The sequence below is a fragment of the Arthrobacter ipis genome (assembly GCF_014694315.1).
In the GTDB taxonomy this organism is placed as follows: Bacteria; Actinomycetota; Actinomycetes; order Actinomycetales; family Micrococcaceae; genus Arthrobacter; species Arthrobacter ipis.
The window spans coordinates 976,093-1,033,763 of the sequence record NZ_JAAOXD010000001.1; the positions used below are offsets into that span (position 1 = coordinate 976,093).

The 57,671-nt window shown below is 66.8% G+C and carries 49 protein-coding genes (1 of these 49 running past the window's edge); 19 read left to right on the plus strand and 30 right to left on the minus strand.

Annotated elements, in window-relative coordinates:
• Positions 1–161 precede the first annotated feature (161 nt).
• Complete coding sequence (locus G9E11_RS04680) at positions 162–962, minus strand: MoaF C-terminal domain-containing protein (RefSeq protein WP_190603283.1); 801 nt, start codon at positions 960–962, stop codon at positions 162–164.
• Between the two features lie 61 nt (positions 963–1,023).
• Complete coding sequence (locus tag G9E11_RS04685) at positions 1,024–2,460, minus strand: APC family permease (protein WP_190603285.1); 1,437 nt, start codon at positions 2,458–2,460, stop codon at positions 1,024–1,026.
• A 211-nt stretch (positions 2,461–2,671) separates the two neighbouring features.
• Here G9E11_RS04685 and G9E11_RS04690 point away from each other — a divergent pair, with 211 nt between their 5' ends.
• Positions 2,672–3,280 (plus strand): TetR/AcrR family transcriptional regulator, encoded by a 609-nt coding sequence (locus G9E11_RS04690; RefSeq protein ID WP_190603288.1) that lies wholly within the window; start codon positions 2,672–2,674, stop codon positions 3,278–3,280.
• Positions 3,281–3,296: 16 nt separating this feature from the next.
• Here the strand turns inward: G9E11_RS04690 and G9E11_RS04695 are convergent, their stop codons facing one another.
• Both G9E11_RS04695 and G9E11_RS04700 read right to left on the minus strand, forming a co-directional pair.
• Positions 3,297–4,604: a flavin monoamine oxidase family protein gene (locus tag G9E11_RS04695; protein ID WP_190603289.1), complete on the minus strand. Its 1,308-nt coding sequence runs from the start codon at positions 4,602–4,604 to the stop codon at positions 3,297–3,299.
• 37 nt (positions 4,605–4,641) lie between these two features.
• A complete protein-coding gene (locus G9E11_RS04700; RefSeq protein WP_190603290.1) occupies positions 4,642–4,995 on the minus strand; it encodes a cupin domain-containing protein in 354 nt (117 codons plus the stop codon).
• Positions 4,996–5,111: 116 nt separating this feature from the next.
• On the opposite strand from G9E11_RS04700, the gene G9E11_RS04705 reads away from it, so the two are divergent.
• The 5 genes from G9E11_RS04705 (at position 5,112) to G9E11_RS04725 (ending at position 9,377) form a co-directional block, all read left to right on the plus strand.
• Complete coding sequence (locus tag G9E11_RS04705; RefSeq protein WP_190603291.1) at positions 5,112–5,696, plus strand: TetR/AcrR family transcriptional regulator; 585 nt, start codon at positions 5,112–5,114, stop codon at positions 5,694–5,696.
• 18 nt (positions 5,697–5,714) lie between these two features.
• Complete coding sequence (locus G9E11_RS04710; RefSeq protein ID WP_190603292.1) at positions 5,715–6,305, plus strand: dihydrofolate reductase family protein; 591 nt, start codon at positions 5,715–5,717, stop codon at positions 6,303–6,305.
• Positions 6,302–7,435 (plus strand): amidohydrolase family protein, encoded by a 1,134-nt coding sequence (locus tag G9E11_RS04715; protein WP_203219240.1) that lies wholly within the window; start codon positions 6,302–6,304, stop codon positions 7,433–7,435. The genes G9E11_RS04710 and G9E11_RS04715 overlap by 4 nt, the downstream gene beginning before the upstream one ends.
• A gap of 45 nt (positions 7,436–7,480) precedes the next feature.
• A complete protein-coding gene (locus G9E11_RS04720) occupies positions 7,481–8,827 on the plus strand; it encodes a type I glutamate--ammonia ligase (protein ID WP_190603293.1) in 1,347 nt (448 codons plus the stop codon).
• Between the two features lie 85 nt (positions 8,828–8,912).
• Positions 8,913–9,377 (plus strand): phage tail protein, encoded by a 465-nt coding sequence (locus G9E11_RS04725; RefSeq protein ID WP_190603294.1) that lies wholly within the window; start codon positions 8,913–8,915, stop codon positions 9,375–9,377.
• A gap of 42 nt (positions 9,378–9,419) precedes the next feature.
• Here the strand turns inward: G9E11_RS04725 and G9E11_RS04730 are convergent, their stop codons facing one another.
• On the minus strand, positions 9,420–10,007 hold the full coding sequence (locus G9E11_RS04730; RefSeq protein ID WP_190603295.1) for an HhH-GPD-type base excision DNA repair protein: 588 nt from the start codon (positions 10,005–10,007) through the stop codon (positions 9,420–9,422).
• A 67-nt stretch (positions 10,008–10,074) separates the two neighbouring features.
• Between G9E11_RS04730 and G9E11_RS04735 the strand changes: the two genes are divergently transcribed.
• On the plus strand, positions 10,075–11,013 hold the full coding sequence (locus G9E11_RS04735) for a 5'-3' exonuclease (protein WP_190603296.1): 939 nt from the start codon (positions 10,075–10,077) through the stop codon (positions 11,011–11,013).
• A 53-nt stretch (positions 11,014–11,066) separates the two neighbouring features.
• Here G9E11_RS04735 and G9E11_RS04740 read toward each other — a convergent pair whose 3' ends face one another.
• The gene (locus tag G9E11_RS04740; protein ID WP_190603297.1) at positions 11,067–13,223 is read right to left on the minus strand and encodes an amylo-alpha-1,6-glucosidase; all 2,157 of its coding nucleotides are present in this window, start codon (positions 13,221–13,223) and stop codon (positions 11,067–11,069) included.
• Positions 13,224–13,416: 193 nt separating this feature from the next.
• Here G9E11_RS04740 and G9E11_RS04745 point away from each other — a divergent pair, with 193 nt between their 5' ends.
• Both G9E11_RS04745 and ggt read left to right on the plus strand, forming a co-directional pair.
• Positions 13,417–14,658: an MFS transporter gene (locus G9E11_RS04745; RefSeq protein WP_190603651.1), complete on the plus strand. Its 1,242-nt coding sequence runs from the start codon at positions 13,417–13,419 to the stop codon at positions 14,656–14,658.
• Between the two features lie 84 nt (positions 14,659–14,742).
• A complete protein-coding gene (gene ggt, locus G9E11_RS04750; protein WP_190603298.1) occupies positions 14,743–16,569 on the plus strand; it encodes a gamma-glutamyltransferase in 1,827 nt (608 codons plus the stop codon).
• 81 nt (positions 16,570–16,650) lie between these two features.
• On the opposite strand, the gene G9E11_RS04755 is transcribed toward ggt, so the two are convergent.
• A complete protein-coding gene (locus tag G9E11_RS04755) occupies positions 16,651–17,289 on the minus strand; it encodes a hypothetical protein (protein ID WP_190603299.1) in 639 nt (212 codons plus the stop codon).
• A gap of 389 nt (positions 17,290–17,678) precedes the next feature.
• Between G9E11_RS04755 and G9E11_RS04760 the strand changes: the two genes are divergently transcribed.
• The gene (locus tag G9E11_RS04760) at positions 17,679–19,334 is read left to right on the plus strand and encodes an HNH endonuclease signature motif containing protein (protein ID WP_190603300.1); all 1,656 of its coding nucleotides are present in this window, start codon (positions 17,679–17,681) and stop codon (positions 19,332–19,334) included.
• Between the two features lie 170 nt (positions 19,335–19,504).
• On the plus strand, positions 19,505–21,673 hold the full coding sequence (locus G9E11_RS04765) for a 3-hydroxyacyl-CoA dehydrogenase NAD-binding domain-containing protein (RefSeq protein ID WP_190603301.1): 2,169 nt from the start codon (positions 19,505–19,507) through the stop codon (positions 21,671–21,673).
• A 27-nt stretch (positions 21,674–21,700) separates the two neighbouring features.
• On the opposite strand, the gene G9E11_RS04770 is transcribed toward G9E11_RS04765, so the two are convergent.
• From G9E11_RS04770 to G9E11_RS04825, 12 genes are all read right to left on the minus strand, one after another.
• Positions 21,701–23,275 carry an ABC transporter ATP-binding protein gene (locus G9E11_RS04770; protein ID WP_190603652.1) on the minus strand — a complete coding sequence of 525 codons (1,575 nt, stop codon included), beginning with the start codon at positions 23,273–23,275 and terminating at the stop codon, positions 21,701–21,703.
• Positions 23,275–24,060, minus strand: a complete 786-nt coding sequence (locus G9E11_RS04775; protein ID WP_190603302.1) for an energy-coupling factor transporter transmembrane component T family protein — start codon at positions 24,058–24,060, stop codon at positions 23,275–23,277. Before G9E11_RS04775 ends, G9E11_RS04770 begins: the two co-directional genes overlap by 1 nt.
• A gap of 19 nt (positions 24,061–24,079) precedes the next feature.
• Positions 24,080–24,901, minus strand: a complete 822-nt coding sequence (locus tag G9E11_RS04780; RefSeq protein ID WP_190603303.1) for an ECF transporter S component — start codon at positions 24,899–24,901, stop codon at positions 24,080–24,082.
• Between the two features lie 120 nt (positions 24,902–25,021).
• Positions 25,022–26,071, minus strand: a complete 1,050-nt coding sequence (locus G9E11_RS04785; RefSeq protein WP_190603304.1) for a nucleoside hydrolase — start codon at positions 26,069–26,071, stop codon at positions 25,022–25,024.
• The gene (locus G9E11_RS04790) at positions 26,071–27,048 is read right to left on the minus strand and encodes an aldo/keto reductase (RefSeq protein ID WP_190603305.1); all 978 of its coding nucleotides are present in this window, start codon (positions 27,046–27,048) and stop codon (positions 26,071–26,073) included. The genes G9E11_RS04785 and G9E11_RS04790 overlap by 1 nt, the downstream gene beginning before the upstream one ends.
• A gap of 83 nt (positions 27,049–27,131) precedes the next feature.
• Complete coding sequence (locus G9E11_RS04795; RefSeq protein WP_190603306.1) at positions 27,132–27,350, minus strand: helix-hairpin-helix domain-containing protein; 219 nt, start codon at positions 27,348–27,350, stop codon at positions 27,132–27,134.
• A 48-nt stretch (positions 27,351–27,398) separates the two neighbouring features.
• Positions 27,399–27,959 (minus strand): hypothetical protein, encoded by a 561-nt coding sequence (locus tag G9E11_RS04800; protein WP_190603308.1) that lies wholly within the window; start codon positions 27,957–27,959, stop codon positions 27,399–27,401.
• Positions 27,956–28,501: a DUF402 domain-containing protein gene (locus G9E11_RS04805; protein ID WP_190603309.1), complete on the minus strand. Its 546-nt coding sequence runs from the start codon at positions 28,499–28,501 to the stop codon at positions 27,956–27,958. Before G9E11_RS04805 ends, G9E11_RS04800 begins: the two co-directional genes overlap by 4 nt.
• Positions 28,498–30,471, minus strand: a complete 1,974-nt coding sequence (gene dxs / locus G9E11_RS04810) for a 1-deoxy-D-xylulose-5-phosphate synthase (RefSeq protein WP_190603310.1) — start codon at positions 30,469–30,471, stop codon at positions 28,498–28,500. The genes G9E11_RS04805 and dxs overlap by 4 nt, the downstream gene beginning before the upstream one ends.
• Before the next feature lie 157 nt (positions 30,472–30,628).
• Positions 30,629–33,454 (minus strand): aconitate hydratase, encoded by a 2,826-nt coding sequence (locus G9E11_RS04815; protein ID WP_190603311.1) that lies wholly within the window; start codon positions 33,452–33,454, stop codon positions 30,629–30,631.
• Positions 33,455–33,609: 155 nt separating this feature from the next.
• Positions 33,610–35,001 (minus strand): class I SAM-dependent RNA methyltransferase, encoded by a 1,392-nt coding sequence (locus G9E11_RS04820; RefSeq protein WP_190603312.1) that lies wholly within the window; start codon positions 34,999–35,001, stop codon positions 33,610–33,612.
• Positions 34,998–36,974 (minus strand): APC family permease, encoded by a 1,977-nt coding sequence (locus G9E11_RS04825; protein ID WP_311764293.1) that lies wholly within the window; start codon positions 36,972–36,974, stop codon positions 34,998–35,000. Before G9E11_RS04825 ends, G9E11_RS04820 begins: the two co-directional genes overlap by 4 nt.
• Positions 36,975–37,068: 94 nt before the next feature.
• Between G9E11_RS04825 and G9E11_RS04830 the strand changes: the two genes are divergently transcribed.
• Positions 37,069–37,740: a potassium channel family protein gene (locus tag G9E11_RS04830; protein ID WP_111903489.1), complete on the plus strand. Its 672-nt coding sequence runs from the start codon at positions 37,069–37,071 to the stop codon at positions 37,738–37,740.
• Positions 37,741–38,583 (plus strand): potassium channel family protein, encoded by an 843-nt coding sequence (locus tag G9E11_RS04835; protein WP_311764294.1) that lies wholly within the window; start codon positions 37,741–37,743, stop codon positions 38,581–38,583. It begins immediately after the preceding gene.
• Here G9E11_RS04835 and G9E11_RS04840 read toward each other — a convergent pair.
• From G9E11_RS04840 to dut, 4 genes are all read right to left on the minus strand, one after another.
• Positions 38,553–39,308 carry a DUF3159 domain-containing protein gene (locus G9E11_RS04840; protein ID WP_190603313.1) on the minus strand — a complete coding sequence of 252 codons (756 nt, stop codon included), beginning with the start codon at positions 39,306–39,308 and terminating at the stop codon, positions 38,553–38,555. The genes G9E11_RS04835 and G9E11_RS04840 overlap by 31 nt on opposite strands.
• Positions 39,305–39,634, minus strand: coding sequence for an OB-fold nucleic acid binding domain-containing protein (locus tag G9E11_RS04845; RefSeq protein ID WP_190603314.1), 330 nt, complete (start codon positions 39,632–39,634; stop codon positions 39,305–39,307). Before G9E11_RS04845 ends, G9E11_RS04840 begins: the two co-directional genes overlap by 4 nt.
• Positions 39,627–40,340, minus strand: coding sequence for a DUF3710 domain-containing protein (locus G9E11_RS04850; protein ID WP_190603315.1), 714 nt, complete (start codon positions 40,338–40,340; stop codon positions 39,627–39,629). Before G9E11_RS04850 ends, G9E11_RS04845 begins: the two co-directional genes overlap by 8 nt.
• 73 nt (positions 40,341–40,413) lie before the next feature.
• Entirely contained in the window at positions 40,414–40,971 is a 558-nt protein-coding gene (dut, locus tag G9E11_RS04855; RefSeq protein ID WP_190603316.1) for a dUTP diphosphatase, read from the minus strand.
• Positions 40,972–41,049: 78 nt separating this feature from the next.
• Between dut and G9E11_RS04860 the strand changes: the two genes are divergently transcribed.
• On the plus strand, positions 41,050–41,538 hold the full coding sequence (locus G9E11_RS04860) for a DUF3093 domain-containing protein (RefSeq protein WP_190603318.1): 489 nt from the start codon (positions 41,050–41,052) through the stop codon (positions 41,536–41,538).
• A 27-nt stretch (positions 41,539–41,565) separates the two neighbouring features.
• On the opposite strand, the gene G9E11_RS04865 is transcribed toward G9E11_RS04860, so the two are convergent.
• On the minus strand, positions 41,566–41,865 hold the full coding sequence (locus tag G9E11_RS04865) for a DUF4193 domain-containing protein (RefSeq protein WP_190603320.1): 300 nt from the start codon (positions 41,863–41,865) through the stop codon (positions 41,566–41,568).
• Between the two features lie 177 nt (positions 41,866–42,042).
• Here G9E11_RS04865 and sepH point away from each other — a divergent pair, with 177 nt between their 5' ends.
• Positions 42,043–43,536: a septation protein SepH gene (gene sepH, locus G9E11_RS04870; RefSeq protein ID WP_190603322.1), complete on the plus strand. Its 1,494-nt coding sequence runs from the start codon at positions 42,043–42,045 to the stop codon at positions 43,534–43,536.
• Positions 43,537–43,546: 10 nt separating this feature from the next.
• On the opposite strand, the gene G9E11_RS04875 is transcribed toward sepH, so the two are convergent.
• From G9E11_RS04875 to G9E11_RS04890, 4 genes are read right to left on the minus strand one after another with little or no spacing between them, the layout of a single operon-like run.
• Positions 43,547–44,287 (minus strand): thymidine kinase, encoded by a 741-nt coding sequence (locus tag G9E11_RS04875; RefSeq protein ID WP_190603324.1) that lies wholly within the window; start codon positions 44,285–44,287, stop codon positions 43,547–43,549.
• Positions 44,280–45,563 carry an alkaline phosphatase family protein gene (locus G9E11_RS04880; protein ID WP_246468676.1) on the minus strand — a complete coding sequence of 428 codons (1,284 nt, stop codon included), beginning with the start codon at positions 45,561–45,563 and terminating at the stop codon, positions 44,280–44,282. Before G9E11_RS04880 ends, G9E11_RS04875 begins: the two co-directional genes overlap by 8 nt.
• A 1-nt stretch (position 45,564) precedes the next feature.
• Complete coding sequence (locus G9E11_RS04885) at positions 45,565–46,305, minus strand: DUF5998 family protein (protein WP_190603327.1); 741 nt, start codon at positions 46,303–46,305, stop codon at positions 45,565–45,567.
• A gap of 44 nt (positions 46,306–46,349) precedes the next feature.
• Positions 46,350–49,040: a bifunctional acetate--CoA ligase family protein/GNAT family N-acetyltransferase gene (locus tag G9E11_RS04890; RefSeq protein WP_190603328.1), complete on the minus strand. Its 2,691-nt coding sequence runs from the start codon at positions 49,038–49,040 to the stop codon at positions 46,350–46,352.
• Between the two features lie 56 nt (positions 49,041–49,096).
• Here G9E11_RS04890 and G9E11_RS04895 point away from each other — a divergent pair, with 56 nt between their 5' ends.
• Entirely contained in the window at positions 49,097–51,613 is a 2,517-nt protein-coding gene (locus G9E11_RS04895) for a DNA gyrase/topoisomerase IV subunit A (protein WP_190603330.1), read from the plus strand.
• Between the two features lie 9 nt (positions 51,614–51,622).
• Positions 51,623–52,141, plus strand: coding sequence for a DinB family protein (locus tag G9E11_RS04900; RefSeq protein WP_190603332.1), 519 nt, complete (start codon positions 51,623–51,625; stop codon positions 52,139–52,141).
• A 16-nt stretch (positions 52,142–52,157) separates the two neighbouring features.
• On the opposite strand, the gene G9E11_RS04905 is transcribed toward G9E11_RS04900, so the two are convergent.
• Entirely contained in the window at positions 52,158–53,240 is a 1,083-nt protein-coding gene (locus G9E11_RS04905) for a GNAT family N-acetyltransferase (RefSeq protein ID WP_190603334.1), read from the minus strand.
• Positions 53,241–53,381: 141 nt separating this feature from the next.
• On the opposite strand from G9E11_RS04905, the gene G9E11_RS04910 reads away from it, so the two are divergent.
• Both G9E11_RS04910 and G9E11_RS04915 read left to right on the plus strand, forming a co-directional pair.
• Complete coding sequence (locus G9E11_RS04910; RefSeq protein ID WP_190603336.1) at positions 53,382–53,612, plus strand: zinc-ribbon domain-containing protein; 231 nt, start codon at positions 53,382–53,384, stop codon at positions 53,610–53,612.
• A gap of 13 nt (positions 53,613–53,625) precedes the next feature.
• On the plus strand, positions 53,626–54,369 hold the full coding sequence (locus tag G9E11_RS04915; RefSeq protein WP_190603337.1) for an MBL fold metallo-hydrolase: 744 nt from the start codon (positions 53,626–53,628) through the stop codon (positions 54,367–54,369).
• Here G9E11_RS04915 and cydD read toward each other — a convergent pair.
• Positions 54,352–57,671, minus strand: the 3' portion of a protein-coding gene (cydD, locus tag G9E11_RS04920; RefSeq protein ID WP_190603339.1) for a thiol reductant ABC exporter subunit CydD. 193 nt of this gene lie beyond the right edge of the window; 3,320 of the gene's 3,513 nt are visible here — the last part of the coding sequence; the start codon falls outside the window, past its right edge — the gene reads right to left on this strand; the stop codon is at positions 54,352–54,354. The genes G9E11_RS04915 and cydD overlap by 18 nt on opposite strands.

Consider the following 57,671-nt stretch of genomic DNA (forward strand, 5'->3'; position numbering starts at 1 on the left):
CGTTTCGAGGTCCTCAACGGTGTGGACCGGCGCCTCGCCCACGACGCCGCCAGTGGCGGGGTCGAAAATGGTCCGGCTGTCTTGAGCGGGCGCTGCGGTAATGCTGGCAAGCAATGAATCGTAGGTTTCCATTGGTGCTCCTTGGGGAGTGGCTTTGTTGGCTAATGCTTGTGGTTGTCCTGCGGGTATTCGGTAGTGTTCAGGACCGTGAGGCGGGAGTTGAAAGGCAGGACCACCGGTTCGGCGGCGGGCTCGTCCCAGCCGAACATCCGCCCGATGGACCGTTGCTCGCGCAGGTCTATGAGGAGGACGGCCTCAACGGTCATCACCTTCTCGGTCCAGAAGAACAGGTACAGGTCCTCGCCAACGTCGAAAGTGAGGCAGCGGTCGGTGTCGGCGAGTCCTGCCTCGCCGCCGCGAAGGCAGTGCCAGGTGAAGGTGCCGGCGTTGAGGTAGATGTGTTCGTAGGTCTCGACGTCGCTGTAGCGGTAGTAGATGCGCTTGCCGGCCAGCCCGCTGGAGCGGGAGTGGTTGGCCGCAGACCCTTCCACGTTTCCGTGGCTGAACGTGGTGGTGCTGCGGATCTTGTCTCCTTCGGCGATAAAGGAGGTGACGGCGGTTGTTACAGCGCCGCTGTTCCTGTCGAGGATGATGGTGACATTTTCAGCGTGGCGGTCTTCGCCCTTGACGAAGTCGATGATGAAGATCCCGGGTCGCGCTTCGATCGCCTTGTACCTGGCTGCACCTTGATCCTCTTCGCCGTCGGCAGACGTCCAGGTCAGGGAATGCGCGTCATGGAAGCTGTACGCGATTGCGCCACCGCCGTCCTGGGGGAGGTGCAGTGAGGTGCCCGTCAGGGCAGCCGAGGCGGGCAGGGTTTGGTCTCCGAATCCGTCGAGCATGGTGGCCACGGAGGGCCATTCGTTTTCGGGAACGTAGTCCTGGATGTCAGTCGCGGTCATGGTTTTCCTTTGGTTGAGATTCGTTTTTGCTGAACTGTTTGGTTCTTTAGGAGTTGTGGCGTCAGACGATTTCGGAGGCGTAGTCGATGGACGGTTTCTGGACTCCCCGGGCTATTCCTGCGATGAGGACGATGGGGATGCCGAGCAGGAGCCAGCGTGCAGCACCGCCGGCACCGCCGAGCAGGGCGTCGTAGTTGTCCAGGGTCAGGTAGCCGATGATGATGAACGAAATGAAGGACAGGACGGGTGCGATGACGGTTACCCAGAGGTTGTCCCGGATCTTCGCCCTGGCGAAAAAGACGATGATCGCTGCGGACGTCAGGAGGAGGATGCTGATGAAGCCGGCGGTTCCGAGGGCGACGAACCATGCGAACACAGTGGTGATGGGGTCGGCCCCGGAGATCAGGAAGGCGCTGATGATGGTCAGGACCGCGAGGCCGTTGACCAGCCCGGCGAACCTCGGGGCGCCGCTCTTTGAGACTGATGCCAGCTTTGCAGGCAGCGTACCTGCGCGTCCCAGGGCGAAGAGATACCGGGCGAACATGTTGGCCAGGCCCAGCATCATGGCAATGAAGCTGGTCACGACGAGGATTTGCATGGAGAGGCTGAGCCAGGAGCCGGCGCTGCTCTGGGCGAGGTCGAAAATCATGCCGGCGGGGTTGCCTGCGGCTTCGGACTGGACCCGGTCGATGCCGATCGCTCCGCTGATTGCCCAGGTGGAAACCATGTAGAAGAAGCCGACGAAGGCGATGACGAGATAGGCGGCGCGCGGAATCGTCTTGCGCGGGTTCACGGCTTCCTCCGCAAAGACGACTGTCGCTTCAAAGCTGGTGAAGCAGGCAAAGGCGAACAGCAGTGAGATGCCGAGTCCGGGGCCCACGATGTTGGCGCCGGTGAACCCGTCAAAGGTGAAGATCCCAAACCCCTTTTGGGCGATCAGCGAAACGACAAGTGCAGCAACGACGAGGGTTTCGCCCAGGATCAGAATGCCCAGAACCTTCAGGCTCGCATCCACGCCCTTCATGGTCAGGGCGGTAGCCAGCGACAGCACGACGACGATCCAGAAGTAGGGCGGTAGCCCAACTCCTGTCAGGCTCTCGACGAGTTGCTGTGCGAAGACGCCGAACTGGGACCACAGCCCCACCTGGAGGCTGACATAGGTCAGGATCGCGATGCCCGCCCCGCCGGTGGCCCACTGCGTTCCCAGTCCCTTGGCGATGTAGGCGACAAATCCCCCCGCGTTCGTGATGCTGTGGCTCATCCGCAGACATCCCACGGAAAACAGGGCCACCAGTAGGGCTGCGACCACGTAGATGACGGGGGTTCCGGGTCCGCTGGCCGCGAACAGAACAGGGCTCGCGCCGACAACGGCCGCCATGGGCGCGGCGGCAGCAATCGCAAAGAAGGCAACTGCGACGACGCCCAGTTTATTCGGCCGCAGGCGGACAGGGCTGGTGACCGTGCCCTGAGCGGGCATCTGTCCGGTTTGTTGATTCATGGTGTGGCTCTTTCGCCAGGGCAAGGACTCACGAGTCATGCCTATGAGTAAGTGTGGGTGCCGGTTGAAGGCGCACCCCCTCGTGCGCGTCTTCGGTAAAAGCGAATGTGACGAGCGAACGTGTGCCGCATCGCGAGCAAAACTCTACAAGTGTTTAGTTCTGGATGTCAAGGGTCTCAATCGGGCGTGCTGGGGGGGCTAAAATCGCCTTATGAGCTCGGATTCCCAACGTTTGCCCTATGGGGATGGCCGCGATGCACTGCTGGCGGCGGTCATTGATGTTGTTGCCGAGAAGGGCCTGCGGGGAGTCACTTACCGTTCTGTTGCTGCCCGGGCAGGTGTGAATCACACGCTCATTACGCATCACTTCGGTTCGATCGAAGGTTTGCTTGCGGCCACCCTTGAGTGGGCTGTGCAGCGGTCCATTGATGAAACCGGGCTTGCCCGCGTAGCTGATTTCGACGAGCAGTTCGCCGATGCTCTCCTGGCTTCCGTGGCCTCTGAGCCGGAATTGCAGCTGTTCCAGTTTGAAATGCTTCTTGAGGCGCGGCGAAAGCCGGAGCTTAAGGCCCTTCTGGACCGCCTATACGACAACTACATCTCAACAGTCGAAACGGCTCTCCGCGAGCGTTCCCTCGATACGAACGACGAACTTTCCCGGGCGGTTTTCGCCGCACTCGACGGACTGATGCTCCAGTTCCTCACGTTTGGAAATCCGGGGAAGATCAGATCCGCCGTCGTCCAGGTCGGCAGGCTCCTTGAGCGTTCGGGCACAGCCGGCGACGCGAACACCGCCGGCCTCTCCACGGCCGAGAAGTAACGCCTTGCCCTGAAAGTTAGGCGCTGCGCGCGTTCACGATGCTGCGGGCTGCTTCCATGCCGCTTTCGATGGCGCCGTCGATGAAGCCGCCCCAGCCGTTGGCGTAGTCCGAACCTGCGAATAAGAGCGCACCCTGCCGCTGTTGGAAGCTGGATAGGGACTCCGTCAGGAACCCTGGCCGGTGCATGGGCCAGGTCTGTCCGGACAGCGGGTCGCTGGTCCAGTCGTGGCTGGCGACGTCCAGCACTTCAAGGTCCGGCACCAGCAGGTCAACGGCGGCCTGGACCTGCCGGATGTCGGTGGCGTCAAGGCGCGCGGTGTCCGGTCCGAACGCGACGAGGATGGTGTTGCCGTCCTGGTCGTATTCCGCCTGGACGAAGTTCAGCGGCCACTCAGCGGCACCGAGGGCAACGAACGGCTTTACCTCGTCCCTGACAGTGATCCACACCTTGATGCCTTTGGAGACCTGGCCGTCGGCGACGCTCTTCCGGCTGGCCGCGGGAAGCGGGGGATCGAACGCGACCGCCCCCATGGCGCCGAGGGGAAGCGTGCAGAGCACGTGCGCTGCGTGGAACTCTTCGCCGTCGCTGGTCATGACGGCGGCGTTGCCGTCCGCGTAGTGGACGGCCGAAACGGTTTTCCCGAGGCGCACGTCTGTTCCGGCGGCGATGCCGTTGATCAATTTGCCGGTGCCGCCCTGGATCTTGAAGGTGGCGCAGGCTTCGAAGTTGACCATCCAGTCGCCGTTGGTGAGCGCAACCCAGCGCAGCGCCTGAGTGTAGGCGGCGTCGTCTATCGGGCCGTTGAAGTTCAGCGCCCAGAAGGATTCCAGGACGTCCCGGGAGTCGTCCGTGATCTGGAGTTCAGCGATTTTCTTTGGCAGGGAAACGTGGTCAATGCCTTTGATGTCAGGGTTGGTGAAGGGAGCGAAAGGCTGCGGGAAGTACTCGCGCGATTGTTCCACCAGCTTCCGGTTAGGGGCATCGATTTCTTTCAGCAGCTCATCCGGGCTGCCCTCGTGCAGTGCGCCGCCGGCCCACCAGTAGGCACGTTCCGGGACCGGGCTCTGAACGGTGCCGATTCCGTAGCGCGTCATTTCCGCCCAAACGTAGGGCTGGGTCCAGTGGACCCAAGTCCCGCCGATTTCCAGGGGGCGGCCAAGCCTGTCATCGAGCCAGGTTCGGCCGCCGATTCGGTCGCGGGCTTCGAGAACGATTACGGACCAACCGGCCTGGCGCAGTTCGCGGGCCGCGGTGAGGCCGGCAAAGCCGGCTCCAATGATGACGACGTCGGCCTGCTGGGTCTGGGGGATGGTGTTATTCACGATGGAGCCTTCTGCTTTCAAAATTTCCGGGTGCTGATCAGGAGTAGACAAAGAACTCCGTGGTGTCTTCGACGACGGTCCACCGGGTTTGGGCTCCCTTGTTGAATGAAGCCGCTGAGCCTGCCTTCAGATCGAGGCTCTCGCCGCCGTCGACCTCAATGTGCAGGTGTCCTTCGATGATGTGGATGGTCTCGTCCGCCTCGATGAGCAGATCGAACGGCTCGGGGGCGTCTTCAGTGGTGACGTGCCAGAAGCCGGCGGACAGCCCAGGACGGTCGCCGTCTCCGGGGCGTCGCACCCACTGGACCTGGCCCAGAATGAAGGGCTCGTACTTCTGCGGATCGAAGGCGGCGTGGACGGTGAATTCGATGGCGTGCGTGGACGTGGACACTGGTTCCTCCTGGAATTGAACAACTATGCAGCTGCTTAGTTGTGCGTTGCATCACAGCTAAGCATTTGCTGAGGTCTGAAGTCAATACCCTGCGGCCAGCGGCTAGAATCGGTGACATGAGCGGGCAGAAACAAAGTGGCTACGGCACAGGGCGAGAAGCCCTGCTGGCCGCGACCGTGCATGTGGTGGCGCGCAAGGGACTGCGGGGCCTGACATTCCGTGCTGTTGCCGAGCACGCCGGCGTCAACAACACTTTGGTGGTCCATCACTTCGGCAAGCGGGACGCCCTCATCGAAGCCGCACTCGAATGGTCCGTGCAGCAGTCGATCGGGCTGTCACAGCTGGAAGCGCTGCCTGCGACCGAGGAGGAGTTCTGCCAGAGCATTCTGTCGCTGATTGAGGACAACCCCGATATCCAGATTTTCCAGTACGAAATGATCCTGGAATCGCGGCGGCGCCCCGAACTGGCGGGGCCGGTGCGGCACCTCTATGAAAGCTACGTCGCAGCGCTCTCGGACGGCCTGCAACGGATCGGCTTCGGCGGGCAGGAGGGTGCTGCCCAGGCCGCGTTCGCAGCACTGGACGGCTTGGTCCTGCAGCTCTTGGCGGGAGTGAATCCCAAAGGCGTCGAGGCAGCCATCCGGTACCTCTGGGTCGCTTTGGGCGGGCGCGTAACCACCCCGGCGGTCAACGCCAGCTGACGTTGGAGGGAGTCTTGCATGCGCGTTCTGGCATTGAATCACCTCAGCCTCGACGGCGTTCTGCAGGGGCCGGGGCGCCCCGAAGAAGACACCCGTGACGGCTTTCGGCACGGCGGCTGGGCCCAGCAGGACAATGACCCTGCAATGTTCACCGCGATGGGCGAGCGGCTGGGGCCGGGCTTCTCGTGGCTGTTCGGCCGACGCAGCTACGACGACATGCTCTCCTACTGGAACCAGGCCGGGGGCCCATTCAAGGACAGCCTCAACGGGACAAGGAAGTACGTCGCCTCCGCCAACCCCGACACCCAGCTGAAGTGGCCGAACTCCACGCTCCTGAGCGGGGATGTCCCCGCTCAAGTTGCTGCGCTGCGCGATCAGCCCGGGGGCAACTTGGTGATCATGGGCAGCGGCCAGCTCATTCGGTCCCTACTCCCGCTCGGCCTCATCGACGAGCTGTTCCTGATGATTCACCCGCTGGTGCTCGGCTCGGGCCGCCGCCTGTTCGGGCCGGACGACGACGCTCGCCGGCTCCAACTGGTCGACTCCGCGACTACGGCGACTGGGGTGCTGATGACGACGTACTGGCCGGCCCAGTTGGCGGGGCCATGACTCACGCGCACAACCGCAGGATTGACCTGCCCCTGGTCGATCACCACTGCCACGGCGTTGTCGAGGCCGAACTGTCCGATAACGGGTTCAGGAGCCTGGCCACGGAGTCCGGCTGGCCGGCACCGGCAGGCACGGACAGCCTCGATTCGCCCTTCGGGCTTGCGGTGCGGCGTTTCTGCGCCCCGATCCTCGGACTTGAGCCGCTTGCGCCACTTGATGAATACCTTGCGCGCCGCAGGAGCGTCGGCACCGCAGAAGCTAACCGGCTGCTGCTTCACAGCACCGGGACTTCCGACTACCTCCTTGACACGGGCATACGGGATGCTCGGCTTCCTGAACCCGACGCCATGGCAGTGCTTGCTGATGCCCGGGTTTGCGTGATTGTCCGAATCGAGAGGGTAGCCGAGGACCTAGCGGCCGAGTCCACGGCAGCCGGCTTTGTTGCGAAGTTCCCGGCGACGCTGGCCGCCAGAAGCCGCGAGGCGGTGGGGCTGAAGTCCATCATCGCCTACCGTCATGGTTTCGACATTCCCGCCGAACGGCCGTCCGGGCGTGAAGTGCTCAAAGCCGCTGACGAATGGTTCCGTACTGCGGAGAGGACCGGGACGTTCAGAGTGACGGACCCGGTCCTGTTGAGGTTCGGTCTTTGGTCCGGGATCGACACAGGCCTTCCCCTTCAGCTCCACACGGGGTACGGCGACGGCGACGTTGAGCTGTTCCGGGCTGATCCATCCCGGCTCACCCCGCTCTTCCACGCCACCAGAACACTGGGCGTCGATTTCCTGCTGCTGCACTGCTACCCCTTCATCAGGGAAGCCGGGATCCTGGCCCAGGTCTTCCCGCACGTCTACCTGGACACGGGGTTGGTATCGCATTACCTGGGCCCGAGTGCCGGCACAGCGATCCGCCAGGCGATGGAGATTGCACCGTTCAGCAAGGTTCTCTACTCATCGGACTCGTATGGCCTTGCCGAGCACTACGCCGTCAGCGCGGCCAACTGGCGAACAGAGTTCGCGGCCCTGATGGACGAATGGATTGCCTCGGGCTGGGCAACTCCGAGGGACGCCGAGAGAATTGCCACGATGGTTGCCTCGAAAAACGCCAAGCGTGTCTATGACCTGAGCACCTGAGTACCTGAGCGCAGCGCCGATCGCCCGAACGACGGAAGGAAAGCGGTGACTTCAAATCCCAAGGCAGACTTGGATCTCCAGCAAGTCAGGGCTCTTGTCATTTCCCACCTGGACAACGCAGGTGTTTCACGGGTCAAAGTATTGCCGGGACCCAGGGTCGAGGGCGCCTTCCACCATGGCTGCGGCGTCTCAGTGAGCGTCGGAGTCCTCCTGGCGGCCGACGACCACGTCACCCGGTCATCCGGGATCGATCCCATAGTCGGTGACCTGCGCGGAATGCCGGACCGCTCGGCAGTTGCCGTCATCGACAAGGCCAGGGGCCTCGCCTGGGCGCCGGCCGACCTGGTGGACATGCATGGTGTTCCGTTTCCAACCTGCCAGCGCACGGCACTTAAACGTGTTGCTGCCGAATGGTCAGCCGCCGGGCTGGAGGTGTGGGTAGGCACCGAGCTGGAGTTCACCGTGTTCAGCGGTACTCAGGATGCCCCTGTCCTGGCGCACGATGGTCCGGGCTATGGTGCGGCCGCGTTCCTTCAGCTGGAAGCATGGAATCTGGACGTGCTTACAGAGCTGGTGGAGGCCGGCGTTCCGGTTGAACAGATCCACCCCGAGTACGGCCGGGGCCAGGTGGAGATCGCCCTGGCCCCGAGGAGCCCGGTTCAGGCGGTGGATGATTACCTTCTGGCCCGGTTCATCGTCGCACGGGTTTCCCGGCGCCATGGACTGCACGTTTCATACTCGCCAATAGCGGATTCCAAAACTGCGACCAACGGCTGCCACATCCATTTCTCCGCAAGGAACGGGGACGGCAACGTCTTCCACGACGATGCAGCCGCCACGCAGATGAGTCCGGAAGGCGAGAGCATGATTGCGGGCGTGCTCGGCAGGCTGGCGGAAAGCGCCGCACTGCTGGGCGGAAGCGCCTTGAGCCTGGCGCGGCTTCAACCAGAACAATGGGCGGGCAGTTTTATTTGCTGGGGCACTGGCAACCGCGAGGCCGCCGTCCGCTTCGTGCCGGGCCTGAAGGGCGACGAGGACGGGCAGTCGAACGTCGAAGTGAAATGCTGCGATGGGTCCGCCAACCAGTACCTTGCCGTAGCCGCCATTCTTGCCGCCGCGATGGAGGGCTTCAGGAGAGGGCTGAAACTGCCTGAGGGGGTCACCATCGATCCCGGGACCCTAAGCGAGACGGAGCGGGAGCGACTGGATATCCGGGCGTTTGCGCGTGACATGTTCACTGCCCTGGACGATCTGGAGGGCAGCCGTTTCCTCCGCTCAGCGCTGGGCCGTGAATTGCTGGACGCCTATGTGGCTGTGCGGCGCGGCGAAGCAGAGCGATTTGCCAAGCTTGACCGCGAGGCTGTGATCGCTGCCCTCCGCTGGCGCTACTGACTCCAATCGATCAGGAATCGAGAAGCCGGGCTGCAGCGCCGGACATTAGGGTGAGGAGTGCGATAAATCATAACCAGGAGGGCGCATGCCATACACCGTAGACTTCCAGAACGTGTCCACCGTTGGCGTGGAATCGTCCCCAGTGGCGGAACCGCTGGCAGGACTGCGTGCCAACGAGGCACGTTATTACAAGAACAAGTACAACCACACTTTCACCGTCAAGCCCGCCAGCGAGGCGCCGGAAACGCTCGACTGGGTCAACCGCATCCTCTCCGAAGAGCGCAACATCGTCATTTCTTCCCGTCCGCTTGAGGTTACCTCCTTCGAGGTGGACGGTTTCCGGATGGCTTATGTGTTCTATGAATCCGGCCTGTCAATCAACGTGATGTACGGCATCGAGGACGGAGCGAAGCGGGCAGTGGGCTTCAAGCTCTCGCAAGGCATGGAAGTTCCCGAGGAACTCGCGTCAAGCTTCAAGTTCGCACGGCAAAAGTCGAAGCTGGCCGGTGAGATCCGCGGCTCCTACTTCGTGATCAAGGGCGAGTACTGAGCCTATGACGCCAGGGCGACCGGCCGTCGTCGTACTTCAGCCCTATTCGGCGGCCGGCGCCTTCGCTGCCTTGGCGGCAGCCTTTGCTGCCTGCTTGCTGGCGCGCACCTTCGTCAGCGACTCGGGGTCCACGATGTCCGCGACCGAGAGGTAGGAACCCTCCTCGCCATAGTGGCCGGCGGCCTCGCGCCAGCCCGGCGCCTGAAGTCCGCGCTGCTTGCCGAGCAGCGCCAGGAAGATCTTGGCCTTCTGCTCGCCGAATCCAGGCAATGCCTTCAGCCTGCGGAGAACTTCCTTGCCATCGGGTTCGTCCCGGGTCCAAATGGCGGTTGCGTCGCCGTTCCACTCGCTCTGCACGGCCTCGGCGAGCGCCTGGACGCGGCCGGCCATGGAGCCGGGGAAGCGGTGGACTGCCGGACGTTCCTTGAAGACTTCGACGAAGGCTGCCGGGTCGTGTTCGGCGACGGCGGCAGGACTGATGGACCCGATGCGCGAGCGGATCTTTTCGGGTCCGGCGAACGCCGACTCCATGGTCACCTGCTGGTCAAGCAGCATGCCGGTAAGCAGCGCGAAAGCGTCATCGCTGAGCAGTTTGTCGGCGGCGGGGTCGCCGGTGATGTGCAATTCCATGCGCCCATCCTCCCACTTCCGGCCCGTGTCCCAGCCACCGGGTGGTGAATCCGTGTCAGGATCAGTCATGGTCAACCGCCTGATGCTGCTGGATACCGCCTCCCTGTACTTCCGCGCCTTCTATGGCCTGCCCGACACCATCCGCCGGCCCGACGGTACGCCGGTGAACGCGGTCCGCGGGCTGCTGGACATGATTGCGCGACTCACCACGGACTACGGCGCCACGCATCTGGTCGCGTGCTGGGATGACGACTGGCGTCCGCAGTGGCGGGTGGACCTCCTCCCGACCTACAAGTCCCACCGGGTCGCCGAGGTGAGGCAGGCGGCCCCGGACGTGGAGGTGGTGCCGGACGCGCTGGAAGCGCAGATCCCGCTGATCCGCCATGTGCTGGGCCTCGCCGGCATCGCCGTCGTGGGCGCTCCGGAGCACGAGGCCGACGACGTTGTGGGCACCTACGCCAGCCACGCACACCTTCCGGTCGACGTGGTGACGGGGGACCGGGACCTCTTTCAGCTGGTCGACGATGCCCGGCAGGTGCGCGTGATCTACACCGCCCGCGGCATGAAAAACCTCGAAGTCCTGACCGACGCCGTCGTGGTGGGTAAGTACCGCGTGCTACCCGAACAGTACGCCGACTACGCCACTCTCCGCGGCGATGCCTCGGACGGGCTGCCGGGCGTCGCGGGCATCGGCGAGAAGACCGCCGCGGCGCTCCTCCTGGAACACGGCACGCTCGACGGGCTCGTAGCGGCGGCAGCGGATCCCGGAGGCGGGGTGTCCGCCTCGGTGCGGTCCAAGCTTGGTGCCGCCGCGGACTATCTCAAGGTGGCCCCCGCCGTCGTCAACGTGGTGCGCAATCTGGAGCTGCCCTCCCTTGAGGAGGCGGGTGCGGAACTGCACGCCGTCAGGGGCGAGGCGCGGGACGAGCTTGCGCGGCTCGCCACCGAGTGGAACCTCGGTGGCTCCATTCAACGGCTGCTGCAGGCGCTGGACCGCCGCCCCTAGATCCGGACACCGCCCCTGATCCCGACTCAGAGCCGCGAGAACGACGCCGGCCCTTATTTTCCCAGCCCGGCTTCAGCTAACAGTTCCGTCAGCCATGGCCGGTGTTCGCGGTGGAAGGTCAGTCCTTCCGGCAGCCCCTGCACGGAGGGCTCGGAACCCGTGATGTCGATGGTGATCCGGCCGCCGCCCATGGGAGCGTTGGTGATGTGCAGGTCGCCGTAGGATTCGGGCAACACGGGGTCCATCCACATGCCGCCCCGGGACACATGAGCGTCGTACCGCATCAGGCTGGTCACCAGCATGATCGGCGTGGTGGCCGCCCATGCCTGCGGGGAGCAGGCCGTCGGATACGGCACCGGTTCGGTAACCTGGTCCCGGCTGAAGCCGCAGAACAGTTCCGGCAGGCGCCCGTCGGTGAATTCGGCCGCTTCCAGCAGGGCCGTGGCGATCCGCTGTGCCTCCTCCACGAAGCCGTAGCGCAACAGGCCCGCCGCGATGATGGCATTGTCATGGGGCCAGACCGACCCATTGTGGTAACTGGCCGGGTTGTAGGCGCCCATGTTAGTGGCCAGGGTCCGGACGCCCCAGCCGCTGAACATTTCGGGGGTCATCAGCCGCTCGGCTACCAGGGGCAGCTTGTCCTCATCCACGATGCCGTGCCACAGGCACTGCCCCATGTTGGAAGTGCACGCGTCCACCGGCCGCTTGTTGCGGTCCAGCGCGACGGCATAATAGCCGCGGTCCGGCAGCCAGAACTGTTCGTTGAACTTCTTCTTCAGCTCCGCCGCCTCTTCGGTGAGCCGCGCCGCCAACGGTGCGTCGCCGGCGTCGTACGCCATCCATGCCCTGGACAGAAATGCGCTGTAGACCAGGGCCTGGACTTCGCAGAGCGCGATGGGGGGCTCGGCCAGCGTCCCGTCCGCGAAGTTGATGCCGTCCCACGAGTCCTTCCAGCCCTGGTTGATGAGGCCCTGGTCGTTGAGGCGCTCGTACTCGACGAACCCGTCGCCGTCCTTGTCGCCGTAATTCCGTACCCAGTCCAGAGCGCGGTCGGCATGGGGCAGCAGCGCTGCAATCGTGTCCTTGGCGAAGCCCCAGCGGCTCACCGAACCCAGTGACATCACGAACTGCGGCGTGGCATCGACGCTGCCGTAGTAGGCGGATTTGCCGCCCAGCGCCAGCCCGCTGGAGATGCCGAGCCTGACCTCATGCAGGATCTTCCCGGGCTCCTCCTCGCTCATGACGTCCACCACCTTGCCCTGCCGGTCGGCCAGCGTCTGCAGAGTGCCCAGCGCCAGGGACGGATCCACTGGCAGCGCCATTTCCGAAGCCCACAGCGAGTCCCGGCCGAACAGCGTCATGAACCACGGGGCACCGGCGGCCACCACGACGCGCTCCGGATGTGCGGGATCCTCGATGCGGAGCGCGCCGAGGTCGTCATAGCTGCGCCGAAGGGTCCGCTCGATGGAACGGTTTCCCATGTGCAGCTTGGGAATCTTGGCCACCCATTCCTGCCGGCGGCGGTCGCTCGGGGATACGTCACCGGGCGCGGGACGGATTATCGACGACGGCGGGACCCCGCCGCCGTTGGCGGCAGGCGCCACGCTCACCCGAGAGCTCCAGGCACCGCGCGGCGGGACCACCGTCCGGAAGGTCAGGGAGTCGGCCGTGACCTCGGCGCCATGCGCGTTGACGACGACGCTCTTAACGAGGTCCTGCCAGCCCGCCTTGATCACCAGGGAGTCGCCCTCAGGCCGGCGGGATTCTTCCCAGCGTCGCTGGACACGTGCCTCCTTCACCTCAAAAAGATCAGCGAAATCCGATTCAACGCTGAGCGAAACAATGCACTCAGTCTCCTTGGAGGAGTAGTTCCGGATGGTGATCTCCTCGCGGATGCCGGCGCCGACCTCCCGCAGGCGCTCCACGATCAGGGGACTGTCCGCGTACCCGTCAGACCGGGGAACGCGGCCAATAAACAGCGCCCGGTAAGGCTCCTTGGTCTCCGCCGTCAGCGCCTCCAGCGGCAGGCCGTTCACAGACAGATTCCAGCGGGACAGGATGCGGGTGTCCTCATGGAAGACCCCGTGCGGATGCTCCGGGTGGATATCCCCGTTCGCCGAGGAAATGCAGAAGGACGAACCTTCCACCAGGGTGACCGTGCCTGATCCCACCGGACCGGCAGCTGTGTCAGCATTCCAGCCAGCAGCCATTCCCGCCTCCTTCGACGGCTCAGGAGGGACAGCGGCTGTGCGGGCCGGAGCCGCACTGCCTTTCGCCGCCTACTCCGCTGGGCACGACGCTACGCTCGTACGCCGCCTGATAAAAGGGTCTCTGGCGGCCCCCCGCGAAGGCGACGAGAATGGTTCCGTGCCCCAACTCCGCGCCGGGACGGACAGCGAGGCGATGAACCCGGCGGCCCGCAAGGTGCAGCGCATCTACCTGACGCTGACACTCGGCAATACACTTGCGGCGTCGTTCATCTGGGGCATCAACACGCTGTTTCTACTCGACGCCGGGCTCAGCAACCTTGAGGCCTTTGCCGCGAACGCCTTCTTCACCGCCGGGATGGTGCTGTTTGAGGTGCCCACCGGCGTGGTGGCCGACGGCTGGGGGCGCCGGGTTTCCTTCCTGCTCGGCACCGCGACCCTGTCCGTTTCGACGCTCCTCTACTACCTGCTGTGGCAGCTTTCCGCGCCGTTCTGGTCGTGGGCAGTGGTGTCCGTGCTGCTTGGTTTGGGCTTCACCTTCTTCTCCGGCGCCGTGGAGGCGTGGCTCGTGGACGCGCTGCACTTCTCCGGCTACGACGGTGCGCTGGAGACGGTATTCGGGCGCGGCCAGGTGGTGTCCGGCACCGCCATGCTCATCGGGTCGGTGGCAGGTGGCGTCATTGCCCAGGCCACCGACCTCGGAGTGCCGTTCCTGCTGCGAGTGGGCGTTCTGCTGGCCATGTTCGTAGTCGCCCTCTGGCTCATGCACGACGTCGGCTTCACCCCCGAACGCTCCGCGCGTCCCCTTCAGGCGACGCGAGCAGTCCTTTCAGCGTCCATCGAAAACGGCCTGAAAAATCCTCCCGTGCGTTACGTGATGCTGTCCGCGCCGTTCACGGCCGGCGTCGGGATCTATGTCTTCTACGCCCTGCAGCCGTACCTGCTTGAGCTGTTCGGCGACCGCACCGCGTACGCCATCGCGGGTTTGGCCGCAGCCATCGTGGCAGGGGCCGAGGTCCTCGGCGGCTGGCTGGCGCCGCGCTTCCGGCGCCTGGTCCGCAAACGCACCACGGTGCTGATCCTCAGCGGGGCCGGGAGCGCCCTGATCCTGGTGGCGCTCGGCTTCACCCGTGAGTTCTGGGTGGCTCTGGTGCTGCTGGCTGTCTGGGCGCTGGTGGCGGAGGTGGGGACCCCTGTGGGGCAGGCCTACCTGAACGACATGATCGACTCCAGGCAGCGGGCCACGGTACTCAGCTTCGCCTCGCTCATGGGTTCAAGCGGCGGCGTCGTGGTGCAGCCGGTGCTCGGCCGGACCGCCGATGTGTACGGCTATCCGGCATCGGTGGCGTTCAGCGGCGCCATCCAGTTGCTCGCCTTGCCGTTCCTGTACGCCAGCCGCCGGCAGCGCGCCGCGGCTGATGAAGCACACGGCCGTTGAATGTTTCGGCCGTTGAGTGTCTTTCCGCCGCGGAGTAGCGTGACAGTACCGTCAACCCGCATTTACTCACACCCGGGAGCGACCATGCCACACCTGAAAAGCCGAGTAGCAGCCGTCACCACGGCCTTGGCAATGAGCGTGACGGCGGGCGCCGTCACCACTCCCGCGTTTGCTGATGAGCGGGTGACCGAAAAGACCGCGACGGCCACCGGATATGGCGGCGCGGTGAGCACCGTGGACCCGGAGGCTTCCGCCGCGGCCATCGACATCCTCCGCAGGGGAGGCAATGCTGCGGACGCCGCGGTGGCCGCTGCGGCCACCCTCGGCGTAACCGAGCCGTACAGCGCGGGGGTCGGCGGCGGCGGGTACTTCCTCTTTTACAGCGCCCACACCGGGCATGTGAGCACCATCGACGGTCGTGAGACAGCTCCCGCGGCCATGCCGCGCGACGCCTTCATCGACCCGAAGACGGGCAAGCCCTATAACTTCACCCCCGAGCTCGTCACCAGTGGCGTGTCGGTGGGCGTGCCCGGCACGCCGGCCACGTGGGAGCGAGCGCTGGACCGGTGGGGAACCAAGGACCTCGACGACGTCCTCGAGCCGGCCATCGAGGTTGCGGACCGCGGCTTCGTGGTGGACGGCACCTTCCGCCAGCAGACCCTGGACAACAAGCTCCGCTTCCAGGCGTTCACCTCAACCAGCAAGCTCTTCCTCCCCGGCGGTGACGCAGCAGCCGTCGGCAGTATTTTCAAAAACCCGGACCTTGCGGCAACCTACCGGCTGCTCGCGGACAAGGGAACACGCGGCTTCTACCACGGGGCGCTCGCGAAGGAGATAGCGTCAACCGTCCAGGCTCCGCCCAAGACCAAGACCACCAAGCTGCCTGTTCCTGTAGGCCACCTGACAACAGCGGACCTCGCCAAGTACCGCGCGTTGAACCAGTCGCCCACCCACGTGGAATACCGTGGCCTCGACGTCTACGGCATGGCCCCGTCGAGCAGCGGTGGCACTACCGTGGGCGAGGCGCTGAACATCCTTGAGCCGTTCAACCTTTCCGGAATGTCCAAACCCAACGCGCTGCACCACTACCTCGAGGCCAGCGCGCTCGCCTTCGCTGACCGCGGCAAGTACGTGGGCGACCCCGCGTTCGTGGATGTTCCCACCGAGGCCCTGACGGATCCGTTATTCGGCAAGGAACGCTCCTGCGAGATTGATCCGAAGCACGCGGCAATGAAGCCGGTGGCCCCCGGTGACGTGGCGAATTACGACGGCGCGTGCCCGGCCGCCGCGGCGGCCCCCGCCAGCGAGAAGGACACCGAAAACATCTCCACCACAAACATGACCGTCGCGGACAAGTGGGGCAACGTCGTCGAGTACACCCTCACCATCGAGCAGACCGGCGGGTCCGGCATCGTGGTGCCCGGCCGGGGGTTCCTGCTGAACAACGAGCTGACCGACTTCTCCACCGTGTACGACCCGAAGGACCCGAACCGGATTGAGCCGGGCAAGCGGCCCCGGTCCTCGATGTCGCCGACCATCATCCTCGAGGACGGCGAGCCGTTCCTAGCCCTCGGCTCGCCCGGCGGCTCGACGATCATCACCACCGTCCTGCAGACCATCCTGAACAGGGTGGACCTGGGGATGAGCATCTCCGGTGCCATTGCGGCTCCGCGGGCGGCGCAGCGGAACGCGGCCAAGGTTACGGCTGAGCCGGCGTTCATCAAGGCGTATGAAAGCCAGCTGAAGCCGTTCGGCCACGAGTTCACCCCGTCCGGTGACGCGTTCACTTCGGCAGCGGAGATAGGCGCGGCCACGGCCATCGAGTTCAAGTCCGGCGGGCGCATGGTCGCCGCGGCGGAGCCGGTCAGGCGCGGGGGAGGCTCCGCCATGGTGGTCAAACCCGCGAGGTGAGGCCCGCCGTCGTTCTTGGGTAAGCCAGCCCCTGCCAACGGTGAGCCATTACGGAACACGGGCGTTAAGGAAGGCGAGGCGTTAAGGAAGACTGTCGCCAGGTCCTGGCAGTAACTGCCCGTTCCTGATCTGCGACGGTCCGAACTCCACCGTGAGCGGACGGATTTCCCAGGAGTCGCTTCGTTCCCGTGAACGGCCCTTCTCTGGGTTGCCCTGCCCTGACTGCCCCTGTGACTTCGGCTTGCCCACGGCAACGTGGGGACGCCACCGCGGATACCTGTAGCCCAGGGCGCGGGAACTGAGGATGAAGTCATCGGGGTTGTCCACCAGCAGGTCATCCAGCAGCTCATGGAGGGCCTGGACGAGGGAGACCTGAAAGTCCCGCACGCCTTGGGGCACGTCCACGTCGAGCCCGGACACCCTGCCGCCGCCCAGCAGAACCAGTCGCTCGGCCGTTCCGGAGAAGCCCTCCAGCACGGGCAGCGCGCGCAACCAGTCTGCAGTCTTGACGACGGCCGCGGCAGGATCCGTCGCGCCCTTGGTCCATTCAGCAACGTCGGCCGCGAAGTCCTCCAGTATGCCAATGTGAAGCAGGGTCATGTGCAGGCCCTGCGGCCTGCGCAGCCCGTCCGCGTAGGCGGCGAGCTGTTCGTAGTCTGCCGGTTTGGTGCCGACGCCGAGCACCGGGACCTGAACTGTAATGCGCGGTAGCCTCAGCATCCGGACCTCCCTGTCCTTGGCCGCCGTCGTGATTGTTCGCCTGTGAATGATGCCATTATGCGCTTCAGGGGGACCCAAAGAATTTTCCAATCCCGTCTCCCGAACCATTGCTCGGCCTTGCGACGAAAAGAGCCAGGGGGTGAGCCGGGCCGGGTGCCCCTGCCGCAGGGGTCTTCGATCGCTGCCCGATGGTGGTGCTGCCCGGGGGGCTTTTGGGTGAGCTGTGTGCCCATCTGGGTGGCAGCTCAGGGCGTTCTCAGGGCTGGGAACGCCCTGAGCTGCGACCCGGTTTCCGCTCTGGATTGGATCAAAAAGACTTTTTTCGATTCGGCCCGCCTGTGGTGCTCTGTCCACCCTTTAATGTCGTAGCCCCACGTCATGCTGTGGGTATGGATAACGAGGCAGTTGCGAAGACGTTGGAGGCCATCGGTGCCTCGGCACTTGCGCTGGCTGCTGAGCTCCGCAGGGCGGGCGATCCGGGTCCGGCCGGCGCGGGTTCGTTGCAGGATGAGGCGGATCAGTTGGGGGATCAGGCGGAGGCGTGCCTGGACGGTCTTGCTGGGGTGGCCAGGATGGAGGCGCGGCTGGCGGCGGTGAAGGTGAACCTGGCCGCCGGTTACGCGGGAGCGGAGGAGGCCATGACTCCGCTTGGCACGTCCGCGCAGGACCGCACCGTCCGGCGGATGTCGGTGACTGCTGAGCTGGCTGGCGCACTGACCGTCAGTGAAGGGTCGGCGGAGCGGTTGCTGGTTGAATCCGCCAAACTCACCAGGGATCTGCCGTTGACGCTCGCCGCGCTGGACTCAGGGACTATCTCCTGGCAGCACGCGCGCATCATGTGCGACGAAACGGACGGGCTGGATCCGGAAGCAGCCGCGGGCTTCGAGGCGCACTTCCTGGACCCGGACGCGCCCGGGTACGCGCGGGGTTGCCCGGCGGGGGAGCTGACCCCGGGCAGGTTCCGGGCCAAGGCACGGTATTGGCGGGAACGGCACCACCCGGTCAGCATCGAAGCCCGGCACGCCAAGAGTGCGAAGGACCGGCGGCTGGAGTTCGTTCCGGACCGGGACGGCATGGCCTGGTTCTCGGCGTATCTGCCCGCGGACCAGGCCGCCGGGATCTGGAACGGTACCACCGCCGCCGCGCGCGCCATGCAGGGCCCCACCGAGTCCCGGACCCTGACCCAGCTCCGGGTCGACGCCTTCGCCACGTGGCTGCTCACAGCGGGCCACCCGGTTGACGGCCCGGCCGCAGAGTCGGTTCCCGCAGACTCTGTGCCGGTCGGTGAGGTGCCGTCTCCCAAGGCGCAGGTCCTGGTCACCGTTCCGGTGTTCTCGCTACTCGGCCTGTCCGATGAGCCGGCAACACTCGACGGGTACGGGCCGATCCCGCCGTCCATGGCCCGCCGGCTCGTCGCCGACGGCGCAACATCATTCCGCCGGGTGCTGACCGATCCGCGAGACGGGGCACCGTTGGAGATCGGACGCACCAGCTACCGGCTGACGAAGCCGATGCGCCAGTGGTTGCGGCTCCGCGACGCGAAGTGCACATTCCCCAACTGCAACAACCACTCCCTGGACAACGACGCCGACCACATCCTGGCCTGGGCCGACGGCGGCGGTACCGGCGTCGCCAATCTCGGCCAGCCCTGCCCGAAACACCACAGACTGAAACACACCACGGCGTGGAGACCGGTCAGCGCCACCCGGGACGCACCGCCCGGCTGGATTTCGCCGTCGGGCCGGTCCTATCCGGCCGAGCACCAGGACTGGGAACCACCCAGCTGGCCAGAACCACCACCCGCCCAAGACTTGCCGGAACTGTCACCCGGTGAGGACTGGCCGGAGCTGCCGGATCGTCCGGACGTGCCGGACCGGTTCAACGGGTTGGACCGCTACTCGGCCCTGGGCGGCTACGAGTGCCCCGAGCCTTCAGAACCTCCCGACGACTTTGACGATATTGACTGCCCTGTGGCCCTCGACGGCGTTGAACCACTCCTGCCAGCGGATCCTTGGCCCTACTGGTCATCATCCACAGCAGCCTAAGGAGCCACCCGCCTCAAAAGCGTGGCCGCCATCAGGCATGTGGGGCGTGTCCCCACAGACAACCTCGGCGCCGGTTGCAGCCAAAGTTACTCACAAGTAACGTTGAGTTTACTGATGCCCAGTACCGGCTGTCCGGCCGAGGCATGCCCGTCCCAATGAGGAGCCACAGAATGAGCGCCGCAAATTTCCGCAAGCTTGCCGATCTCTTTCCGGATGAGGCGATCACTCATTCCTCGGTGCAGGACATCGAACTCCCTGCCGTAGAAGGCCACCCCAGCCCGGGCGTCTTGGCCCTGATCACCTTGGACAACGGGCTGGGTCCTTCCAAACCCACGACGCTTGGCCCCAACACCCTCGTTGAACTCGGCACCGTCCTCGAAGGGCTGCGCGAGCGGGCCGCCGCGGGCGAGATCGCGGCCGTAGCCGTGACGGGCAAGCCGAACTTCTTCGTTGCCGGGGCAGACCTGTCCGCGGTCACGAAGCTGCAGCAGCGGGAGCATGGCCTGTGGATGGCCCAACTGGGCCACGAGGTCTACGCCATGCTGGCCAGCCTCGGCGTTCCCAGCTTCGCCTTCATCAACGGAGTGGCCCTTGGCGGCGGACTGGAAATAGCCCTGCAGTCCGCCTACCGCACCGTGTCCACCGGCGCGGGAGCTCTGGCTCTTCCGGAGGCCTTCCTCGGGCTGGTGCCCGGGTGGGGCGGCGTATACCTTCTGCCGCGGCTGATTGGGCCGGAGAACGCGGTGAAGGTGATGATCGAGAACGCGCTGAACAACAACCGCACCCTGTCCGGCCCGGAAGCCTTCAAACTGGGCATCGCGGATGCGCTGTTCGAGGCGGAACATTTCCTCGAGCAGTCCGTCGCCTGGGCTGCGCGTGTTGTCGCCGGCACCGCAGTTTCGGGAGCAGTACCGGAGCGGCCCGCCGCCGTCGATCCCACCGACCCTGCTGTTGCCGCCCGCTGGGCGGACGCCGTGGCCGCCGGCCGCGCCTACGTCGAAACCAAAACATCCAATGCCTCCCCTGCACCGGCTGAGGTGTTGAACATCATGGCGGCGAACCGCACCATGACACAGGCGGAGTCCGCCGCGCTCGAATGCGAAACGCTGGCCAGCCTCATGCAGACCGACGAGTTCCGTGCCACCGTCTATGCCTTCCTGGACCTCGTGCAGAAACGGGCCAAGCGGCCCGCCGGCGCCCCCGGCCGCGAGCTCGCCCGGCCCGTCACGAAGATCGGCGTGGTGGGCGCCGGCCTCATGGCCAGCCAGCTCGCCCTGCTGTTCGCGCGCCAGCTCGGCGTGCCCGTGGTCCTGACCGATATCGACCAGGAGCGGGTGGACAAGGGCGTTGGCTACGTCCACAACGAAGTGGACAAGCTGGTGGCGAAAGACCGGCTCAGCGCCTACGCAGCCACCCAGGCCAAGGCGCTCGTCACAGGATCCGTTTCCAAGGAGCCGTTCGCGGACGCCGACTTCGTCATTGAGGCGGTGTTCGAGGAACTCAACGTCAAGAAGCAGGTGTTCGCCGAGCTCGAGGCCATCGTCTCACCGGAGTGCATCCTGGCCACAAACACCTCCTCACTGTCCGTGACCGCCATGGCCGCGGACCTGCGGTATCCCGAGCGCCTCGTGGGCTTCCACTTCTTCAATCCCGTGGGCGTCATGCCGCTGCTCGAAATTGTCCGGGCGCCCAAGACGGACGACGCCGTGCTCGCCACCGCCTTCGAACTCGCCAGGGGCCTGAAAAAGACCGCCGTCCTGGTCAAGGACGCCCCCGCATTCGTGGTTAACCGCATCCTGCTGCGGCTCATGGGCGAAGTCACAGCCGCCTTCGACGAGGGAACGCCAGCCGACGTTGCGGACGCCGCGCTGCGCCCCATGGGCCTTCCCATGACGCCGTTCACCCTCCTCGCCATGGTGGGATTGCCCGTTGCCCAGCACGTACAGGAATCCCTCCATGCGGCCTTCGGCGACCGCTTCCCGGTTTCGCAGAACCTGCAGAAACTCGTCGACAACAAGATCAGATCCCTGTGGTCCACGACAGCGGACGGAGCGCGGGAGATTCCGGCCGCCACCTCTGCCCTGATGTCCTTCGGCAGCACTCCGTCAACCGCAGAGGACGTGCTGCGCCGGACGCAGGACGCGCTGGCCGAGGAAATCGGGCTGATGCTCGAAGAGGGCGTGGTGGCCGGGCCCGAGGACATCGACCTGTGCATGGTCCTGGGCGCCGGCTGGCCGATGTTCCTGGGCGGCATCACCCCCTACCTCGACAGGGTGGGAGCCTCGGAGCGCGTCAACGGCAGGCGCTTCCTGCCGCCGGGAGTGGCATCCCGTTCCTGACACCGGCCACGGCGGCTCGAGGCGCGGTCATAACCGACGAAGCCGGCCGCCCTCCAGCCTGAGCAGCCGGTGCGCGTGCGTCGTGGCGAACCTGAGGTCGTGCGTGACCATCACGACGGCGGCGCCGCGGCCGGCTGCTGCTGACACGGCGGCCGTGAGCCGCTCCAGGCCACGGGCGTCCAGGGCCACCGTGGGTTCATCCAGCGCGAGCACGGACGGTTCACGCGTCAGGACTGTGGCAAGGGCCAGCAGCCGCTGGCCTGACGCCGGCAGCTCATGGGGGTGGGCGTTTCCGCTGTCCCCAAGGCCGACGGCGGCCAAGGCTGCTTTGGCGCGTTCCGGCGCCGCGGTGCCGAAGATGCGGTCCAGCCCGAACAGCACCTCGCGCAGCACCGTGCGCTCGAACAGCTGGTCATGCGGGTGTTGGAAGAGGAGCCCCAGGCGGCGGGCCACCTGCCCTGTAGGTACACCGGCAATGGACTCGTCCGCCACGCGGACGTCACCTCGAAGCGGCCGGTGGAGGCCGTTGAGGAGCCGGAGCAACGTGGACTTGCCGGCACCGTTGGGCCCGGTAATGGCCACGATTTCCCCAGGCATCACCTGCAGGTCCACGTCCTCCAGAAGCAGGCTTTCGTCCGTAGGCGCGTTGCGGGTCCGTCCCCCGAACCCGAAGGCCACACCTGACAACTCCAAAGCCGCTTGAGTTCTAGCGGCAGTGGCTCCAACTGCAGCCCCCGCCACGGGAAGCGTCAACACCGGAGGCGGGGCCGGAGTCGGATCAGGATGCTGCTCAGGGGACGTAATGACGACGCCGGATTCGGCCAGCGCGCCTCCCTCAAGAATCCGGACGGGCTGTCCCGCGGCCGTCTCCTGCCCATCCTTCAGTACCAGCCAGCGCTCCGCCGCGCGGGTCAGCGCGTCGGCGTGCTGGCTCAGCACCACAATGGCGGTCCCCCGGGCCAGCTCCGCATGGACCAGCTCCACAACGGTCCGGATACCTGCCTGGTCGAGGGACTCGAGCGGCTCGTCGAGAATCAGGACGCCGGGACCGTCCACCACCGCGCAGCCCACGGCCAAACGGCGGAGCTCGCCGCCGGACAGCGTTGCGGGATCCCGCCGCAGGAGCCCGTCGAGTCCGGTCCGGCGGGCAATATCGGCGACGGTCAGCATCATATCGGCGCGGAGAACACCCCGGTTTTCCAGGCTGAAGGCGAGCTCCTCCTCCACGGTTCCGCGGACCGCCGACAGCATCGAGGCGGCGTCCTGAGGGACGTAGCCGACGTGCCGCGCCCACGCCCCCGGGTCAATCCGCGGATCATCGGGCGCTCCGGCAAAGCGGAGCGGGCTGCTGCCCTCCGGATGCCCGGCGACCTCCAGCTGTAGGCTTCCCGCCAGCGTTCCGTCCCGGCCGCCGAGCAGCCAGGCACCAAGGATGCGTCCCAGCGTTGACTTGCCGCTGCCGGATCCGCCGACCACCGCCGTCAGCGTGCCGGGCGAGGCTGCTACCTCCACGCCGCGAAGCGCGGGGCCGGGATCGCCGTGGTACGAAAATGAGGCGACGGAGGCCAGCAGCGTGGTTGCGGCAGTCCTGTCCGCGATCATCACGCGCCGCCCACGAACTGAGGGAAGGCGGACAGTGACCCGGCCGGCAGGGATTCGGCGATGCGCCAGACCACCGCCGCCACAGCGAGCAGGATCGCAAAAACACGGAAGGCCGCCTGCCCGGCTGAATCGCGGACCTCCGTGTAGCTGGTCCGGGGACCCGTACTCCTGAACCCCCTCGCGTCGAGGGACTGTGCCCGAATGCCGGCGTCGTGAACCAGGCCCAGCACCAGCGGAACCATCTGCAGCCGGATGGCCGCAACCCGGCTGCCGATCCCCCGTCCCACCACGAGTCCTCGCGACTCCTGCGCCTGGCGGACCTTTTCCAGCCGCGCGGCCACCAGCGGGGCAAGAAGGAGTGTGGAGGCCAGCACATACCCGACCTGCGGCGGAACACGGCGGGCCGCCAAGGCGGCGACCAGCTCAGGGATTCTGACGCTGAAGGAAAACACCATCAGCACCAGGACGAAGGCCGCGGTGCGGAGCCCCATTTCCAGGGCGTAGGTCAGCCCCTCGGCCGTGACCCGGGCAGGGCCCCAGCTGGTTAGCACGGTGCGCCCCTCCGGGAAGAAGAGGCCGTGGATCACCAGCAGCGAAAGCCAGAACGGCACAACGACGGCGGCCGCGGCCAGGACAACCCGCCGCACGATGCCCGCGGCGGCGGAAAGCAGCACTGCGCCGACTGCCACCGTGAGGGATACCGCCCAACTGGAGGCCGCCGTCGTAATGACCAAAACTGCGGCGGCGGCCGTCAGCGAAGTCAACGGATTGAGGCGTGCGGCCACCTGACCAAAGGTTCCGGGCTCAGGAATTCCGCGCGGCCGGCTCCTTGCCGGCCAGGACGCGGAAGCGGCGGACGAAAGGGAACTGGAACGTGGTGCGCCGCGGCAGGGCGTAGACCAGCATGGCGGCGATGGCGAAGACGATGGCCTTGTCCATGGGATCCGAGATCAGGGCCTGCTTGGTGATGGCGGCCAGCAGCGTGTCGCCCATGGCGCGGAAGGCACTGACGATGGCACCGGTGCCCGCCCCGGAGGTGCCGCCGAAGACGAACGCGGCGATAGGCGCGGACACCACCCCGGCGATGATGCCGGTGACGAAGCCGGCAATCGGGGCCAGGTAGAACCGGCGGAACAGCCCGTACCGTGCGGCGACGCCGGCCAGGAAGCCGATCAGCGCGGCGCCGGCCGCGAAGGGCAGGACCGTCGGGTTGAAGAACGACCACACGATGCTGCTCAGGGCACCGGTGGCGGCGCCGGCCGCGGGTCCGGCCAGGACGGCGATGAGCACGGTGCCGATGGAGTCGAGGTAGAACGGCAGGCCGCTGGTGCCCATGAGCTGTCCCAGCACGATGTTCAGGACGAGGGCCACCGGAATGAGCACCACGGTGGACGTGGGCAGGGTGGGGAGCACGCCCACGATCAGCAGCAGGGCGCCAAGGAGGAAGCCGCCCAGCGCGACGAGCGAGGAAACGCTGCCGAGCCCGCCCGCAATGTCGGCCGGCTGTGTGAGGACCAGGAAGATGAAGGTGGCGGCGATGGCAGCGGCGCCGAGCAGTTCGAGGAGCCTCCGGCGGCGGACGGCTTTCCGGTCCGTGGGAGGAAGCGTAAGCGACTGCTGTGACATGGTGGATCCTTAGGCTGAAAACGGCGGGTTCCGCACCCGCGGCGTGATCTTCCGCGTGCGCGGAAGCCAGCGCCTATGTCACCTTGGCGCGGCTACCATCCTACCGACCCGCGGGCACGGCTAGCTACGGTCCGGAGAGAGGGGCCGATGGCCCACTGCCGCAGCCAGCCTGCCCACCGAGGAGATCAGTTCGCCGAAGCACTGTTCGGGATCGTTTGAAGTGACGATCCTGGCATTGAACGGCTCCTTCCAGATGCCCCGGAAGTCGGCAACGGTGGTCCCCACCAGACGGGGCGATTCCGTCTCGACGTGCACGGTGGCCGGCCGCGTGCCGAACGGAGTACGTCCGATCGCCGCAGCTGCGGCGAACGCGTCATGCATGTGCGCGATGTAGCCCTGGTCGTAGAGCCGGTGGAACTCCATGTAGAAGCGGATAGCATCCGAGAGGCACGCCACAAGCGGGTTGCCCGAGCCGCTGCGCTGGCCTTCCGGCTGTTCGGGCAGCACGAGTTCGGGTTCGGCTCCGGCGGCCTCGGCGAGCCGCTGCAGGTGCTCGGGCCGCAGCTCGATGCGTTCCGTGGTCTCGAGGGCGCACACCACCGGAAGGCTGTCCTCCGGGAGGCCGCTGTAGGCGGCGAAGACTTCCGCGGCCGCGTGCGGGTCCACCGAAACGTTCCACTCAGCGGTCGGTGTGGTGTTGCCCTGGTAGTTGAAGCAGCCGCCCATGATGACCAGCCCCTTGAGCAGCGTGGGCAAATCTGGTTCCGCCCGCAGCGCCAGCGCGAAGTTCGTCAAGGGCCCGGTGATGAGCCCGGTGACCTTACCCGGGCGGGCCCGGGCCGTTTCAACCCAGACGTCGACGGCATGCCGCGGTGAGATTCCCTGCTGCGGCGGCGGGAGCTCGGCATAGCCGATCCCCTGCGGGCCGTGGGTCTCCTCGGTGGTGACCAGCGGGATCTCCAGCGGCACCTTCGCGCCCACGGCAACCTCAATACCGGCCCGGCCGCAGAGTTCCAGCAGGGCGAGGTTGTTCAGTGCCACCTGGCGGGCACCCACATTGCCCGCCGTGCAGGTGATGGCCTCGATCCGAACCTCCGGCCGGGACAGCAGGTAGACCAGCGCGAGGGCGTCGTCGATCCCGGTGTCAACATCCATGAGGATGGACGGCATCAGAACAGGGCCACCTTGGGGGTCTGCGGGAAGATGGCATCCAGTTCGTCCAGTTCGGCCCGGTCCGGCACCCAGGCCACCGCCCCGGCATTCTGCCGGACCTGCTCCGGACGCGTGGCGCCAGCAATGACGCTGCTGACCGACGGCTGCGCGGCAAGCCAGGAGAACGCCACCTGCACCTCGGTCAGGTCGCGGGCGGCGGCGAAGGCGCTGAACGCCTTCAGCTGCTGCCAGTCGGCGTCGTGCACCAGGTTCGTGCGTGTGTGGCTGAGGCGTGAACCTTCCGGCGCCTGGTCCTGCGCGTACTTGCCGGTCAGCAGGCCATTAGCCAGGGGGAAGTAAGGCAGCACACCCAGCCCGTAGGCTTCGGCCGCCGGAGTGACTTCCTGCTCGGCGCGGCGGTCCAGGAGGTTGTAGTGGTTCTGCGCGGACACAAACCGGGCTCCACCGCGGCCGCGGGCCACAAATTCAGCCTCGGCAATCTGCCAGCCGGCACGGTTCGAGTGGCCGATGTAGCGCACCTTGCCGCTGGTGACGAGGTCGTTCAGCGCGTCGAGGGTCTCCTCGATCGGCGTCAGGGGGTCCGGCGTGTGGAACTGGTACAGGTCGATGTAGTCAGTGCCCAGCCTGCGCAAGGAGGCCTCCGCGGCGCGGATGACATAGCGGCGCGAACCGCGGGCGCCGAAGTCCTCGCCGTTGGCCCCGCGCATGTCCATGCCGAACTTGGTGGCCACCACGACGTCGTCCCGCCTGGCCCCCAGGGCCCTGCCGAGCATCGTTTCGCTGAGCCCCGGTTCGCGGCCGTAGGTGTCGGCGACGTCGAAGAGCGTCACCCCGGCGTCGAGGGCGGCATGCACGACGGCGTCCGTCCCCTCCTGCGATTCAGTCACCGTGTTTGCCCGGCCGAGGTTGTTGCAGCCTAGGCCCACGACGGAGACGGTCAGTCCGGATTTTCCAAGACGGCGGTATTCAGTCATGGGATCACCCTATAACGGCCCCGGCGGCAGCTCTCGCTGCCCACGTTCCGGACCGCTTTCCGCCCGCCTCCTCGAGGAACCCCTCAGGCGGTGGCGAACTCCAGGCCGTGCTCCTCCAGCGCGTCCTGGAGCTGGGCCAGGGTCCGCGGGCAGATGCCCGGCAGCGCCGCCAGCTGCCGCCGGCCGAACTGCGCCAGCTGCTCAAGGGACTCGACGCCGGAGTGGGCGAGGATTCTGCGGTCGGGCGAGGCGAGGCCCCGCGGAAGCGGCGTGCGTCCCGGCTGGGCTGACTTCTTTGTCATGACGTTCTGCCTTCCTGGTGCTGACTGCGTTAAGGTGCTTGAACTGCTTTAGAGGGTGAAGCTGGCCACCTGCTTGGGTGAGTGCTTGAGCTTGAGGGCCGAGGGGTCGCTGAACGGGGCGGCTCCAATGCTCAACTTGGTGAAGTCCAGGTCCTCGCCGCGGATGCAGACCTTGATCGCGTTCACGGCCTTGTTCACGTCCGGGCAGAGGCAGAAGATGTTGAGCTTGCCGTCGCTGAATTCCGACCGGTCCACGATGCCCAGGCCGCGCCAGGCCAGGTGGCCGGAGAGTGCGTCCTTCGCCTTTTCCTCCAGGTAGCGGTCGCGGCTGGTGCCCTCCCGGGTCTTGAGCGCGTACTGCGCCACTACCCAGTACTGTTCCTCGTCCGGAATCTCGGCGTAGCCGTCCTCGGAGCAGGCCGCCCCGAAGGCGTCCATCAGGCGCTCGGCTGCCTCGGCGTCCGGCACATCGGTTTCCTGGGTCTTGCTCTGGTGCCCCACGGCGCCATGGTTCATGACGAACTGGCTATAGTCCTCGTCGTACCAGGCTTCCCGGAACAGCAGCGCCCCTTCGTCGTCGCGCTTGTAGACCCGGATAATTCCGCTCATGCCCGTCCTCTCATAAACCAGCTACTGTCGGTGCCGTCAAACGGAGCCTCCTGGCCCTTAACGGCAAGGAACAGTGCATCACACTCGGCCTGCATGGCGTGCACCAGCGTCTCAGGGTACTCCATGCGGAGCCGGTGCTCGGCGAATTCGTCCTCGTCGTCGACGAACACGCCGCGCTGCACCGAACGGATCACGTCGAGGTCCATGTCGATGATGTGGAATTCAGTGACGCTCGGCTGGATCCTGCGCCACTGGTGGCCGGTGGCCAGGTCGACGTAGACGCGGAAGTCGCCGGGGTAGGTCTCGTCGTAGAAGGTGACCACGAACTCGCCGGTCCGCGGAACCAGGAGCACGGCATCGGACGCGGTGTAGAAGGCGGCGCCGGGCCGGGAACAGAACTCGTTGGCCGGCTGGAAGATCCACCAGCCGTGCTGGTCCTCGCCGAGGTACCTGCCGGGCACCACCCAATGTGCCGAGCCGTCCCATTTGCGGTTGCGGGACACCACCAGTTCCCCTGGCTGCAGGGAATCGGGCTCCCTCACAGTTTGGGCAGGCTTCCGGTGGTGGGGTGTTCCTGGCCGGGCAGCGGACGGGCGAACGGAACCTTGGTCCCGAGGACCTGGGCAACGACGTCGTGGGTGATCTGCTGGGCGGTGAGGCCCACGCGCTCCAGCACCTCGCTCCGCGTGCCGTGGTCCAGGAATTCGACAGGCAGGCCAACCTCGTTCAGGGCAGTGTCCACACCCGCGGCGCGCATCTCCTGGCGGATCCGGGATCCGACTCCCCCGGCCCGGACGCCATCCTCGATGCAGATGACCAAACGGTGCCTGGCGGCCAGGGCGATGATCGACTTCCGCACCGGAAGGACCCAGCGCGGGTCCACGACTGTGGAGCTGATGCCCTGGGCGCCCAGCCGGTTGGCGACGTTCAGGGCCAGCTCGGACATGGCGCCCACGCTGACGATCAGGACATCGTTCTCGGTGGAGCCGGCCGGGCGGCGGGACAGCACGTCCACGCCGTCGGCCAGCCGTTCGATGGCCTCGACCTCCGCGCCGACAGTTCCCTTGGAGTAGCGGATGACGGTGGGGGCGTCCTCGATGGCGACGGCTTCGCGGAGCTCTTCGCGCAGCCGCGAGGCGTCGCGCGGCGCCGCCAGGTGGAGCCCGGGAACGATCTGGACCATGGCCATGTCCCACATTCCGTGGTGGCTTGGACCGTCGGGGCCAGTGACGCCGGCGCGGTCCAGGACAACGGTCACGCCGGCCTTGTGCAGGGCGACGTCCATCAGCAGCTGGTCGAAGGCTCTATTGAGGAAGGTGGCGTAGACGGCCACCACCGGGTGGAGCCCGCCGAAAGCCATGCCGGCCGCGGAGGTGAGCGCGTGCTGCTCGGCGATGCCGACGTCGAACACGCGTTCCGGGTGCCGTGCCGCGAATTTGTGCAGCCCCACCGGGATGAGCATGGCACCGGTGATGCCGACAATGTCCTTGCGTTCGTCCGCGATGTCCGCGATTTCGTCGGCAAAGACCGACGTCCAGGACTTGGCGCCGCCGGCCTGGGCGGGCTCGCCCGTCTCGGGGTCGATGATCCCGACGGCGTGGAACTGGTCCGCTTCATGCGCCCGGGCCGGCGCGTATCCGTGGCCCTTTTCGGTCATGGCGTGCACGATGACCGGGCCGGCGTAATTCTTGGCGGTGGACAGGGCGTGTTCCATGGCCTGCAGGTTATGGCCGTCCACCGGGCCGATGTACTTCATGCCGAGGTCCTCGAACATGCCCTGCGGCGCCCACCAGTCCTTGATGCCCTTTTTCATGGCGTGCAGGCTCTTGTAAGTGAACTGGCCCACAGGGCCACCGTTCTGGAGCTTTTTCTTCCACCAGTCCAGGGCGACCTCGTAGGCGGGGGCGGTGCGAAGGGAGTCGATGGTAGGACGCAGGGACGCCAGGTAGTCGGCAAAGCCGCCGACCGTGGGGGCGTAGGAGCGGCCGTTGTCGTTCACGACAATCACGACGCGGCGCTTTTTGTCTGCCGCGATGTTGTTGATGGCTTCCCAGGCCATGCCGCCGGTGAGCGCGCCGTCTCCGACGACAGCGACGACGTACCGGTCGCCGTCACCGGTCAGCTGCCGGGCACGGGAAATCCCGTCGGCCCAGGACAGCGAGGACGAAGCGTGGGAGCTTTCGACGATGTCGTGCTCCGACTCGCCGCGGTCCGGATAGCCGGAAAGGCCGCCCTGCTGGCGGAGCGTGCTGAAGTCGTGCCGTCCGGTGAGGAGCTTGTGCACGTATGACTGGTGGCCGGTGTCAAAGACGATGCTGTCGCGGGGCGAATCGAAGATCCGGTGCACCGCCATGGTCAGTTCGACGACGCCGAGGTTGGGACCCAGGTGCCCTCCCGTCTGGGAGACGTTGCCGATCAGGAATTCCCTGACCTCGGCGGCGAGCTGGTCCAGCTGCGCCGCGGACAACTTGCTCAGGTCCTGCGGATTCCGGATGGTCTCCAAGATTCCCAACGGCCCCTCCTTCGGCTGGTAGACATGCCTATTAACTCTAACGCCTCCGCGCAAGCGCATGAGGCAGCGCAAACAGCAAGGCAGAGGCCCCGGCCGGTCTGCTGACCGGCCGGGGCCTCTTCGCACTGCTTACCGGGGCTGGCCCGGCTGAATCCCGCTAGTTAGCGGAGATCTGGCGCAGAACGTACTGCAGGATGCCGCCGTTGCGGTAGTAGTCCGCTTCACCCGGGGTGTCGATGCGGAGCACTGCGTCGAAGGACTTGGTCGAGCCGTCCTCAGCGGTGGCGGTGACCTTGAGGGTCTTGGGCGTGGTGCCTTCGTTCAGGGCGGTGACGCCCTCCACAGCGAAGGTTTCCGTGCCCGTCAGGCCCAGCGTGGCAGCGGACTCGCCGGCCGGGAACTGCAGCGGCAGGACGCCCATGCCGATGAGGTTGGAGCGGTGGATGCGCTCGTAGCTCTCGGCGACGACGGCCTTGACGCCCAGCAGTGCCGTGCCCTTGGCTGCCCAGTCACGGGACGAACCGGAGCCGTACTCCTTGCCGGCCAGGACCACCAGCGGGGTGCCGGCTGCCTGGTAGTTCTGCGCGGCGTCGTAGACGTAGGCCTGCGGGCCGCCAGCCTGGGTGAAGTCGCGGGTAAAGCCGCCCTCCACGCCGTCGAGGAGCTGGTTCTTGATGCGGATGTTCGCGAACGTGCCGCGGATCATGACCTCGTGGTTGCCACGGCGCGAGCCGTAGGAGTTGAAGTCCTTGCGCTCCACGCCGTTGGCCAGCAGGTACTGGCCGGCAGGGGTGTCGGACTTGAACGAACCGGCCGGGGAGATGTGGTCCGTGGTAACGGAGTCGCCAAGCTTGAGCAGCACGCGGGCACCGGTGATGTCCTGGACGGGCTCCGGCTGGGCCTTCATGCCCTCGAAGTACGGGGGCTTCCGGACGTACGTGGACTTCTCATCCCAGGCGAAGGTGTCGCCGGCGGGGGTGTCGAGCGCCTTCCAGCGGTCGTCGCCCTCGAAGACGCCTTCGTAGCCCTTGGCGAACATCTCCTTGTCGATAGAGGAGTCGATAACTTCCTGGACCTCGACCGGGTTGGGCCAGATGTCCTTGAGGAAAACGTCGTTGCCTGCTTCGTCCTTGCCCAGGGCGTCGGTGTCGAAGTCGAAGTCCATGGAACCGGCCAGGGCGTAGGCGATGACCAGCGGCGGGGAGGCCAAGTAGTTCATCTTGACGTCCGGGTTGATGCGGCCTTCGAAGTTGCGGTTACCGGAGAGCACTGCGCTGACGGCGAGGTCGTTGGACTGGATGGCCTCGGAGATCTCGGCTTCCAGCGGGCCGGAGTTGCCGATGCAGGTGGCGCAGCCGTAGCCCACGATGTAGAAGCCCAGCTTCTCCAGGTACGGGGTAAGGCCCGACTTCTCGTAGTAGTCCGTGACCACCTTGGAACCAGGGGCGACCGAGGTCTTGACCCACGGCTTGGCGGTGAGGCCCTTGTTCACGGCGTTGCGTGCCAGGACGGCGGCGGCAAGCATGACCGAGGGGTTGGACGTGTTGGTGCACGAGGTGATCGACGCGATGGTCACCGCTCCGTGGTCCAGGTCGAACTCGCGGCCGTCTTCCATCTTCACGGCGACGGGGCTGGAGGTGCGGCCTTCGGCGCCGTGAGCGGCGGAGTACTTCGGCGGCATGCGGTCACTGTCGGTCACGTGGGTGGCACCGGTGGTGAACGAGGGCGGGTCGGAAGCCGGGAAGCTTTCCTCCAGCGACTCGTCCAGGGAGCCGGCGTCGGCGTCGTGGGTGACGTAGTTCTTCAGGTCGTGGCGGAACTCGTCCTTGGCCTCAGTCAGCTCGATGCGGTCCTGGGGACGCTTCGGGCCGGCGATCGACGGAACCACGGTGGAGAGGTCCAGTTCGAGGTACTCGGAGAACTTGATCTCTCGGGAAGGATCGTGCCAGAGGCCCTGTTCCTTCGCGTAGGACTCAACCAGGGCAACGTTTTCCTCGGAGCGGCCGGTGAGGCGCAGGTAGTCGAGGGTGACGTCGTCGATCGGGAACATGGCGGCCGTGGAACCGAACTCCGGGCTCATGTTGCCGATGGTGGCGCGGTTGGCCAGCGGCACTGCCGCCACGCCTTCGCCGTAGAACTCCACGAACTTGCCCACAACACCGTGCTTGCGCAGCTGCTCGGTGATGGTGAGGACGACGTCGGTGGCGGTGGCGCCGGCCGGGATGGAACCGGTCAGCTTAAAGCCCACGACGCGCGGGATCAGCATGGAAACGGGCTGGCCCAGCATCGCGGCCTCGGCCTCGATGCCGCCAACGCCCCAGCCCAGCACGCCCAGGCCGTTGACCATGGTGGTGTGGGAGTCGGTGCCGACACAGGTGTCCGGGTAGGCACGAACCGCGCCGTCCACTTCGCGGGTCATCACGGTGCGCGCCAGGTATTCGATGTTGACCTGGTGCACGATGCCGGTTCCCGGCGGGACAACCTTGAAGTCGTCGAACGCGGTCTGGCCCCAGCGCAGGAACTGGTAGCGCTCACCATTGCGCTGGTATTCGATCTCCATGTTGCGCTCCAGTGCGCCGGAGTTACCGAAGACATCGATCTGGACGGAGTGGTCAATGACCATCTCGGCCGGAGCAAGCGGGTTCACCCTCTTTGGATCGCCGCCGAGCTCCTTCACTGCCTCGCGCATGGTGGCAAGGTCCACCACGCAGGGAACACCAGTGAAGTCCTGCATGATCACGCGGGCAGGCGTGAACTGGATTTCGGTGTCGGGCTGGGCATTAGGGTCCCATCCTGCCAGGGCGCGGACGTGATCGGCCGTGATGTTCGCGCCGTCCTCGGTCCTCAACAGGTTTTCAAGCAATACCTTGAGGCTGAACGGAAGGTTTTCTGAACCTTCAACGGAGTTCAACCGGAAAATTTCGTATTCGGTTCCGGCTACATTAAGTTTGCCTTTTGAACCGAAGCTGTCCACAGTGCTCATCGCAGGACTCCTCTCGCAACAGTTTCATCTTTGTCGCGCGGTTGACCGCTTGCTAGTTAGGCTCTCCTAACTAGTACAAGGTCATACACAAAGAGCATGGGGTCAGCCGAGAATACGGCGCGCGACGTGGGACTACTACGCCCATCCTAGCCACATCAGCCGCGCGGAGTCAGCAGTGCGACTGTCTCCAGGTGGTGCGTGTGCGGGTAAAGGTCGAAGGCCCGCAGTCCGGCCAACTGCCAGCCGCCCTCCTGGAAGTAACCAATGTCTCGTGCGAACGACGACGGGTCGCAGGACACATAGGCGATGGCGCGGGGGCTTGAGGCAATCAGCTGGCTGACCACGGCCTTGCCCGCACCGGCGCGCGGCGGGTCGAGAATGAGGGCGTCGAACTGGCGGGGCCGCTGGCGGAGCACCCGCTCCACCTTGCCCTGCACGATCTCCACCTGCGGTGCACCGTGCAGGTTCTTCCGGGCGTCCCGACTGGTGCCCGGGGCACCCTCCACCGACAGGACGGATCCGGTCTCCCCCACCGCGTCGGCCAGCGGCGCCGTGAACAACCCCGCTCCGGCGTAGAGGTCCGCCACCGCGGCGCCTGGTTCGAGGAACCCGCCCTCATGCAGGAATCCGGTGACGGCCCCCACAAGGGTTTCCGGCGCGTCGCGGTGGATCTGCCAGAAACCCGCACCCGTGACCCGGTAGTCGTGGCCGACCGCAGATTCCTGCACCCAGGTTCGGCCGCGGAGCTGCAGGGTCTCATTTTTGAGTGGATCGTAACTGGCCACGGACACGTCCGCGGGGAGCTGGGCCAGGATGGAGTTCAGCCGTTTGGCGCGGGTCCCGGGGGCGGGGGCGAGCAGCACGAGCGGCCGCGAGCCGTTGGCGGGCGCGGCCACCTCCACCCGCTCGATGCCCTGAAGGTCCACATCCCAAAGCCGCAGGGCGTTGATGCCGTCCACGGCCAGCGGCATCTCCTGTACGGGAATCACCTGGTCGGAGCGGTGGGCGTGCATCCCGAGCCGGCCGCTCTGCGTGACGCCAAAGCTGGCGCGCGTGCGCCACGCAAGGCCGGCCCCGCCGTCGTCCGTCTTTCCGGCACCGTCCGCTGGTGCGGCGTCATCGGCTTTTGCCGCTTGTCCGACCGCTTCCACCTCCGGGGAGAGTTCGACGCCGGCCAGCCGGCTGAGCTGTTCGGCCAGCACCTCCGATTTGAGGCTCCGCTGGCGCGGCAGCGACACGTGGCCAAGTTCAGCGCCCCCGACCGGTGGGCGCCCGTGCGCCCAGGAGCGTGCGGAATCGGCGGTCCGCCAGAAGTGCGGCACCCGGTCCGGCGAAGCATCGAGGACTTCCACAACGTCCGCGCGCCAGAACTTGGCCTTCTCTTCGGCGTCGGTGAGCCGGACCCGCACCCGCTCCCCCGGGATGCCGTGGCGGACGAAGACGACGCGGCCCTCATGGCGGGCAACGCAGTGTCCGCCGTGGGCGACGGGGCCGACGTCGACCACCAGTTCGAGTCCGGTGGAGGTGGTCTGGGTGTCCGGGCTCATTGAATGTCCTGCAGTCTCTTGGCTTCTTCGGATGATTTGAGCTGCCAGGGGACGCTGGCAACCATGACGCCCGGCTCGAAGTGGAGCCGGGTTTTGATGCGGAGGGCTGTCTGGTTGTGCACCAGCTGCTCCCACCATTTGCCCACCACATACTCGGGGATGTAGACAACGATCAGGTCCCGGGGCGAGTCCCGGCGCATGTTTTTGATGTAGTCCATGATCGGCGTGACCGTCTCGCGGTAAGGACTGGCGAGGATGGTCAGCGGAACCGGAATCTCCAGTTTCTCCCAATCGGCGAGCGTGTGCGCTGTTTCCTCGGCGTTGATGTCCACCGTGATGGCGTCCAGCCGCGACGGCCGGGAGGCCCGGGCATACGCCAGGGCGCGGAGCACCGGCTTGCGGACGTGGGACACCAGCAGCACCGCGTGCACGCGCGTGGGTAGTGCCCGCGGCGAGGAATCCTCGTCGACCGCCAGTTCCTTGGCCACGTTGTCGTAGTGGGCGCGGATGCTCCACATGATGAGGAACAGGACGAACATGGCCAGCAGGGCAATCCAGGCGCCCTGCTCAAACTTGGTGATGAGCACGATCACCAGCACCAGCGCGGTCATGCCGAAGCCGATCATGTTAATGGTGCGGGATTTAATGATCCGGCGCCGGAGGGCCTTGTCCTTCGCCAGTTTCAGCTCGCGGCCCCAGTGCCGGACCATGCCCAGCTGGCTTGCCGTAAACGAGATGAAAACGCCGACGATGTACAGCTGGATGAGCTTGGTGACGTCCGCGTTGAACGACAGGATCAGGACCAGGGCGCCGGCCGCCAGGGCAAGCACACCGTTGCTGAAGGCGAGCCTGTCGCCGCGGGTGCGCAGCTGCCGGGGCAGGTACCCGTCCTGGGCGAGGATGGAGCCCAGCACCGGGAAGCCGTTGAAGGCCGTGTTGGAGGCAAAGACGAGGATGACGCCCGTTGCGGCGACCACTATGTAGAACGGAATGGAGCCGGCACCGAAGATGGTCTGCGCGATCTGGCTGATGGCCGGGTTCTGGATGTAGCCCCCGGGCAGCGGCTGCCCGTTGAGCAGGAACTCCTTGGCCGGATCGAGCACGATGTGCACTTTGGTGGCGTTGGCCAGGTAGATGATGCCTGCCAGCATGGCTGAGGCGATGATTCCGAGCAGCAGCAGCGTGCTGGCCGCGTTCTTGCTCTTGGGCTTCTGGAAGTTCGGCACCCCGTTGCTGATGGCTTCCACACCTGTCAGGGCGGCGGCACCCGATGAGAAAGCCCGCAGCAGCAGGAATGCGCCCGCCAGTCCGACGAGGCCTTCGTCGAAACCGGCGGCGGGCACGATCTCGAATGCAGCCGACGGCGCCCGGCCCAGCTGGCCGGTGACGGCCTGGAAGATGCCGACGGCGGTCATGCCCAGGATGGATGCCATGAAGATGTACGTCGGCACCGCGAAAACGCTGCCTGCTTCCTTGATGCCGCGCAGGTTGACCAGCGCCAGGATCACCACGCCGATCGTGGCGATTAACGCCTGCTGCCCATGGAGTGACGGGATGGCGGTGGTGAGGTAGGCGGCCGCGGACGACATGGACACGGCAACGGTGAGCACGTAGTCCACGAGCAGAGCTGACGCCACGGTCAGTCCGGCGTACTTGCCCAGGTTCTCGTTGGCGATCTCGTAGTCGCCTCCGCCTGAGGGGTAGGCGTGGACGTTCTGGCGGTAGGAGGCCACGACGGTCAGCAGGACCACCATGACGGCGAGGCCCACGAGCGGGGAGAATGCCACGGCGCTCACGCCGGCCAAAGCCAGCGTGAGGAGAATCTCATCGGGGGCGTAGGCAACGGAGGACAGTGCATCCGAGGCGAAGATGGGCAGCGCGATCCTCTTCGGCAGGAGCGTGTGGGCCATCCTGTCGTTCCTGAAGGGCCTCCCCACCAGCACGCGCTTCGCGGCATTCAGAATTGTCAGCACCACACAAAGTTAGTCTGATTCGCACGCGATGTCATGGCAGGTTTCCGGCGGTAGAGTCTTACGGAGCAGTCGGCGAGAGTTGAGGAGAGAACGCGTGGCGCACTTCGTGATCATGGGTTGTGGGCGCGTCGGGGCCACGTTGGCGCACACGCTCGAGGATGCCGGCCATTCGGTGGCCATCATCGACCAGGACGATCGCGCCTTCCGCCGCCTCCGCTCGGGCTTCACAGGCCGGAAAGTCACCGGCGTCGGCTTTGACCGCGACACCCTGAAGCAGGCAGGCGTTGCGGACGCCTATGCGTTTGCGGCGGTCTCCAGCGGCGACAACTCCAATATCCTGGCGACCAGGGTGGCGCGCGAGACATTCCACGTGCCGCACGTCGTGGCCCGCATCTACGATCCCGGCCGCGCCGAGATCTACCAGCGGCTGGGCATCCCCACGGTGGCCGCGGTGCGCTGGAGCGCCGATCAGGTCCTGCGCCGCATCCTTCCCGAACAGCACCTCGCCGGGGACTTCCGCGATCCGTCCGGCCGCCTCGTGCTCGCCGAACTCGACCTCCACCCGGAATGGGTGGGCCATCCGGTCTCCTCCATCGAAAAGGTGGCCGACGTCCGGGTCGCCTACCTGACCAGGTTCGGCGAGGGGATGCTGCCCGCCGCGGGCACGTCCTACCAGGACGGCGATAGCGTGCACGCCATGCTGCGGGCGGACCGCACGTCCGAAGTCGCCCACATCCTCGCCAAAGCCCCCGCCAAGGAGTCCTAAGTGAAAGTCGTCATCGTCGGGGCCGGAAGCGTCGGCTCCTCGATTGCCCGTGAGCTGCTGGCCCACAAACACGAGATCCTGTTGATCGACCTGAAGCCCGAAGTGATCGGGCGCAGCGGCCTGCGCGGCGCGCACTGGCTGGTGGGCGACGCCTGTGAGCTGAGCACCCTGCAGGACGCGAAGCTCGAGGACGCGGACGTGGTGGTTTCCGCCACAGGCGATGACAAGGTGAACCTCGTCGTCTCGCTGCTGGCCAAGACCGAGTTCGGCATCGGACGCACTGTTGGGCGCGTGAACAACCCGAAGAACGACTGGATGTTCAATGACTCCTGGGGCGTGGACGTTGCCGTGAACACGCCCCAGCTCATGACGGCCCTCGTCGAGGAAGCCGTTGAGATCGGCGACCTTGTCCGGCTGCTGACCCTGCAGACAGGTGTCTCGTCCATCGTCGAGTTCACGGTGCCGCATGACTCCCACGCCATCGGGCTAACGGTGGGCGACATCGACTGGCCGGAGGACTCCACGCTGGTGGCCATCCTGCGGGACCAGGCACCGATCACGCCCAGCCGGGACGATGTCATTGACGGCGGCGACGAGCTGTTTTTCGTCACCACCATCGCGGCCGAAGACCAGCTGCGCGAGCTCCTGTCACCCGGCTCCGGCGAAGAGAACGCGCCCAGTGAGGGACCGGGTTCAGGTGAGGGGAACGGTTCAGGTGAGGGGAACGGTTCCGGTGAGGGGCAGGACGGCGCAGCGGCGGCGCCGGCAACTGCAGATCAGCTGGGCCGGTCAGATCAGCTGGGCCGGTCAGATCAGCTGGATGACGACGGCTTCGACGGCTGACCGTCAGGCGTTGCCGCGGGCCGGGTGATGAGCCAGGCGAGCCACACACCGAGGATGTACAGCGGCGCTCCCATGATGAGCCTGGTGGTGGCCAATGCCGCCAGCCCATCCGGACCCATCAGGTACAGGGGAACCTGCACCAGCAGGCGCAGCAGCAGCACGCCGACGATGATCCACGTGCCCAGCCGGTAGGCGCGCACCCGGGCCGGGTCCTTGCGCCAATCTAGGCCTTCGTTCCGGATGAACCCGAACAACAGGCCCGCGATCGGCCAGCGGACGGCGATGGAGATGACCATCGCAACGATGTAGGCCGCGTTGGTCAGGAATCCGGGAAGATAAAAGTTTTCGGCCTTGCCGGTGGTGTTGGCGAGCCACGCGGAGATGCCCACGCCGACGATGCCGGCCAGTGCCTGGGTCAGCGGACGGCGCTGCACGAGCCGCACCACCGTGAAAACGGCGGCGGTGCCCAACGCAGCAATGAGCGACGGCGTCAGGGCACTGGTGGCGGTGAAGGCGACCAGGAAGACCAGGCCGGGCATGATGCTCTCAGCGATTCCCTGGTAACCGCCGGCGCTCTTGAGCACGTCGATGCGGCCGTCGTGGGTGCGGTGCAGCCCTGCCCTGGACGCGTAGTCCTCGGCCAGTCCCGCAAAACCCGGGGTCTCGGGCGCGGGCTTGGGCTCTTCGCGGCCCGGCCCCGAATCGGGGTTCTCAGGCAAAGTCATTGGTTCTCCTGGCGGGAAAGTATCTCATAGCGTGGGTTGAACATGGTGGGCATGCCCTCTTTTACGGTCAGCATGCCTTCGAGTTGGAGTTCCGTCCCCGCGTCAATCCCTGGAATGCGGCGGCGGCCCAGCCAGATGACCCGCAGCCGCCCGCGCCGTTCCCTGACCGGGGTGTCGTGGTCCGAGACGATGGCCGTGAAGGCTGCCACCTGCGACGGGGGCGCGTAGGTTACCGACTCGATAAATCCGTGGCACAGGACGCGCCCGCGCTCCGGCAGCCCGCGGATGGGTACCGCGTGGTCCTGCGGGCCGCCTGCATCAACCAATCTGCGTGATCTCCGGCCCGCGCTCGGGCTGCTCGAAGTCCGGCTCTGCAGGGGGCACGGGCCCGGCGGCGTCCTTGGGCAGGCGCAGCTGCAGCAGTTCGCGTGGCGGCATGGGGTTCTCGCCCCTGATGACGACGATTTTCCGGAACAGGTCCTCGAGGCCGGCGGCTGCTTCGCGGTCCAGCGCGGCCTCGCCGCCGAAAACGCCGCGAAGGAACCAGCGGGGGCCGTCGACGCCGATGAAGCGGGCGGCGCGGTAACCCTGGCTGCCGTCCGGAGCGCCCGCCGGCAGCTTGGCCACGAGTTCGACGCCGTACTCCCCCGGGATCTCCTCAACCTGGCCGCCCTGGCCACCGACAGACTGTCCGAGCTGCTCCCGGATCTCGTCCCAGAGCCCTTCGGACCGGGGCGCGGCAAATGCCTGCAGCTGCAGGCTCGACCCCTCAAGGTCCATGGTCACGGCAACGACGCGCTGGGTTGCTTCCTCAACTTCGAGCCGGAGCTGCAGTCCGTCGCGCGGGGCAATGAGCAGGGCGCCGAGGTCCACATAGCCGTCGCGGCTGCTGACCTCGGAGACGTCGAATGGGCCGTTGGCCCTGCGGCGGTCCGCGGCATTCCCGGCAGCACCCGGGGTGACGTCATCCTGGACGTCCTCCGGCTCTGCAGATTCCTGCTTCTTGGCTTTCTTGCCCCGCCCAAAAACCATGCGTTGTCTCCTTAGTTGTGATCGTGTCGCGCGCCCCGAATCGCGGGTGTGCAGCTAAGCCGGTGTTGCGCCGCTACGTGCCCGGAACGGCAAACCCGCCCGTGGAGCCGAACCCGCCGGCACCGCGGACAGAGTCGTTCAGCTCCCCCACGGCGACGAACTGCGCGTGCTCCACGCGCTGGATCACCATCTGTGCAATTCTATCGCCGCGGCGCAGTTCTATGGCTTGGTCCCGGTCGGTGTTGAGCAGCGTCACCGCGATCTCTCCGCGGTACCCGGCGTCGACAGTCCCCGGTGCATTAACGACGGTAAGGCCGTGCTTGGTGGCGAGACCCGAGCGGGGGTGGATGAGGGCTACAAAGCCATCCGGCAGTGCGATGGATACACCGGTGGGGACGAGGCGCCGCTCGCCCGGTTCGAGCAGCACGTCCTCGCGGGCCCGCAGATCCGCCCCGGCGTCACCCGGGTGGGCGTAGGACGGCGCTTCCAGGCCGTCGTCGAGCATTTTCAGCTGCACCTGCACCGTGGGTGCTCCGAATTCCGCCCTGGGCTGCGCAGCTGCAGCCGCGGGGGCCTGCTGCACTGGAGTCTGCTCTGCGAGGGATGTCATGGCCGTTGATTCGTCAGTCACAGTCCCACACTCTATCGCCCGCGCTCTGACTCCTCCTACTGCAGATGGTCCGCACTACTGGCCACTAAGCTGGGGGGCATGCCCGAATCAAGCGCCGCCGTCCCTTCCCGCAACCCGTCTTCACCGGACGAAACCGTACTTTTCACCGAGAAGCTGTGGCCCGGCGCCTGGATTTGGGTTGTCGCCCTGGGCATCGCATCGGCCGGCATTCTGGTCTTCGCTCCCATCAGTATGGTGGCCGGCTTCACGGCAGCTGCTGTTCTGTTCGCCATCGAAGCCGTTCTGCTGGTCCTGTCCACGCCGTCGGTGTCTGTGACCACGCGCACCGTTCAGGTGGGCCGGGCCAGCATCGAACGCAGCCTGATCGGCGGGGCTGCGGCGCACCGCGGCAAAGAGGCGACGGCGGAGCGCGGCACGCGCCTGAACGGCCTCGCCTACATGTGCATCCGGGGGTGGATCGACCCGGTGGTCAGGATCGAGATCACCGACCCGTCGGACCCCACGCCGTACTGGCTGACGTCCACCCGCCGCCCGGAGGAGCTCGCGGCCGCCATCAACGGGAAGTAAGCAGGCGCCCAGCCCTCACAATCGCGTCTAGCCTTCACAGTCGCGACAGTAAAATAACCCGCTCTTTTGGCGGGCGATCTGGGAGCGGTGCCGGACCAGGAAGCATGAGGCACAAGTGAATTCGTCGGCTTGCGCGGGCATTACGCGGACCGTCAGCTCCTCGCCGGACAGGTCGGCTCCGGGAAGCTCGTAGCCTTCGGCGAGGTCGGACTCGTCTTCCTCCACCACCGCCGTCGGTTTCTCGACACGGCGGGTCTTCAGCTCCTCAATCGAGTCCTCGCTGAGGTCCTCTTCGGACTTCCGCGGCGCATCGTAATCAGCGGTCACGCGCACATTGTCCTCTCTGCCTTGCGGAAAAGCGATCCCTGGAACCAACGCCTCCCAGGGCTTCCCACAGCCGTCCAAAACTCCCGGAATTTCGCGGCGCGCCCTCTGCCCTAACGGGAAAAGACAGTGCGGGGTGGCAGAGTTTCGAATGATAGTAATGCCAGGGTGGAGGATTGTATGCAGGATCTACGGCTTGTAGGCGTGCACGACGACGGGGAGCATCTCCTGTTAAGCGGCACCGCCGGCGCGATGTTCCGGCTGCCGATCAATGAGGCGCTTAGACTGGCTGCCAGCCGGCCCTCTGCGCGACCGTCCGCGGTTGCCCCCGTGGCCTTGTCCCCCCGCGACATCCAGGCGAAAATCCGCAGCGGCTCCACGGCAGCCGAGGTTGCCGCCGCCTGCGGCATGCCGCTGGACAAGGTCGAGCGGTACGAAGGTCCAGTCCTGGCCGAACGCGCGTATATCGCCCAGCAGGCCCAGAAGGTGGAGGTCGCTTCCCCCGCCCCCGGGCACGACGTCTACCGTTCGGCTTTCGGCGACAACCCCGCCACCCTCAGTGACATGGTGGCCCACCGGCTCACCGCCCACGGCATCCAGTCCGCCACTTTGGAGTGGGATTCATGGCGCCGGCCGGACGGCACCTGGACCGTGGTGGCCAAGTTTGAAACTGCCCCCGGCGGCCACGCGAGCATCGGCGAAGAACCCCCCGCCATGTGGACGTTCAACCCCACCCGCAAATCCCTGCAGAACGCGAACCGCTGGGCCCAGCAGCTCAGCGAACTGGAGCCCCTGGACGGACCTGTGCCGGCGCGCCGGCTGTCCGCGGTGTCCGACAGGCCCTTCGACTTCGAGACCGACGCGGAAGCCGCAGCGCGCACCGGCATTGGTTCCGGCGCCGGAACCGGCACCGAGCAGCAGAAAGACCCGGACGGCCTGCTGGACATGCTGCGTTCGCGGCGCGGCCAGCGGCTTGGTGTGGATGAGGACAGCGACGACGCCCTGGCGCTGCTGCTCGCAAACGGTGTCCCGGCCGCCCACCCGCGGGCCGAGGAAGCACCCGCAGGCACAGAGGCTGAGTCGCCGGCCGATGGTTCCTGGCGGTCAGATGATTCGGTGGATCCCGACAGTTCTGTGCAGCAGGATGGTGCAGAAGGGGATCCGGAGTCGGAACCCGAGGAGAACGACGACGATAGTGCCACCGAGGCTCCGGGGGCCGAATTCACGCAGGCGCGACGCCGTGACGGCCGGCCCTCGATGGTCTCCCGCCTTAACCTGGTGCCCCGGCATGAGGAAATCGAGGACGAGTCGCTGAAGCTGCACGACGGCGTCAGCACCCACACCCGCGAAATCACCATCGTCCCGGGTCACCCAGCAGCCGAAAAGCACAGTCCGGCCAAGCCTGACGAGCCCACTTCACCGGCGGCGCAGGCCACCGGACCGGTGACCGGCCGTCCGGCGCCTGCCAACCCGGGACTGGATGAACTCCTGGGCCGCGGCAATCCACGGCGCCGCATGGAGGGGAGCCGCATGGATGGGGCACGGCCGCAGCCAGGCCAGGGAGCGTCCCGCGCCGATCAGGACCGGGACGAACCGGAACGCCAGCCGTCCCGGCCTAAGCGCTCCAGTGTTCCCAGCTGGGACGAAATCGTCTTTGGCACCCGCGGCGACTAGTTAGTAGCCACTAGCTACCAGCACCACGCCACAGGCAGGCGTCCACCTCGAACGGGAGCAGCTGGTCCTGCTGGGCAATGATGCTGGCGCCATGAGCGGTGACGCGGCGCATGAAGTGCCTCCGGCACAGCGTTTCGTAGCCCACCACTGGCGCACAGCCAGTATCACTGCCGGGATCGCCGGCTGCAGCATCAACGGCCGCCGGATCAACGCCAACGCCCATGTCCACGTCGCCCACCACCACCTGCGCACCTTCGGTGACCATCACGCCGTCGACCGTCCTGGCGTTATGGGTGGCGCGCCGGCCGCACCAGCACAACGCTTCAACCTGGAGGACCTGCACCCGGTCCGCGAGTTCAATCAGGCGCTGCGAACCCGGGAACAGGCGGGTCCGGAAGTCCGCGGTGATGCCGAAGGCAAAGACGTCCACCTCGATCTCGTCCACCACGCGTGCCAACTGCTCCACCTGGGCCGCTGAATAGAACTGTGCCTCGTCGCAGATGAGGTAGTCCACGCGGATCCCCCGGGTGCGTCGGAGCACCACTTCGTCCCAGAAGTCGGTGGAATCGACGACTTCCACGGCCTCGGTCTGCAGCCCCAGGCGGCTGGAGATTTTGGAGTCGCCGGCGCGGTCGTTGCGGCTGAACCGAACCCCGCCCCGGCCGCGGGCCCGGTGGTTGTAGTCCATCTGCAGCGCAAGGGTGGACTTGCCGGAGTCCATGGTTCCGGAGAAAAAGACGAGCTCAGCCACGGGATCCCTGGCGGCTGCCTGCCTTGCCGGACGATGTCCTGGCTGGGGCTGCCTTGCCGGAAGCCTGGAAACTGAGCAGCGGGACTTCGCGCTCGGCCTTGGTCAGGGACCCATGCTGGCCCACTACTTCCATGGCCGTCGGACGCACCCGGCGCGTGTCGTAGAACGCCAGCGCGTCCCGGGCTGCCACCATCACATCGCCCAGCCGTCCCGTGACCTCGGGCCGGACCGTTCCAAAGAGCCCTGCAGCCACGGCTTCCTCCCTCGTGAAGGCCCAGATCCTGTCGCCGAAGCGGGCACGCCAGGCCGCCAGGAGACGGTCCCGTGCCGCATCGCCGGCGTCGTCCTCCAGGTACAGGTGCACCATGCGCGGTTCACCGGCGGTGTGCCGGACACCGTCCACGAGGGCGGGATCGGCGGCGTAGTCCAGGCGCTGTGACTCCGCGACGTCCAGCATGCCGTGATCCGCCGTGACCATCACTGTGGTTCCGGCCGGGAGGGTCGCATCCAGCCGCTTGACGGTGGCATCCAGTTCCTCGAGCTGGTGCTCCCACTGCGGCGACTGCGCGCCATACCGGTGGCCGGCCTTGTCCAGGTCGTTCACGTAGAAGTACATGAGGGCGGAGTCCCCATCGGCCATTGCTTCGGCTGCCGCCGCGGTGCGGGCGTGGGAGGTGGTGCCGGAGACGAAGGTGCCGCCGCGCAGCGCAGCCTGGGTCATGGGCGAGCCGCCGAACTGCGGCAGGCTGACGGTAGTGACGGCAACGTGTTCGGAGGCGCGTTCGAAGACGGTGGGGAACGGCTGCCACTGCTGCGGGTCCACGGCGGCATCCCAGTTGCCGAGCATGTTGACCACCTTGTCCTGGTCCGGATCCAGGACGTCATATCCCACCAGTCCGTGCTGGCCGGGAGCAAGTCCCGTGCCCAGGCTGGCGAGGGAGGCTGCGGTGGTGGAAGGAAAGGCGGCATCCAGCCAGACGGGCACGGCACCCTGGCCCTGCTGCAGGACGCTCCGGAGGAAGGGGGTGTGCGCGGTCTTCTGCTTGAGCAGGCTGCGTCCCAGCCCGTCGGCCAGGACCACGCACACGCGCTTGGCCTGCGGGAGGCCCAGCGCGTTCTCGAAGCCCGGTACCCCGAGGCTGGCTGCCGCGCTGCCCAGCACCTCGGCCACGGAGCGGCGGCCGTAGGCCGGGGCCGTCGGCAACCCGCTTACTGCAGGCCCGGATTCCGTGGTTTGTGTCGCAGAGTCTGAGGAATGGTTGTCCTGTCCCCGCATCTCAGCGCTTATGCCCGCGGCTGAGCCGGTTGGCAAAAACGCCCATTCGGGGACGCGGGTGGGTGGCGGACGGCGCATGCCGGACCGGGGTGGGGGATCCGGTGTTCACCGCGCGAAGGGCACGGGCAAATAGCTTGGCATCCTGGACCGCCTGCAGGCCGTCCGCCTCGGCGCTGATGCGCAGGACGATGTCCTCCTGCGCGATGGTGCCGCTGTAGCCGTGGTCGGCCTCGCACTGCGGGTCGCCGCAGCTCGCCGGACCCACGTCCAGGCGCTGGCCGCCGGACCAGGCGATGGACAGGGTGACCTCGCGGACGGGGTCGGAAGGCTTGTAATTCTGCGGCTGGGCATACATGTAGCTCAGGACCACCGAACGGATCTGCGACACCGGGACGGATTCCGTGGAAATTTGCGCAACGATCTGTTCGCCCGCCTCGTCGAGCTGCTGGTCGTCCACGTGGGTGATCACCAGCATGTCCTCGGTGAGGACCAGGACGGTGATGTGCCGGCGGACCTCGGCACGGTCAAAATGCGTCTCAAGGTGGACCAGGTGTGCAAGGCAGTCCCGGCCGTCCAGGGCGTCATCAACCACGTCGGCCACCAGCAGCGGGTAAAAGCCGGCCTGCTGCAGGGCGCCGTCAAGGCTCTGGCCCTGCACGCTGTGGTTGTGTGAGCTGTGGTGGAAAGCCTGCGGGCTGTGGTCGGGCGCTTGAGGCTTCGAGGTGGGAGGCTGGGAGCTCATTTCCCCATTTTCACAGATCGGTGTGGCACATGCTAACCAGGCAGCTAGCTGCGCATCGCCCGCCGCGCGCTATCGGTGCGCTGCGCAGGGTTGCCTATCCGCACGTCGGCGGCAAGGATGAACGCCCCCTGCGGCGTGGACAGGACCGGGTTGAACTCGACGACGGCTATCTCCGGGTGCGCGTCCTTGAGCCGTGCCAACCTGGCCGTCACGTCCTCCAGGGCTGAAACGTCCACGGCGGGCAGGCCCTGGTAACCGAACAGCTTCCGGGACGCGCGCGGGCTGCGGACCAGGTCATGCAGGTCCCCGGCAGACAGCGGCGGGGCCCGGTGCGCCCAGTCGTCCAGCAGGTTCACGGCGTCGCCAGCCAGCCCGAAGGACACCACAGGCCCCAACAGCGGATCCTCAATGGCGCGGAGGGTGCAGGCCTGGCCCACCGGAACCATGGTCTGGACCTCCAGCGACGCCGAACCATAGGGCTCCAGCGCCCGGCGCATCTGGAGGATGTTCAGCCGGAGGGAGTCCGCATCCTGGATATCCAGCCGCACCCCACCCAGGTCCAGCCGGTGGCGTAGCGCCGGATCGGTGGTCTTCAGTGCCACCGGCCAGCCCAGCCTGCCGGCCGCCTCCACGGCCTCATCGTCCGTTTCGAAGCCTTCCGAGGGCATGACCATGATCCCGTAATGCGCCAGCAGGCGGGCCGCGTCGCCGGGACTGAGTTTCTTGAGCTGCTCTCCTCGGACATCGGCCAGCAGGTTTTCGAGGTCGGCGTGCGCGGCGTCAGGATCGCACCCGTCAGGATCCACAAAGAGGCCCTGGTCCCGTTCCGACCATTCGGCGTACCGCACCACGGCGGACAGGGCGGCCACCGCCGCCCCCGGATTCGAGTAGCACGGCACCTGTGCCGCGCCGGAGCGATCCCCCACCATGCCTTCCACGTACACCGACGGATCGAGGATGCCGGTGAATGCCGCCACCACCGGCTTTCCGGCCTCGGCGGAGGCTTCTGCGAGCGCCCCGGCAATCTTCTCCACGGTCAGGCCGCGGGCCGGAAGGAAGGCAACGACTGCGGCGTGGACCGCCTCCTTGGCCAGCACCTCGCGGAGCCGCTCACGCAGGGCGGGCAGGGCACGGGACATGCCGGCGTCCAGATCCAGCTCCGTCACGAGCTCCTCGACGCCCAGGCCGTTGGACTCGGCGCTGTCCGCCACTACTTTCCCCAGCGCCCCGGAGTTGCTGAACACCGCGACCCCGGCTCCCCTGGGGAGCGGCTGGGCGGACACGATCTGCGCCACGTCCATGAGCTGTTCGATGGTCTCCACCCGGATCACGCCGGACTGGCGCATCATCGAGTCCAGCGCATCGGCGGGAGCCTGGGTAGTGCGCACGGCATGGCCGGGCGGCAGCTGCAGCCCCATGGAGGTGGACTTGGCCACGATCACGGGCTTGGTCCGTGCGAGCCGCCGGGCGATGCGGGAGAATTTGCGCGGGTTGCCGATCGACTCCAGGTACAGGCCCACGGCGGTGGTGTCGGCGTCGTCCTCCCAGAACTGCATCATGTCGTTCCCGGACACATCGGCCCGGTTTCCGGCCGACAGGAAGGTGGAGATGCCCGCGCGGCGCCGGCTGGACGCAGCATATAGCGCCACCCCGATCGCTGCGGACTGGCTGAACAGCCCCAGGCCGCCACCGTGGGCCAGGCTGGGCGCCATGGAGGCGTTCAGCGACACCGCGGAGTTGGTGTTCACGATGCCGAGCGAGGCCGGCCCGATGACCCGCATCCCGTTGGCCCGCGCCTGCCGCACCAGCTCACGCTGGCGGGCAAGGCCCCGCTCCCCGTCCTCGGTGAAACCCGCGGAGGCCACCAGGACCCCCTTCACGCCGGCGGCCGCGCACTCATCCACCACCTTGGGGACTTCCTCGTAGGGCACCGCGACGATCGCCAGCTGCACCGGACCGGGCACATCGGAAAGCTTGCCGAAGGACAGCATGCCGGCAAGCTCAAAGGCTTCGGGGTTGATGGCGTAGACGGGGCCGGTAAAGCCGCCTTCGATGATGTGTTCCAGGAGCTGGTATCCCACGGTCCCCCACCGCCGGCTGGCACCAATCACGGCCACCGACGACGGCGCCAGCAGGTCCCGGACGCTCCTCGCCTCTGCACGGTGTTCCCGGGCTTCCATCACGGCGCGTGATTTGTCCGTGGGGTCGATGTCGAACTCCAGGCTCACCACGCCGTCGTCGAAATGGCGTTTGACGTCGTACCCGGCGTCGGAGAAGACCATGAGCATCTTGCGGTTCTCGGGCAGGACCTCGGCGCTGAACCGGCGGATCCCGTTTTCGCGGGCCGCCGCCGCGAGGTGTTCCAGCAGGATCGAGCCGATGCCGCGGCCCTGGTGCGCGTCGGCGATGTTGAAGGCCACCTCGGCCTCCGCGGGGTCGTCCAGCCGGTCGTAACGGCCGATGCCGATGATGTCCCCGCCGATGGTGATCACGAAGGCCACCCGGTCCCGGTAATCCACCTCGGTGAAACGCTTGAGCTCCCGGGTGGAGAGCCGCTCCTTGAAGGCGAAGAAGCGCATGTAGATGGAGTTCTGCGATTGCCGCGTATGGAAGGTTTGCACGGCATCCGCGTCGGTGGGATGGATGGGGCGCAAATGCGCTGTGCCGCCGTCCCTCAGAACGACATCGGCCTCCCAATATTCCGGATATTCGCCGTCCCCGGGCTGATCCACCATAGGCTTAGCCTAGCTAAACCTCCCGAAGTGCACCCCAAAAAGGATCCACCAGCCCCATGGCACGCCGCCAAACACGCACCCCCGCAGGGGAAACAGTCCAGGACTACACCGAAAACATCGTTGATATCGACGTGACTTCCGAGATGGAAGGCTCCTTCCTGGAGTACGCGTACTCGGTCATCTACTCCCGGGCCCTGCCCGATGCCAGGGACGGCCTGAAGCCCGTCCAGCGCCGCATCCTCTACATGATGAGCGACATGGGCCTCCGTCCGGACCGGGGCCACGTCAAAAGCGCCCGCGTGGTGGGTGAGGTCATGGGCAAGCTCCACCCGCACGGCGACACCGCCATCTACGACGCCATGGTTCGCATGGCCCAGGACTTCTCGCTCCGGCTTCCCCTGATCGACGGCCATGGGAACTTCGGCTCGCTCGACGACGGCCCCGCGGCACCGCGGTACACCGAGGCCCGCCTTGCGGCGGCAGCGCTCACCATGACGGACCACCTCGACGAGGACGTGGTGGACTTCGTCCCCAACTACGACAACCAGCTCACCCAGCCGGAAGTCCTGCCCGCAGCGTTCCCCAACCTGCTGGTGAACGGCACCACCGGCATCGCCGTCGGCATGGCCACGAACATGGCGCCGCACAACCTGGTGGAAGTCATCTCCGCCGCCCGGCACCTCATTGCCAACCCGGACGCCACGCTGGAAGACATCATGCGCTTCGTCCCGGGCCCCGACCTGCCCACCGGCGGCCGCATCGTGGGCCTGGACGGAATCCGGGACGCCTACGCCACGGGCCGCGGCTCCTTCAAGACCCGTGCCAAGGTGGAGGTGGAGCAGCTCTCGGCCCGCCGGACCGGCCTCGTGGTCACCGAACTGCCGTACATGGTGGGCCCGGAAAAGGTGATCGAGAAGATCAAGGACGCGGTCAACGGCAAAAAGCTGGCGGGCATCAGCGACGTCGTGGACCTGACCGACCGCAAGCACGGCCTGCGGCTGGTCATCGAGCTGAAGAACGGTTTCAACCCCAACGCCGTGCTCCAGCAGCTGTACCGCTACTCGCCGATGGAGGATTCCTTCGGCATCAACAACGTCACCCTGGTGGACGGGCAGCCACAGACGCTGGGACTGCTCCAGCTGCTCACCGTATACGTGGACCACCGCATCTCGGTGGTGCGGCGCCGCACGGTGTTCCGGCTCGGCAAGAAAAAGGACCGCCTCCACCTGGTGGAGGGCCTCCTCATCGCCATCGTGGACATTGACGAGGTCATCCAGATCATCCGGTCCTCGGACGAGGCCTCCGCGGCGCGTGAACGGCTGATGTCCATCTACGACCTTTCCGAGATCCAGGCGAACTACATCCTCGAGCTCCGCCTACGCCAGCTGACCAAGTACAGCAGGATCGAGCTGGAGAAGGAACAGGACCAGCTTCGCAAGGAGATCGCGGAACTGGAGGCCATCCTAGAATCCGATCAGTTGCTGCGGGAACTGGTGTCCGGTGAACTCGCGGAGATCGCGGAGAAGTACGGAACGCCGCGGCGGACGGTGCTCCTCGAATCCGAGGCCGTGTCCCCGACTGTGGCCAGCGCCGCCGCCGTCGAGGGAAAGGCAGGGGCCAAGGGCAAGCCCGCTCCCCTGGCCCTCGAGATCGCGGACGACCCGTGCTGGGCGATCCTCACGGCCTCCGGGCAGATTGCCCGGACCGCCAACCAGGACAGCCTGGCCGAGACCGGACCGCGCTCCAAGCACGATGTTTTCCGCTCGGTGGTCAAGACCTCCGCCCGGGGCGAGATCGCTGCAATCACGTCCCAGGGGCGCATGCTGCGGATCCAGGTGATGGACATGCCCGTCCTGCCGCCGGTTTCCGGCCTGCCAAACCTCGCCGGCGGTGTTCCGGCCAAGGACTTCATTACCCTGCTGAAGGGTGAGACCCTCGTGGCGTTCGCCCCGCTTGATGTTGTGCTGGCTATCGGCACGGCGCAGGGCGTCGTGAAGCGGGTGCAGCCGGATTACCCCCTGAACCGCGAGGACTGGGAAGTGATCACGCTGAAGGACAAGGACACCGTGGTGGGTGTTGCGCTGGCAGGGTCCGACGACGACGACCTCGTGTTCCTGACGCGGCAGGCACAGCTGCTGCGGTTCAGCGCCGCGGTCGTCCGCCCGCAGGGCAGGACGGCAGGGGGCATGGCGGGCATCAAGCTTGCCGCCGGCGACCAGGTGGTGTTCTTCGGTGCGGTCGCGCCCGGCGACGAGGCCGCCGTCGTCGTCACCATTTCCGGCACTGAAGGTGCCCTGCCGGGCACCGCCCCCGGGGCTGCCAAGGTGACGGCCTTTGACGAATACCCGGCCAAGGGCCGGGCCACCGCCGGGGTCCGGGCGCACCGGTTCCTGAAGGGTGAGGACACGCTTCTGCTGGCGTGGGCCGGCCACGGCCCGGCAAAGGCGTCGTCTTCGGCAGGAGTAGCCCGCTCGCTGCCCCAGGAGCACGGCCGGCGCGACGGTTCGGGCATCCCGCTCTCGCAGGCGGTGGATGTGATCGGTCCGAGCATGGCCTGGCCGGAATCCGCCTAGACTACTGCCATGCCTATCGTCCCGGATGAAAAGGACTGGACCTGGGTCCTGTCCCGCCCCTGCAGCCAGTGCGGCTTCGACGCGTCCACCGTCACGCCGTCAACAGTTCCCGGCAGCGTCGAAAACATGCTGCCGCGCTGGCGGTCCGTGCTCCGGCGGCCGGCAGCCAGCGAGCGCCCGGACAGCAGCACCTGGTCCGCACTGGAGTACGCCTGCCACGTCAGGGATGTGTTCAACCTCTTCGACCGCCGCCTCAACCTGATGCTCACCGAGGACAACGCCAAGTTTGAGAACTGGGACCAGGACCAGACGGCCGTAGACGGCGACTACGCGAATGCAGACCCGGCCGTGGTGAGCGCCGAACTCACCACGGAGGGCCAGCAGGTGGCGGCTTCCTTCGCCAGGGTGCAGGAGTCGCAATGGGGCCGGACGGGGCTGCGCAGCAACGGGTCGGAGTTCACCGTCCTGACGCTCGCGCAGTATTTCCTGCACGACGTCGTCCATCACCTGGCGGACGTGGACGGCTGACCCAGGTCCTTACAATTTAAAGGACCTTGTCCCACGCGAGGCTCGTATTGACCGGGACGTAGCCCATCTTGCGGTACAGCGCCATGGCCCCGGTGGGGTTCTCGGAGTCAACGTCCAGCGACGCCTTGTCCAGCCCTGCGGCGGCAAAGCGCCGCATGGCGTCGGCCAGAAGCGCCTGGGCGATGCCGCGCCCCCGGAACTCCCGGCGGACACCGAGCAGGTCCGTGTAGCCCTCGCTGAACCCGCGCGCCACCGTGTTGTCCGGGTCGTAGCTGGCCAGCTGGTAGCCGGCGATCTCACCCGTGAGGCTCTCCAGCACGACGGCGCTGAGGTCGGGCCGGGCCAGGGGGTCGTTGACCACGAAGCCCCATGACTCCTCGTCCCGTGGTTCGCTGCCCCAGTGGTCGGCAAAGACCTGGTTGTGCGCCAAACGCAGGGCTTCACTCAGCCCGGGCTCCATGGGCACCAGTTCCAGCCCGTGGTCCAGGGGTGCCTCGGGCAGCGGAGCCGACAGCAGGCGGTGCATTTCGTTGTAGTAGCGGACCACCTCATACCCGGACTCCTGCAGGAGGACGCATTGGTGCTGCTGTTTCTGTTCGATGAAAACCCGGAGCCGTGGCACCGGCACGGCATTGTCCGGTTCGGCAACGCCTGATTCCGCACCGCCCGGCCCTGCACTGCCCTGGACCGCAACGGCATCTTCCCGGAACCGCTGCCTTGTCCGGGCCTCCAGCCAGGACAGGAGGGCTGAGCCCACGCCGCGGCGCTGCCACTGCGGGTCAACGGCACAGAATCCGTGCGCTTTGGCCCCGTCCTTGTTCTTGGTGAGACGGGCGTAGGCCCGGAGGACGCCGTCGGAGTCCAGGCCAAGTACAGTGTTCGGCCCCACCGGGTTGTTTTTGGACTCCATGATCTGTTCCAGGTCCGCCCGCCTTTCAAACCACACCGGTTGCTCGACGGCCGCGGTCCGGGCGACCAGCGCAGCCCACGCGTCCAGATCCGCGGGGCCGGCGCTGCGCCAGTGCAGTCCCGGAAAGTCGACGGCGGGCAGTTCAGCTGGGCGGTCCGCGGTCAGGTCAGAGGCGTCCCTGTGCGTCATGGGAACAGGCTAGCCGCCGGGAAGAGGGCGCGCCATATTTCCTGACGCTGCCTGGCGCTCCTGACGCCGCGGCGTGGGAAGCCTTAGGCTGGTGCCATCCAAGCTTGGCCAATTACCCTAGTGTTCCCTGAAAGGCACAGCATGCTTCTACTCTTCGGGTTCAAGACAGTCCAGAAGCTGCTCCCCGGCCGGTCGGCGTCCTGCCGGTACTGCGGCGTGTTTGCCCACCATCACCTGGAGGAGCGCGCCACGAAGTTCACGCTGTTCTTCATCCCGGTTTTCACGACGTCGCGCTCCTACCGCATCACCTGCTCGAACTGCGGAGCTACGTCGGTGGTCAACGGCCGCCAGAAGCAGGCGCTGGTGGGCTAAGGAGGAATTCAGAATGGCACTGACAACCGTGGCGGCCGGCGTGCACCGCATCTCGGAGGCATTCGTCAACTTTTACCTCATTGAGGGCGAGGACGGACTCACGGTGGTGGACTCGGGTTTGCCGGCCATGTGGGACACCCTCCGGAGCTCAGTGCAGTCCACGGGCCATGCCCTCGGCGACATCAAGGCGCTGGTGCTGACCCACGCCCACTTCGACCACCTCGGACTGGCCAGCCGCCTTCATGCCGAGTATCAGGTTCCGGTGTGGGTGCACGCAGGGGATTCGTACATTGCACGACATCCCTACCAGTACAAGCACGAGAAATCGCGTTTTGTCTTTTCGCTCACGCACCCAGCGGGCATCCCCGTCCTTTTCAGCATGGTCAAGGCGGGCGCCTTGCGTGTGCACGGTGTCGAGAACCTGACCACTATGCCCGGCAACGGTACCCTTCCCGTTCCGGGTGCCCCTGAGGTGATTTTCTCCCCCGGCCACACCAGCGGGCACTGCGGCCTGTTCCTGCGGGAGCGCGACGTCCTCTTCAGCGGTGACGCCCTGGTGACCCTCGACCCCTACACAGGGCGGAAAGGTCCGCGCATCGTGGCCGGGGCTGCCACCGCCAACAGCGCCCAGAACTTGGAAACCCTCAGCCAGCTCGCGCAGACCGGCGCATCCCTTGTGCTGCCGGGACACGGCGAGCCCTGGACCGCTGGAATCGAGGAAGCAGTTGCAATCGCAAGGTCAAACGGACCGGCTTGACGCCATCGCCCCGGAAGCGGGAAGGCCGCGATCCGCCTGCAGCTCCAGGCGGGAATCATCGGGGCTGATGTCCGCCGGGTTGTGAGTCACCAGCACCACGGTGCGCGAGGCCAGGCCTGCACGAAGGTCCGCCATGAGCGCCCGGCCGGATTCGGCGTCGAGGTGTGCCGTTGGCTCGTCCAGGAGGATCACATCGGCCTGGGTCATGAGCGTGCGGGCGACTGCCAACCGTTGCCGCTCACCACCGCTCAGAAAGGCTCCGCCTGGGCCGATGCGGGTATCCAAGCCGTCTTCCAGCCGGGCCAGCAGAGGCGCCAGGCCCACCGAAGCCAGCGCTTCCCGCATCGCCCGTTCCGTCTCCGCCGCAGTCCCCTCGCCGGGTTCGTGCCGCGGGCTGCCGAGCAGCAGGTTCCCGCGGACCGTGGAGTCGAAGAGGTGCGCCTCCTGCGGGCACCACGCCGCGGTGCCCGTTACTGCCATGCGCCCCTCCTGGGCCGGCAGGAAGCCCAGCATCACTGCCAGCAGCGTGGACTTGCCGGCGCCGGACGGGCCGGTCACCGCCAGCCAGCGGCCGGGCTCAGCCACGGCGGACAGGCCACTGAAGACCGCCCCGCCCCCGGGCCACGCGGCCGACAATTCGTCCAGTTCAATGCCCGGCTGCCCGAATTCCCGGGAGCCGGGCCGCCGGGAAGGCTGCCCGGTGTTGTTGCCATCAGCGCCGTCCTTGCCGTTAGCGCCGGGTTCTACCGGCTGCAGGACGCCCGACTCACCGATGCGGCGCAGGACCGCACGCAACGCGGGGAACTGCCGCACCGCCGTCGTCATGGCCCCAAAGGGTTCGGCGAGCGCCAGCTGCAGAAGGACGACGACGCCGACGGTGGTCGCCGGAAGGGAACCGGCCAGCACCTGGGGAGCCGCCAGCACGGCGCTGTAGAGGGCGCCCGCGCCGCACGCTGCCACGGTCAGTGCCTGGCCCAGGCCTTCAGCCCAGGCCGAACGCCGTGCGGCGCCGGTAGCGTCCCGGTCCAGTGCACGGATGCCGTCCAGAACCGGCCGCTTCGCTCCGTTCGCGTGCAGTTCAGCCCTCGCATCGAGTGCCGCGGCCACCCGCCGCAGGACCCCGGAGCGCAGCCGCTGTTCGGCCTGGGCCGACATCCGGTCGGCGAGCAGTGCCGCGGCCGGGGCGGCCACCAGGCTTACCAGGGCGGCGGCGAGCGCTGCCGGCAGGGCTGCGGGAAGCACCCAGCCCACCGTACCGGCAGCAGCTGCGGCCACCGCCACAGCGGTAACCGGCGGCAGCACCACCCGCGGGAGCAGGTCCCGGACGGTGTCGACGTCCTCGATGACGGCGCCCAGCACGTTGCCGCCCTGCAGCAGCCGGCGCAGGGACAGTGCCCGCTGGCTGAGGGACGCCCAGAGTCCGCCGCGCAGCTTTGTCAGGGAGGCAAACACGGCTTCGTGCATGAGGAGCCGCTCGCAGTAACGCAGAACGGCGCGGCCGATGCCGAAGAACCGGACGCCGACGATGGCCGTCAGGAGGTACATGATGGGCGGCTGCTCACTGGCGCGCAGGATGAGCCAGCCGGACAGCCCCGAAAGCGCGACGGCGAAGAGGGCGGCCAGGGCGCCGACGAACCCGGAGGCAGCAAACCGTCCGCGGACGGGCGCGAGCAGCCGGGCAAGCATGCCGGCCACGCCACCGGAGCCGGGTTGTGCAACGGTCGCGGGGACGCCGGGCGTCGTAGTTCCGGCCTCCACGGAGGAGGCTGCGGCCGCGCTGGCCGATGCATGGGCAGCGGCCGTAATTTCGACAGCGGGCGCAGCAGGTGCCGCGGCTTCTCGGCCGGACAGCGGCACGATGTGGTCTGCGAGTTCCCTCGTCTGGCGGTCATGGGCCACCAGAACGACGGTGGCCCGGCCGCGCAGCGAACGGATTGCGTCGTGGACACGGTTGGCTGAATCCCGGTCGAGGTGGGCCGTCGGCTCATCCAGAAGCAACACCGTGGCGCCCGCCTCGATGCGGGCCAGGCCGCGGGCCAGGGCTACGCGGCGCAGCTCGCCAGGGCTCAGTTCGGCTGGATGCTTGTCCGCCAGGTGGTTCGCACCGACGGCCGCCAGGCAGCGGATCACTCCCCCGGCCTGTGCTTCGTCGGCGGCAGCCGCATCGGTTACTGCGGTGCCGGCCGTAACGGTCCCGGCCGTCAGGTACAGCAGGACTTCCGCGCGCACGGTGTCCGCCACCATCACCGGGTGCTGCGGCACCCAGGCCACATCCCCCGCCGCGAATCCTTCAACAGTTCCGGAGACAGCGGTACCGCCCCCGGTTCCGACCGTGCCCGCGAGAACGGCCAGCACCGTGCTCTTGCCCGCCCCACTGGGGCCGTCCAGCGCAGTGACCAATCCGGCCGGCGCCGTAAAGCTGAGGGGCCCGACGGCGGGACCCTGCCTTCCCGGATAGCTGACCGTGAGGTCCCGGACTGTCAGGCTGCCCGGGCCCGCCACATAGGCGGCCTCCACACCGCCCGGCCCCGGCGAGGCCGGACCGGGCACGAGCCGCCGGGGCTCGGGCGCCTCCAGCACCGACGCAGTTTCGGCAAGGGCGGCCCGGCCGTCGTCGCTCGCGTGGTGTGCGGTCCCCAGCTCACGGAGCGGGAGGTAGCAGTCGGGTGCGAGGATGAGCGCAAGCAGCCCGGCCTCCAGGGCCATGTCGCCGTGGACGAGCCGGACGCCGATGAACACCGCCACCACGGCAACGGAGATCGTGGCGATCAGTTCCAGGGCTAGGGCGGAGAGGAACGCTGTGCGCAGGGTCCCCATGGTCCGCGACCGGTAATCTTCGGAGATGTCCTCCAGGGCGCGGCGCTGGGCGGCGGCGCGGCCCAGTCCCACCAGCACCGGCAGACCCTTGGCGAGTTCGAGCATGTGCCCGGACAGCCGGGACAGGGCGGCCTGGGCATCCCGCACCTTGTCCTCCGTGTAGCGGCCTATCAGCACCATGAACACGGGGACCAGTGGCACCGTCAGTACGATCACCACCGCGCTGACCCAGTCGGCGAAAAGGATCCGGGTGCCGAGCAGCAGCGGTATGGCCGCACAGTTCACCAGCGCCGGGAGGTACTGCGTGTAGTAGCTGTCGAGAGCGTCCAGGCCGCGCGTCGCGAGTACCGCCAGGCCGCCGTCGGAAGGGCCTGCGGACCGGACGCCGTTGCGCAGTGCCGTCTCCAAAAGCTGTGCGCGCAGTTCCTCCTTGACACCCAGCGCGGTGCGCCTTGCGGCGACGCCCTGAGCCCAGACCGTCACCG

Excerpts from the sequence above, each read along its gene's own strand:
- G9E11_RS04910 (WP_190603336.1), top strand. The coding sequence starts at position 53,382 with ATGCTTCTACTCTTCGGGTTCAAGACAGTCCAGAAGCTGCTCCCCGGC.
- G9E11_RS04725 (WP_190603294.1), top strand. The coding sequence starts at position 8,913 with ATGCCATACACCGTAGACTTCCAGAACGTGTCCACCGTTGGCGTGGAA.
- G9E11_RS04765 (WP_190603301.1), top strand. The coding sequence starts at position 19,505 with ATGAGCGCCGCAAATTTCCGCAAGCTTGCCGATCTCTTTCCGGATGAG.
- G9E11_RS04820 (WP_190603312.1), bottom strand. The coding sequence starts at position 35,001 with ATGAGCCCGGACACCCAGACCACCTCCACCGGACTCGAACTGGTGGTC.
- G9E11_RS04770 (WP_190603652.1), bottom strand. The coding sequence starts at position 23,275 with ATGATCGCGGACAGGACTGCCGCAACCACGCTGCTGGCCTCCGTCGCC.
- G9E11_RS04715 (WP_203219240.1), top strand. The coding sequence starts at position 6,302 with ATGACTCACGCGCACAACCGCAGGATTGACCTGCCCCTGGTCGATCAC.
- G9E11_RS04880 (WP_246468676.1), bottom strand. The coding sequence starts at position 45,563 with ATGCGGGGACAGGACAACCATTCCTCAGACTCTGCGACACAAACCACG.
- G9E11_RS04905 (WP_190603334.1), bottom strand. The coding sequence starts at position 53,240 with ATGACGCACAGGGACGCCTCTGACCTGACCGCGGACCGCCCAGCTGAA.
- G9E11_RS04735 (WP_190603296.1), top strand. The coding sequence starts at position 10,075 with ATGGTCAACCGCCTGATGCTGCTGGATACCGCCTCCCTGTACTTCCGC.
- G9E11_RS04800 (WP_190603308.1), bottom strand. The coding sequence starts at position 27,959 with ATGAGCGGAATTATCCGGGTCTACAAGCGCGACGACGAAGGGGCGCTG.
- G9E11_RS04710 (WP_190603292.1), top strand. The coding sequence starts at position 5,715 with ATGCGCGTTCTGGCATTGAATCACCTCAGCCTCGACGGCGTTCTGCAG.
- G9E11_RS04890 (WP_190603328.1), bottom strand. The coding sequence starts at position 49,040 with ATGGTGGATCAGCCCGGGGACGGCGAATATCCGGAATATTGGGAGGCC.
- G9E11_RS04685 (WP_190603285.1), bottom strand. The coding sequence starts at position 2,460 with ATGAATCAACAAACCGGACAGATGCCCGCTCAGGGCACGGTCACCAGC.
- G9E11_RS04745 (WP_190603651.1), top strand. The coding sequence starts at position 13,417 with ATGAACCCGGCGGCCCGCAAGGTGCAGCGCATCTACCTGACGCTGACA.
- G9E11_RS04680 (WP_190603283.1), bottom strand. The coding sequence starts at position 962 with ATGACCGCGACTGACATCCAGGACTACGTTCCCGAAAACGAATGGCCC.
- G9E11_RS04780 (WP_190603303.1), bottom strand. The coding sequence starts at position 24,901 with ATGTCACAGCAGTCGCTTACGCTTCCTCCCACGGACCGGAAAGCCGTC.
- G9E11_RS04705 (WP_190603291.1), top strand. The coding sequence starts at position 5,112 with ATGAGCGGGCAGAAACAAAGTGGCTACGGCACAGGGCGAGAAGCCCTG.
- G9E11_RS04850 (WP_190603315.1), bottom strand. The coding sequence starts at position 40,340 with ATGGTTTTTGGGCGGGGCAAGAAAGCCAAGAAGCAGGAATCTGCAGAG.
- G9E11_RS04785 (WP_190603304.1), bottom strand. The coding sequence starts at position 26,071 with ATGCCGTCCATCCTCATGGATGTTGACACCGGGATCGACGACGCCCTC.
- sepH (WP_190603322.1), top strand. The coding sequence starts at position 42,043 with ATGCAGGATCTACGGCTTGTAGGCGTGCACGACGACGGGGAGCATCTC.
- G9E11_RS04840 (WP_190603313.1), bottom strand. The coding sequence starts at position 39,308 with ATGACTTTGCCTGAGAACCCCGATTCGGGGCCGGGCCGCGAAGAGCCC.
- G9E11_RS04900 (WP_190603332.1), top strand. The coding sequence starts at position 51,623 with ATGCCTATCGTCCCGGATGAAAAGGACTGGACCTGGGTCCTGTCCCGC.
- G9E11_RS04815 (WP_190603311.1), bottom strand. The coding sequence starts at position 33,454 with ATGAGCACTGTGGACAGCTTCGGTTCAAAAGGCAAACTTAATGTAGCC.
- G9E11_RS04795 (WP_190603306.1), bottom strand. The coding sequence starts at position 27,350 with ATGACAAAGAAGTCAGCCCAGCCGGGACGCACGCCGCTTCCGCGGGGC.
- G9E11_RS04690 (WP_190603288.1), top strand. The coding sequence starts at position 2,672 with ATGAGCTCGGATTCCCAACGTTTGCCCTATGGGGATGGCCGCGATGCA.
- G9E11_RS04730 (WP_190603295.1), bottom strand. The coding sequence starts at position 10,007 with ATGGAATTGCACATCACCGGCGACCCCGCCGCCGACAAACTGCTCAGC.
- G9E11_RS04760 (WP_190603300.1), top strand. The coding sequence starts at position 17,679 with ATGGATAACGAGGCAGTTGCGAAGACGTTGGAGGCCATCGGTGCCTCG.
- G9E11_RS04740 (WP_190603297.1), bottom strand. The coding sequence starts at position 13,223 with ATGGCTGCTGGCTGGAATGCTGACACAGCTGCCGGTCCGGTGGGATCA.
- ggt (WP_190603298.1), top strand. The coding sequence starts at position 14,743 with ATGCCACACCTGAAAAGCCGAGTAGCAGCCGTCACCACGGCCTTGGCA.
- G9E11_RS04790 (WP_190603305.1), bottom strand. The coding sequence starts at position 27,048 with ATGACTGAATACCGCCGTCTTGGAAAATCCGGACTGACCGTCTCCGTC.
- G9E11_RS04915 (WP_190603337.1), top strand. The coding sequence starts at position 53,626 with ATGGCACTGACAACCGTGGCGGCCGGCGTGCACCGCATCTCGGAGGCA.
- G9E11_RS04885 (WP_190603327.1), bottom strand. The coding sequence starts at position 46,305 with ATGAGCTCCCAGCCTCCCACCTCGAAGCCTCAAGCGCCCGACCACAGC.
- G9E11_RS04755 (WP_190603299.1), bottom strand. The coding sequence starts at position 17,289 with ATGCTGAGGCTACCGCGCATTACAGTTCAGGTCCCGGTGCTCGGCGTC.
- G9E11_RS04895 (WP_190603330.1), top strand. The coding sequence starts at position 49,097 with ATGGCACGCCGCCAAACACGCACCCCCGCAGGGGAAACAGTCCAGGAC.
- G9E11_RS04860 (WP_190603318.1), top strand. The coding sequence starts at position 41,050 with ATGCCCGAATCAAGCGCCGCCGTCCCTTCCCGCAACCCGTCTTCACCG.